Raw genomic sequence first — 57,671 nt, forward strand, 5'->3', positions numbered from 1 at the left:
GCTGGCCGGCTTCCAGCTGGCGTTCGATGTCACCGGCGACCCCGCCTTCCCCGAGCGGGCCGCGTTCGAGGTGGCCCGGGAGCTGGGCATCGCGGTGACCACCCACGCGGGCGTGTGGGGCGCCACCAACGACGACGGCATCCGGCTGATGCACGAGAACGGGTTCATGACCCCGTCGACCGTCTACGTGCACGCGGCGACGCTCACCCAGGACTCGTACAACCGGATCGCCGCGACCGGCGGCTCGGTCTCCGTCTCCACCGAGAGTGAGCAGAGCGCCGGCCAGGGTTACCCACCCACCTGGCAGCTGCGCCACCACGACATCCCGGTGTCGCTGTCGATGGACACCAGCGTGTGGTGGAGCGGTGACCTCTTCTCCGCGATGCGGAGCACGCTCGGCGCGGACCGCTCCCGCGAGCACCTGGAGGCGCACGCCAAGCAGGAAACCATCACCCACTGCCACCTGCGCGCCGAACAGGTCGTCGAGTGGGCCACCCGAGGTGGCGCCCGCGCCCTCGGCATGGACGCCACGATCGGCGCCCTCACCCCCGGCCGGCAGGCCGACGTCGTCCTGATCAAGAACGACGCCTCGCCGGTGATGTTCCCGATCCTGAACCCGCACGGCCACGTCGTCTTCCAGGCCCAACGTGCCGACGTGCACACCGTGCTGGTGGGCGGCCGGGTCGTGAAGCGGGACGGCCGTCTCGTCGGCGTCGACCTCGCCGCCGCGCGGGCCAGCGTGGCGGCAACCATCGACCACCTGCGCGAGACGATGGGAGAGGAGGCGTGGCAGCGGGGCATGAACCCGGAGATCCCCGAAACCGCGATCCTGGAGAACCCGTACCAGTACACCGAGTGGGACGCCGGGTCGGCGCAATGGAAGCATTGAGGGATGAGTGACAACGGAAGGGGCGCCGGGCCCGACTTCATCGAGGCTCTCGCCCGTGGCCTCGACGTCCTGCGCTCCTTCCGTCCCGCCTGCCCCTCGATGACGCTCAGCGAGATCGCCGCCGCCACCGGCCTGGCCCGCCCCACCGTCCGGCGCATCCTCATCACGCTCGAATCGCTGGGCTACGTCCGCGCGGTCGGCCGCGGCCACACCCTCACCCCGCGCGTCCTGGAGCTGGGAATGGCGTACGTCAACGCGCTGAACATGTGGGACGTGGCCCGACCACACATGGAGAAGCTCGTCGCCCAGACCAACGAGTCGACCTCGATGGCCCAGCTCGACGGCAGCGACATCGTCTACGTGGCCCGGGTGGCCGTCCCCAAGATCGTCACCCTGGGCGTCACCATCGGCACCCGCTTCCCGGCACCCGCGACCTCGATGGGCAAGGTGCTGCTCGCGGCCCTCCCACCGGACACGCTGGAGGCCGTCCTCGCCGAGCCCAGCCGCTCCGGCATCACGCCGCGCTGGCAGCCCGCGCCGGGCGAACTCGACGCCGTGCTGCGCGAGGTCCGGGCGAAGGGCTGGGCGCTCGCCGACCAGGACCTGGCTCCGGGAATCCGGTCCGTCGCCACCGGCGTACGAGACGGCGACGGACGGGTCGTCGCCGCCATCAACGTGACAGTGCACGCCGCCGAAACCTCGCTGGAGACCCTGCGCGAGGAGCACCTTCCGAGGCTGCTGCGCGCGGCTGCCGACATCGGGCACGACTGGGCGCTCACCGCCGCGGTGCCGGTGGTCACGGTCTAGACGAGCTTCGGGTTGGCCGGGGCCAGCGGATCGTTGGGGGCAACGCCGACACCCGACCGGATGCCATAGTGCCGCGATGAAGGCAGACCTGCACAGTTACTTGACGGGCGGCCGCGAGTCGCTGCTGTGGAAGCTCGACGGGCTTGGCGAGTACGACATTCGGCGTCCGTTGACCCCGACCGCGACCAACCTGCTCGGTCTGGTGAAGCACTCGGCAGCCATGGAGATCCTCTACTTCGGCGTCGTGTTCGGCCGACCGTTCGAGCAGGAGCTGCCGTATGTCGGCGACGGGGCGGAGACCAATGCCGACATGTGGGCGAGCGCGGATGAGACCCGCGAGGAGATCGTCGCGCTGTACCGTCGCGCGATCGCCCACGCCGACACCACCATCGAAGCCCTTGCACTGCATGAGGTGGGCCACGTGCCGTGGTGGGGCGACGCGGCGGTCACGTTGCACCATGTCCTGGTCCACGTCATCGCGGAAACCCAACGGCACGCCGGCCACGCTGACATCGTGCGCGAACTCATCGACGGCACGGCCGGGCTGCTGCCCACTAACAACAACCTGCCCCCCGTGGACGAGTCATGGTGGCTGGGCCACCGCCAGCGAGTGGAGCAGGCTGCCCTCGACGCCAGCAAGCGCAGCAGCTAGTTCGCTGCCGGTCTGGCGCTGGGCCGGGGCTGCCGCGGATCGATCATGATGACTGAAACTGTCGTACACCTGTTCTAGGGTCAGCTCATGGTCGGGGAGTTGGCGCAGGCAGAGGGCGCCATCGCGGCCTGCGCCGACACGGCCACCTGGGCACTGCCCGAGGGCGAGCTGATCGCCGCGCTCGACACCGCGCACCGCATCGAGCAGCGTCTCGCCGCAGTGAAGCTGGCCCTGATCCGTGAGCTCGACGGCCGAGGCACCGCCACCACGCAGGGTGCCTCCTCCACAGCGGTCTGGCTCCGCGAACGGTTACGCCTCACCATCCCGGCCGCCCGCCGGCTCGTCGACCTCGCCGCCGTCCTGGATTCCGGCAACCCTGGCGTACGCCGCGCGCTGGCCGATGGTCACATCACCGTCGACCAGGCCCGGGTCATCGCCGACACGGTCGACACCGTGCAGACCGCCGCCGGCCCCGAGGCCGCCGACAAATCCCTCGGCGTGCTCGTCGAGTGGGCCGGGCAATTCGATCCCACCCTCCTCCGCAAACTCAGCACCCGCATCCTCGACCACGTCGCACCCGACATCGCCGACGCCGCCGCCAGAGCCGCAGTGGACGCCGAAGCCCGCCGCGCCACCCGCGACCGTCAGCTCACCCTCTCCACCCTCACCGACGGCCGCCTGCGACTCACCGGCATCCTCGACACCGAGACCGCCGGGCTGCTTCGCGCCGCCATCGACCCACTGAGCGCACCCTCGGGCCCTGATGACCAGCGCTCTCCCGGGCAACGCCGGCACGACGCACTCAGCGACGTGTGCCGCCTCGCCCTACGCGGCGGCGAGCTGCCCGAGCACGGCGGTGATTCCGCGCAGATAGTCGTCACCACCAGCTACGACGGGTTGACCCGGCAACTGGGCGGCGGCACCCTCGACACCGGCCTGCACCTCACCCCCGCGACCGTGCGCCGCCTCGCCTGCGACGCCGCCATCCTCCCCGCCGTCCTCAGCGGAGCCGGCCAACCACTCGACGTCGGTCGACAACGCCGTCTCATCACCGGCCCCCTCCGGCGAGCCCTGGTGCTGCGCGACCGAGGCTGCGCCTTCCCCGGCTGCGACCGACCACCGCGCTGGTGCGACGCGCACCACATCCGCCACTGGGCCGACGGCGGCGACACCAGCCTCACCAACGCCGTCCTGCTCTGCGGCCACCACCACCGGCACCTGCACCACAGCGACTGGGTCGTGCGACTGGCAGGCGACGGCCACCCCGAATTCGTGCCACCGGCCTGGCTCGACCCCGAACAGGTCCCCCGCCGCAACCACTACCACCGACGAACGTGAGCGCCACCAGAACACAACGCCACACAGCCGACCCCTGGCCCCAGCCGGGCTGATCCGGACCGCGGCCCCTCTCGCCGGTGGTTCTGTTGTCCTATCGCCACCCCGACGAGCGGCTGTAAATGGACGGCCGTTCGGATACGCGACCGGGCGGTCACGAAATCCGGCGGCGAATCGTCACAGCTGGCGGTTAGTCTGCCTCCGCGCGTCGCTGCCCCGGCACGTCGCGCCCCGCGCCCGGTAGGCGCGGCATCGCCGCCACCGCCCACCATCGGCCGGCTCAATCGACTTCAGGAGAGTTAGTGACACAGCAATCCATCGCGACATCGGACAAACTCGACGGTGCGGTGCTCAAGGTGGCGGGCGTCGTCGTCCTTGGCGCGATCATGTCGATCCTCGACGTGACGGTGGTCAGCGTGGCGCTGCCCACATTCCAGAACGAGTTCGACGCGTCCTACGCCCGCGTCGCCTGGACCATGACCGCCTACACCCTCGCTCTCGCCACCGTGATCCCGCTCAGCGGGTGGGCGGCGGACCGGTTCGGCACCAAACGGCTCTACATGGTGGCGTTGGCCCTGTTCACCATCGGGTCGGGGCTCTGCGCCATGGCCGACACGATCGGTGAGCTGATCGGCTACCGGGTCCTGCAGGGTCTCGGCGGCGGCATGCTCATGCCGCTGGGCATGACCATCATGACCCGGGCGGCCGGGCCGCACCGGATCGGCCGGTTGATGGCAGTCCTCGGCATCCCGATGCTGCTGGGGCCGATCGGCGGCCCGATCCTCGGTGGCTGGCTGATCGACACCGCGAGCTGGCACTGGATCTTCCTGATCAACCTGCCGATCGGCGTGATCGCCCTGATCTACGCGCAGTTCGCGCTGCCGAAGGACGCGCCCGAGCCGTCCGAGTCGTTCGACTTCGTCGGCATGCTCATGCTCTCCCCGGGTCTCGCCCTCTTCCTCTACGGCGTCTCGTCCCTGCCGGAGGCGGGCACCTTCGCCGAGGCCAAGGTCTGGGCCCCGATGCTGGTCGGCGGCGCGCTGGTGGTGGCGTTCGTGCTCTACTCGTTCAAGCCCCGGCACCCGCTGCTCGACCTGCGGCTGTTCCAGAACCGCAGCCTGACCATCGCGTCGGTCACGATGTTCGTGTTCATCATCGCGTTCATGGGCGCCGGCCTGCTGTTCCCGAGCTACTTCCTTCAGGTGCGCGGCGAGTCGACGCTGGCCGCCGGTCTGTTGATGGCCCCGCAGGGCATCGGCGCGATGATCACCATGCCGATCGCGGGCACGCTCGCCGACCGGGTGCCGATCGGACGCACCGTCCCGTTCGCGTTGGGGCTCATCGTCATCGGGTTCTTCGGGTTCACCCAGGTCGACCCGCAGACGTCGTACTGGCTGCTCGGCGGTTCGCTGTTCGTGATGGGCCTCGGCATGGGCGGCACGATGATGCCGATCATGACGTCGGCGCTGCGGACGTTGTCGGCCAACGACGTGGCCCGCGGCTCGACGCTTGTCAACATCCTCCAGCAGATCGGCGGGTCGGTCGGCGCCGCCGTGATGTCGGTGATCCTCACCAACGAGCTGAACGGCTCCCGGCCGATCCCCGGCCTGGTGGACGAGAGCGGCAAGCCGATCACCGAGGCCGGGCTGGCCATCGCCTCCCAGCAGCGGCCGGAGCTGCTTCAGCAGATGCCGGTGGACCCGTCGCTCATCGAGCGCGGGCTCGACTTCGCCGCCAAGTCGTTCGCCAGCACGTTCTGGGTCGCGTTCGCGCTGGTCGTGCTCACGCTCATCCCGGCGGCGTTCCTGCCGCGCCGACGTCAGCCGGCGCAGCTCGACGACCCGCAGGGCGAGCAGGTCAGGACGCCAGTCGTCGTCCACTGACCAACGCCGCCGCGCTCGGCACCCGGTGAGGTGCCGAGCGCGGCGGGTACGGCGTCAGCGCAACGGACCGTCGCCGGGCCCGTCCGGGTCCTCGACCACGTGGATCGCCGCCTCCTCCGCGCTGGCGGCACCCGCGTCGATCCCGGCGTCCCACGCCACCGACTCGGCCTCGTCGTCCTCGCGGACACCCTCGTCATAGGCGACGAGACGGCCGGCGCGTGCCTCCGCCTCGTACCCCCGGCGGGTCAGCTCGTCCTCGTCGTCGCCACCCTCGGCATACGGGTCGACATCCGGCACCTCCTGGGCCAGGTGTTGCGCCAGGGACTCGCCCGCCCGCTCCTCGGCGGGCGTGGTGCCGAACCGGTTTGCCGCCGTCCAGTGGTCCTCGGCGATGATGCCGGTGTCGAGGGGGTCGCCGACCCGGTCGTCGTCGAGGGTGTCCGAGGCGTCCAGGACACCGTCGTCCTCGGCCACGTTCCACTCGTCGACGGAATCCATCCGTTCGGTCTGGCTCACGGCGGTCTCCTCTTCGTCAGGGTGCAGCGAAGTGCTCAGCCTATGACCGTGTAACGCGACCGCGCCCCGGGGCCTGCCCGCTGTGACGAACGGACCTCGGGGCGCGCTGTGCCGCGCTGGGTTACCGCTTCAGCAGCTCCGCCACGGCGTCGGTGAACTCCACCGGCTGCTCGATGTGCGCGAAGTGTCCGCTTCGCTCCAGCGTCACCAGCCGCGAGTCCGGAAGCCCCGCGTGCAGCTGCTCGGCCCAGCGGGGGCCGCAGATGAAGTCGTACGCCCCGACGATCACCACGACGGGCACGGTGATCTCACCCAGGTTGTCCCGTACGTCGAAGGGTGTCGGGTCCTGCGCGCCGGCCGGCGCCGACCAGATCCGGACGGCCGCCTGGAACCTGGCGAACTCGTCCTGTCGACCCCAGAAGTCCGCGAAGTACACCGGCAGGGCGGCGCGCAGAGCGGCCCCCAACGACTCGTCGTCCGTCGCGCCGCCGATCTGCCCGAAGGCAGCCGGGACCGCTGCCGCTTCCGGCCGGTCCGGGTGCCGCTGCGGGTAGGCGGCGAGGCCGGCCATGGCCTCGGCCCAGAACTCGGCGCCGGTGACGGGGGAGGTGTCGTACAGGGCGAGGCCGGCGATCCGGTCCGGGTGGGCCAGCGCGTACCGCTGGACGACGAACCCGCCGTGCGAGTGCCCGAGGAGGTACACCCGGGGTGCGCCGAGGTGCTCGACGACGGCGTGCAGGAACCGGACATACGTGTCGAGACGGTAGTCGCCGGGGTTGTCGAGCTGCCCCGACGCGCCCGTGCCCACCGGCTCGACGTAGACCATCGTGAAGTGCGCCTCCAGGCTGGGCGTCCGCAGGTAGGCCCACTCGATGCCCGGGCCGCCGGAGTGCGCCACGCAGACCGGGCCGGTGCCGGCGACGTGGTAGACCTGCCGAACGCCATCGACGGTGAACGTGTGGGCGCCGGGTGCGAGGGCGCTGACGTCGTGGCTGGTGGAACCCATGAACTATCTCCCGATCCGAGACCCGCGCGGCGTCCGCCGACACGGCAACTGGTGCATGACGCGGACCAGATGCGCGGGTCGAGGGGAAAGTTCGTTCGGTCGGGAAAGTTTCTTCAGACCAGCGCGGGGACGGGGTGGAAGAGGGTGAGTTGGCGTACCCGGCCCTCGCGCAGCACCTGCAACCACAGCGCCGCCGGTGGGCAGTGCTCCGGGTCGTCGGGCGGGCTGATCAGGTCGGTCTCCCAGATCAGCACGTCGCCGCTGGCCACCACGTTGCGCAGCCGCTGACGTACCCCGGCGGCCAGGTCGCGGTCCATGCCACTGATCGCCAGGTCACGGCCGCCGCGCGGGCCACCCGGCACGATCATCTCGGCGTTCGGCCACCAGCTCTCGCGGACCACCCGCTCGAAGTCGCCACCCATCGCCGTGGTGAGCATGTCGCTGCCCTCCCGCCACCGCGTGTCGTTGGAGGTGGCGACGTCCGCGTGCGCCCTGGTCGCCGCCGTGCGGAGGCCGCCGGCGAGCGCGCGGCGGGCGTGGCTGAGGCGGCTGCGGACGGTGCCGACCGGCACGCCACACACGGCCGCGATCTGCTCGTACGAGGACGCGTCGCTGAAGTAGCGCAGCAGGGTGACGAGGCGGTCAGGTTCGGACAGTTGCTCGATGGAGTGCCACACCCAGTCGCGCATCGCGGCCCGGTCGAGTGCCTCCTCCGGGGTGGGTGTGTCGGCGGGGCGGGCGAACCACTCCGGTTCGGCGACCGGGACGGCTCGGGGCCCGCGCAACGCCATCCGGCTGTTGTTGCGGACGATGGCCCGCAACCAGGGGCCGACGGCGTTCGGGTCGCGGACCTCGCCGATGCGGCGCAGGGCGACGACCATCGCGTCCTGCACCGCGTCCTCGGCGTCCGGCCCGTAACCGAGGACGCTCAGCGCGACGGCCCGCATCCCGGCCTCGTGCCGGGCCAGCAGCGCCCCGAGCGCAGCCGGGTCGCCCGTCTGCGCGAGCACGACCAGCTCCGCGTCGCTCTGCGTCACGCGTACGTCCTCCTGTAGGGTCCCGGGGACTTGAGTGGATCATGCCCCTTGCGGGCGGACCTGCGGTGGCGGCCCCTGGAGAGGAGTGCGGCCGGGGGCGCGCATGCCGTCGAGCAGGACCATGACGACTCGACGCCACCCGTCGGGCCCTGCGTCGACGCCGAGGCAGTGGTCGGTGTCCAGCGCCGCGCGTGAGCAGAGCAGGACGTCCTGCCAGGTTACGTCCGCGCGGAGATCACCCGCTGCGTGTGCTCGCTCAGTCAGGTGGGCGACGGCCTCTTGCAACGCGACGGTGCGCTGCGCGAGTTCGGGTGTCGGCGGCCTTTCGCAGGCCGCGGTGACCTCGGCCAGGCCGCGGCTGTCCCGGTGGGCCCCGGCCAGCTCCAGCACGAACTCCGTCATTCCGTCCCACGGATCCGGGCGCTCCAGGCAGGCCCGTGCGGTGTCGCACAACTCGTCGTAGAGGCCGAGCACCGCGTAGTCGAGCAGCGCCTCCTTGGTCCCGAAGCGCCGGTACAACGTGCCCACCCCCACGCCGGCCGCTGTTGCGATGTCCAGAGCCGAGACGTCGAGCCCGCGGGCGGCGATTGCCTCCCTGGTCGCGATGATCAGTTGGCGTCGGTTCTGCCGGGCGTCCGCGCGGACGCCCGACGCCGGATCCAGATCAGGCATCCGGAAAGCGTAACACAAGCGGACGCAGCTCGTCCGATTGTTGTCCGCGACCGCCTCGATGCGCTCAGTGGGCGGGCGCCGGGACGCCGACCGGCGCGACGTCCTCCGACGCCGTGGCCGGCGGAGACTCCGGTGCGCCCGCGTTGACCATGATCGCGGAGACCAGTGCCGCGGCCACGACGAAGATGGTGGCCAGCCAGTACGCGGCCGCGTAGCCGTGCATCAACGCCTGATTCTGGACATGGACGGGGGCCGCCGTACCGCCGTGGGTGACCAGGTAGGAGGCGGTGGAGCCGGTCGCGACGGTGTTGAGCAGCGCTACGCCGATCGACCCCCCGACCTGTTGCGACGAACTGATCATCGCGGAGGCGACACCGACGTCGGCGGGCGCGACGCCGTGGGTGGAGATGCTCATCGCGGGCATGAACGCGGCACCGACGCCAATTCCGACCACCGCCTCGGCGACCGCGATCTCCAAGAAGCTGCTGTCGGCGTCGAGGAGGGCGAGCAGGACGAGGCCGGCCGCGCTGACGAGGTAGCCACCGACCATGATCGGCCGCGGAGCGATCCGGTGCGCGAGTCGGGCGCCGACCTGCGTGGCCCCGAGAGCCTGCAGCACCGCCATCGGCATGAACGCCAGGCCGGCCATGACCGGCGACCATCCCTTGACCTGCTGGAAGTAGTAGCTCAGTAGGAGGAACATCCCGAACATGCTGACAATGGCCAGACCCACCGACAGGTAGGCGGCTGCCCGGTTGCGTTCGCTCAGGACTCCCAGTGGGAGCAGCGGAGCCTTCACCCGTGACTGCACCACGACGAAGGCCGCCAGAAGCAGCACGCCGGCGACGAAGGATCCGATGGTCGTGGCCGCCGACCAGCCGTGGCTCTCCGCGGCGCTGAAACCGTAGACCAGGCCGACGAGACCGAGGCTGGCCAGCAGCACGCCGGGGATGTCGAGCCGGGCACGGTGTCGCTCACCGTTGTCGTGCACCGTGGAGATGGCGCCCACAATCCCGATGATCGCGATCGGAACCAGAATGAACATGGCGAAGCGCCAGTTCAGGTACTGGGTGAGCAGACCGCCGGCGATCAGACCGACGGCGCCACCGGCGATCGAGACCGCGGCGAACACGCCGAAGGCCTTCGCTCGTTCCCGCGGCTCTGTGAACAACAGGGAGATCAGCGAGAGCGCGGCCGGCGCGAGCAGGGCCGCGAAGGCCCCCTGCAACGCGCGGGCAACCAGCAGCATCTCCACGTTGGCCGCCAGGCCGCCGATCGCCGAGGCGATCGCGAAGCCTGCCAGCGCGAACAGGAAGACGCGCTTGCGCCCCAGCATGTCACCGACCCGGCCGCCGACCAGCAGGAGGCCACCGAAGGCGAGACCGTACGCGGTGACCACCCACTGGCGACTGCCATCGGTGAAGTGCAGTGCCTGCTGCGCGGAGGGGAGAGCGATGTTCATGACCGCGCCGTCGAGAACGACCATCAGTTGGGCGATCGAGATGAAGAACAGGGCTCTCCACCGCTGCGAGTTCGGGGTCTTGTGACGAGTGGGCATCAGTGTTCCTTCAGGAGAGGTGATGGGCGCCGGGCCGTCAGGCGGCGGTCAGGCCGCCATCGATCGCGAGAGCGGCACCAGTGATGAACGGCGCTTCGTCGCTCAGCAGGAAGGCCGCCAGCGCGGCGACCTCGTCGGGCCGCCCGATCCGGCCCACGGGGTGCATGGCGTTGCCCATCTGGAGGGCCTCCTCCGGGTTCGGGCCCAGGTTGCGCCGTAGCAGAGGGGTGTCGACGCCGCCGGTGACGAGCGCGTTGATCCGTACACCCGTGGTGGCCACCTCGAGTGCCGCCGACCGGGTGAGCCCGACGACGCCGTGCTTGGCGGCGCTGTAGGAGGCCAGGCCGGAGGATCCGGTGACACCACTGACGGAGGCGTTGTTCACGATCGAGCCGCCGCCGGAGGTCTGCAGCGCGGGGATCTGGTACTTGAGCCCGAAGAAGACGCTGCTCAGGTTGAGCGCCATCTCGGCGTCCCAGGCGTCCGCGCCGATCTCGGTGATCGGGCCGAGCGCGGTGGCCGCGCCCACGTTGTTGAACACACCGTCGAGCCGGCCGTAGTGGTCGACCGCCCGCTGCACCAGCTTCGCCATCTCGGCTCCGACAGTCACATCCGTCGGGACGAAGATCGCGTCTGCGCCGGTGGAGTGCAGGGTGGCGGCGAGAGCCTCGCCGGCTTCCTCGCCACGTGCCGCCAGGACGACCTTCGCGCCTTCGGCGGCGACTCGTTCCACGAGGGCACGCCCCATGCCGGAGGTGGCACCGGTGACCAGAATGACCTTGTTTGCGAAGCGTTCGGACATGGTTGATCCTTCTCTGGGCGTAGAGGCTGGGGTGTCTCCGCGGTTGAACGCGGGCCGTAGCGGACGACCATCGTCCGCATCAGCGAAGCTAGCCCAAGGGGACGAGCGTCGTCCACTTCCGCTGGCGGTCGGCGAAGTGACCCTGACCATCCCCGAACCAGGAACAAAGTTGACCCGCCACCACCCCTGACGTCTCGCCCGAGGGGTGCGCGCCCGGGAAAGTGACACACGTCGGTCGTAGCGTGGGCGGCATGAGGATCTGCCCTGTCGAAGCCCTTCGGTGGTGCGCGGCCGGCGTCAGCCCGTGCGACGGGCATTCGCGGTGATCGAGTTGAGCTGGGCTCAGGTGTCCGCCCGACGTCTTGCGCGGCACCGACTCTCCGCACCCGCGTCGGGCGCCGCACCGGACGCCGGACGCGTCGCCGACGTGGTGTCGGCGATCTGTGGCGCGCACGCCCAGATCGCGTCGGCCGCCGAGCTGTCCGTCGGGCTGCGGGTGCCGGGCGCGACCCGCGCCTTGGTGCGCCGGGCACTGTGGACCGACCGCACGCTGGTCAAGACCCGTGGGCCGCGCGGGACGGTGCACCTGCTCGCCGCGGCGGACCTGCCGATGTGGGTCGGCGCGCTGAGCGCATTGCCGGTCCCGTCCTCGGAGCGGAGCGTGGCAGTGCTGACGCCCCAGCAGACCGAGCAGGTCCTCGCGGCCATCGCCGACGCGGTCGCCGAGGCCGACCTGACCACCGCCGAGCTGACCGAGGAGGTCGTCTCCCGGACCGGCCCGTGGGCGGGCGACCTGGTCATGGAGGCGTTCCAGGACAAGTGGCCCCGGTGGGTCGCCGCGATGACCGCCGCCACCCGGAGCGGAGTGATCTGCTTCGGCCCGAATCGCGGTCGGGTCAGCACGCACACCAGCCCGACCCGGTGGCTGCCCGACTTCGTGCCGATGCCCGGTCCGGCCGCCCTGGCCGCCCTCGTCCGCGGCTACCTGTACGCGTACGGGCCGGCCACCCCGGCACAGTTCGCCCGGTGGCTGGCGGTGGCGCCGGGGTGGGCGACGTTGCTGTTCGACTCACTCGACCTGACCGAGGTGACGGTGGGGGGCACCCGGGCCTGGGTGGCCGCCGACGACACTGAATTTCCCGACGACCGGCCGTCCGGGTTGCGGCTGCTGCCGTACTTCGACGCGTACGCGGTCGGCTGCCACCCCCGCGAACGGCTCTTTCCCGGTGCCGCCGCCGACCGGGCGCTCGCCGGCGGCCAGGCCGGCAACTATCCGGTGCTGCTGGTGGACGGGGTGGTCGCCGGCGTGTGGCATCAACGCCGCTCCGGTCGCTCGATCCGCGTCACCGTCGAACCGCTGGGGACGCTCGGTGCCGCCCGGCAGCGGGCGTTGGGGGAGGAGGTCGAACGGGTCGGCGAGATCCTGGAGGGCAGGGCGTCGCTGACCATCGGCGCCGTCAGTGTCGGTCCGCACGCCTGAGACCACGCCGGCCGGTCGCCTGGGCCAGGATGAGGGCGTGCACCCCGAACCGGTCGACCACGCGCCCCGGCAGGCGTTCCCCTGGGCGATCCTGCGCCAGCGCTGGGAGGACCTCACCTTCCTGCACTGGGCCGTCGCTCCGGCACTCGTCGCGCCGTTGCTACCCGCCGGCACTCGTCCGGACACGGTGCAGGGGGTCAGCTACGTCGGCCTCATCGGCTTTCGGATGGTCGGGCTGGGCTTCGGCCGTGGCCCGGGGGTGCCCTACTTCGGCACCTTCTGGGAGACCAACGTCCGGCTCTACTCCGTCGACGACGCCGGCCGACGAGCTGTCGTGTTCCGGTCCCTCGACGCGTCCCGCCTGGTGCCGGTGCTCGTCGCGCGGGCGACGCTGCGCCTGCCGTACCTCTGGTCGTCGATGCGGTTGGATCGCGACGGCGACCGTCGCACCTACAGTTGCCGGCGGCGTTGGCCTGGGCCGGCGGGCGCGACGAGCCGGATGGTGGTGCGGGTGGGGGAGCGGATCGTCGACCCGACCCCGCTCGAACACTTCGTCACCGCCCGTTGGGGGCTGCACACCCGGGCGTACGGGCGCACGCTGCACCTGCCGAACTGGCATCCGAGCTGGCCGCTGCACCGGGCCGAGCTGCTGCACCTGGATGACGAGTTGGTTGCCGCAGCCGGGCTGCCGGCACCGGTCGGGCCGCCGGTCAGCGTGCTCTACTCGCCAGGTGTCGGGGTCAGGTTCGGCCCGCCGGTGGCGGCCCGGCCACGCGGTGCCGGGCCGCCGGAATCTCAGTAGCGGCCACCCTCGGGTGCGGGCAGCGCGTCCAGGTCGGACAGATCCTCGGCGCTGAGCCGCACGTCGGCGGCCGCGCAGTTGTCCGCCAGGTACGTCGGGGTCTTGGTCCCGGGGATTGGGATGACCTGGTCGCCCTGGGCGACCACCCACGCGAGGGCGACCTGCGCGGGGCTGAAGCCGGCCCGGTCGGCGATCTCCCGAACCCGGGCGACGATGGCGAGGTTGGCGCAAAGCGCGTCCTGCTGGAAACGCGGCAGGCCCCGCCGGAAGTCGTCGGCGGGCAGGTCGTCGAACGAGGTGAACCGGCCGGCGAGGAAACCGCGACCCAGTGGGGAGAACGGCAGGAAGGCGATGCCCTGCTGGGCGCAGTACGGCAACACCTCGGTCAACGGGTCGCGGGTCCACAGCGACAGCTCGGACTGCACCGACGCCACCGGGTGCACCGCCTGGGCCCGCACGATCTGCGTCACCGTCACCTCGGACAGCCCGATCTGCCGGGCCTTGCCCGCCGCCACGACCTCGGCCATCGCACCCCAGGACTCCTCGATGGGCACCTCCGGGTCGACCCGGTGCAACTGGTACAGGTCGACGTGGTCGGTGCCGAGCCGGCGCAGGCTCTCGTCGATCGCCGCGCGGATGTGCTCCGGGCGGCCGTTGTTACCGATCTTCGGTGAGTTGCCGGGGCCGCCGGTGGGGGAGGTGGCGACCAGGCCGACCTTCGTCGCCAGCACGGCCCGCTCCCGGTGACCACCGGCCAGCGCCCGCCCGACAAGCTCCTCGTTGGTGTACGGCCCGTACACGTCGGACGTGTCGACAAGCGTCGCGCCCAGATCCAGTGCCTGTCGGATGACGGAGATCGACGTGTCGTCGTCGCGAGGGCCGGTGATGTCGTAGCCGTGGCTCATGCCCATGCAACCGAGGCCGATGACGCCGACCTCGGGACCGGTGCTGCCCAGCGTGGTGGTTCGCATGCGCCCCACGCTACGACCGGGCTGGCCGAGTCGCACGTGCGGTGGCGGGCGCAGCTGTGCCCGGGTACGTGACGACTCTCACCGGAAGCGGACTCAGGAGTCCGGTACGGTGGAGGCTAAGCGGACTCGTGAGTCCGCATCTGCCCGAAAGTGCGTACGAGGAGCCCCATGACCCAGGTACGGATCAGCGACGCCCTGCGCGCCGTCGTCTTCGAGCCGACGCGCGACCTGACCGAGGCGCTCGACGAGTTCTACGCCCCCGACTACACCCACCGCAGCGACGGCGAGACGCTCGATCGGGCCGGCTTCGTTGAGATGGTCACCCGGGTGCGCGGCCAGATCGTCAGCGGCACCGTGCGGGTCCTCGACGAGCTGCACGACGGTCTCCGCTACGCCGAACGGCACGTCTACGAGATCACCCTGGCCGACGGGTCGACCGCCAAGCGGGAGATCGCCATCTTCGGGTCGTACGCCGAGGACGGCCGCTTCCGCCACCTCAGCGAGACGGGTTTCGACCTGTCCGCCTGAACCATCTCGACGACCAGCGCTGGAGAGAGAGCCATGCCCCGCCTTGCCGACCCCGACCCGAACGCCATTCCGGCCGACGTCCGCGACGTCCTGTCCGCACTGCCACCCGACCCGATGGTCAAGATGCTGACCCACTCGGTCGGCACTGTGAACCTCTTCATCCAGCTCGCGAGGGCGCAGTTCACCTCGCTGGAACTGCCCGCCCGCTCGCGGGAACTGGTCATCCTGACCGTGGCCGAGTACACCGAGTGCGAGTTCGTGGCCGCCCAGCACCGCCCGATGTCCGAGGCGGCCGGTGTCGACCGGGCCACCCGCGAGATCATTACCAGCCGGGACATCGACAACCCGGCCCTCTCCGGTCATGACCGTACGCTCATCCGGTTCGCCGCCGAGGTGGTCCGGTCGCCACGCGTTCCCGACGACCTCTTCGACGAGGTGCGGCACATCCTCAGCGAGCGCGAGATCGTCGAGGTGCTTCAGGTGATCGGCTACTACTGGTCGTTCGGCCGGGTGGCCACGGTGCTCAACGTCGAACTCACCACCGTGTACGGCGACGAGCCGCTGCTGACCGACGAGACCGAGCGGGCAGAGTGACACCATGACCCCGCCGACGCCGAGCGACCCGGATGCCCCCCATCGGCGTCTGGACGCCCGTCGCAACCAGGAGCGGGTGATCGCCGCCGCCCGGGAGCTCTTCGCCGAGCAGGGTCTCCAGGTGACGGTGCCGCAGGTCGCGGAGCGGGCCGGGGTGGGTCGCGCGACCGTGTACCGCAGCTATCCCAGCAAGGAAGACCTCATCGTCGCGGTCGTGCAGCGGCAGTTTCAGGAGCTGGAGCAGCGCATCCGCGCGGCGCTCGACGGCGCCGACGCGTACCGGGAGTGGTGTTCCTTCGTGCCCGACCTGTTCGGACGCCTCGCGCGCGACCGGGTCCTCGCCGACGCGTTCTTCGAGGGCAGGCTGGTGCCCGCCGCGCGCATCCTGGGCCTGATCGGGCAACTGGTGGCGGCGGCCCGAGCCTCCGGCAAGATCCGCCCGGACGCCGGGGAGCTGGACATCCGGGTGATCCTCTGCGGGGCGGTCCGGCAGCTCATCGTGCTCGACGAGCGCGACCCGGCGGTGTGGCGCCGGTACGCCGACCTGGTGCTCAACGCGCTGCGCGCCTGACCGTAAGTAAACGGTAAGGCGGTCGGAGCAGGGTGAAACACAACGCTTCACCCACCCACCGCTCCCGAAGGGACCTTCCCGTGTCGAACTCGGCAGGCCGCATCCTCCCCGTACTCACCGCTCTGCTCCTGCTGGCGCCGGCCGTCCCGGCGAACGCCACGACCACCGGGCGCGACGGCCCGGTCGGTTGGTCGACCGCGTGGTCGGCGGCGCACCACCACCCCGTGCCGGGCAACGACTGGGACGGCCCGAACTGGTCCGTCCCCGGTTTCGCCGACCAGTCGGTCCGGCAGGTGGTCCGGGTCAGCGCCGCCGGTTCCCTGATCCGGATCCGACTGTCCAACAGGTACGGCAACCAACCGCTGCGACTGACCGGTGCCACAGTGGGGCGTCCGATCTCCGGGGCGGCGGTGCGACCCGGCACCCTGCTTCCGGTCACCTTCGAACGACGACTGTCGACCACCGTGCCGGCCGGCGCCGAGGCCACCTCCGATCCGGTGCGCCTGCCCGTCCGGGCGCTGGAGGCGTTGACCGTCACGCTGTACTTCGCCGGTCCCACCGGCCCGGCGACCTTCCACCAGGGCGGGCTCACCAGCACGTACCGCTCCACGGGTGATCACCGCTTCGATCACCGCGCTGCCGCGTTCACCGGCGAGACCAGCCAGTCCTGGTATCACCTCGCCGGCGTGGACGTCGCCGGGTCACCGCGCACCCGCGGCACTGTGGTGACGTTCGGCGACTCGCAGACCGACGGCTACGGTTCCACGCCCGGCGCCGACAACCGTTACCCGGACCAGTTGGCCGAGCGCCTGGTCGCCACCGGCCGCCCGCTGGCCGTCGCCAACGCCGGTATCAGCGGCAACAAGCTGCTCGCCGACTCACCGTGTTACGGCGAGCAGGGCGTCACCCGGTTCCGGCGCGACGCGCTCGGGCTGCCGGGCGTACGGGTCGCCGTGGTTCTGATCGGCATCAACGACATCGGTGGCGGTGGCTACCCGGACTTCGGCTGCGGCGCCTCACCCGTGGTGACCGCCGCCCAGCTCATCGACGGTCACCGGGCGCTGATCCGGGCCGCACGAGCCGACCGGGTCGCCGTCGTCGGCGTCACGATGCCGCCGATGAAGAACGCCGTCGGCTACGACACCGCGCAGAACGAGATGCTCCGTGATGAGGTGAACCGTTGGATCCGCGGCGGCGGCGAGTACGACGCCGTCGTCGACCTCGACCGGATTCTCGCTGATCCGACCGACCCGGACGCCCTGCGGCCCGCGTACGATCACGGCGACCACCTGCACCTCAACGACGCCGGGGCGACCGTCGCGGCTGCCGCCGTCGCCGCGCGGATCCGCTGAGAACACGCCGTCAGAAAGTTCGGCGAACGTGTCGAGGACTGTCGCGCCGGCTTCGACCATGGGTAGAGGGCCGGGGATACCCGGTCCCGCCGACGAGCCGACACGGGCACGGACCGAGGAGTGGATCGATGACGAAGGTGACGACCGGGGCGACGATGTCGTTGGACGGCTACATCGCGGACGCGTCCCACGGTGGCTTCGAGTACCTCTTCCAGTGGTACGAGAACGGCGACGTCGAGACGCCGACGGCCGACCCCGAGTTGACCTTTCGGACCTCCGCCACGAGCGCCCGGCATCTGCGGGCTCTCACCGAGCGGACCGGCGCGCTCGTCGTCGGCCGGCGGCTGTTCGACATCACCAGCGGGTGGGGTGGCCGGCATCCCTTGGACGTACCTGTCGTGGTTGTCACGCACAGCGTGCCGGAGGGCTGGGCGCCCGAGAATGACTCGTTCGTCTTCGTCACCGACGGCATCGAGAGCGCCATCGCCCGGGCGAAGGCGATCGCCGGCGACAAGGAGGTCGGTGTCAACGGCGGCACCATCGCCGCCCAGGTCGTCGAGGCCGGCCTGCTCGACGAGGTGCACGTCGACCTCGTCCCGGTCCTGCTCGGTTCCGGCATCCCGCTCTTCGCCGACCTGAAGATCGCGCCACTTCAGCTGGACGGCCCGTTCAGCGTCGTCGAGGGCGACGGCGTCACCCACCTGGCCTACCGGGTACGCCCAGCGGCCTGAACGCCTCGGGGGCCGGCCCGGGCAGGGTCGGTCCCCGTTACGTCCGCCTTGCCGGCATAGGCATTGATCGATATTGTGCGCGAAAGGCGCCGCCCCGCCTCAGGCCACCACCGTCGATCCGAAGCGGGTTCCGCATGCGCACACTGAGACTCGTCACGACCCTGGCCGTCGCCGGCCTGCTCGCCGGTGGGGTGGCCCTGGTCGCCGCCACACCGGCCAGCGCGGCGACCGCCGTGTTCTCCGTGACGAACAACTGGGGCAATGGCTACCAGGGGCAGGTCACCGTCACCAACGACACCTCCGCACAGATCACCAGCTGGCGGGTCGAGTTCGACCTGCCGTCCTCCTCGACCGTCAGCCAGTCGTGGAACGCGCAACAGACCACCTCGGGCAGCCACTACACGTTCGCCAACGTGTCCTGGAACGGCACCCTCGCCGCCGGCGCCTCCACCTCGTTCGGCTTCCTCGTCAACGGCACCGGCACCCCGGTCAACTGCACAGTGAACGGCGCGGCCTGCGCCGGCGGCCCGCCCCCGACCACGCCCCCGCCGACCACGCCGCCGCCGACCACGCCGCCGCCGACCACCCCGCCGCCCACCACGGGTACGCCCGTCGAGCGGCACGGGCAACTGCGGGTCTGTGGCACCACGATGTGCGACAGGTCCGGCGCCCGGGTGCAGCTGCGCGGAATCAGCAGCATGTGGCTCAACTGGGAGACCGCCCCGTACGCCGAGAACCTCTCCGCGTTGACCTGGATGCGGGACAACTGGAACCTCCAGGTGATCCGCGCGGCCATGGGCGTGGAGCCGGCGGGGGCGTACCTCAGTGACCCGGCCAAGGCGCGCGCGCAGGTGGAAACCATCATCAACAACGCGGTCACCGCAGGGGTGTACGTGATCGTCGACTGGCACGCGCACGAGGCGCAGAACAACCAGTCCCAGGCGGTGGCGTTCTTCGGTGACCTGGCCCGTCGGTACGGCAACCTGCCCAACGTCATCTGGGAGCCCTACAACGAGCCGCTGCAGGTCAGCTGGACCAACGTCATCAAGCCGTACCACCAGGCGGTGGTGTCCGCGATCCGCGCCGCCGACCCGGACAACATCATCGTGCTCGGCACCCCGACCTGGTCACAGGACGTGGACGTCGCGGCGGCCAGCCCGGTCACCGGCACCAACCTGATGTACACGCTGCACTTCTACTCCTGCACGCACGGGGCGTCGCTGCGCGCCAAGGGCGACGCGGCGATCCGCGCGGGTCTGGCGCTGTTCGTCACCGAGTGGGGCGCCAGTAACGCCGATGGTGGCCTCGACGGCCGGGCCTGCCTGCCGGAGGCGCAGTCCTGGATCGACTGGATGAAAGCCAACGGCATCTCCTGGACGGCCTGGAAGCTCGACGTCGGCACCGACACCACGAATCTGCTCAGCCCGGGAGCGCCGGTGACCGGCGGGTGGACCAACTACCTGCACGGCCACGCGCCGTTCGTGGTGACGAACATGAGGTGACCGCGGCCGCGCCACGGTCACCGTCGAGGGTCAGGGGGTGAAGGCCCGCCGGTACGCGGTAGGGGTGGTCGCGAAGGCCCGCTGGAAATGCGCACGGAGGTTGGTCGCCGTGCCCAGACCGGTGCGCCGAGCGACCTCGTCAACGGTGATCCCGCCGTCCTCGAGCAGGGTGCAGGCTGCGCGTAGCCGTTGCTGGATCAGCCAGGCTCGTGGGCTCGTCCGGAACCGACTCCGAAAGGCACGGTGCAGCGAACGGCTGGACATCACACCCTGCCGGGCAAGGTCCGCGACGGTGATCGGGCGGTGCAGGTTGTTGCTCGCCCACGCGGTGAGCGTGGCCAGTTCGTCGTCCTCACCCGGGATGCCGACCGGGATGAACTGGGCCTGACCGCCGGCTCGGTGCAGTGGTGTGACCATGTGGCGGGCCCGTTGGATGGCGACGGCCTGCCCGTGGTCGCGGCCGACGAGGTAGAGGCACATGTCGAGGCCGGCGGCGAGTCCGGCGCTGGTGAGCACCTCACCTTCGTCGATGTACAGCGCGTTCGCGTCCACGAGCACCAGCGGGTGCTCGTGGGCGAGCGCGTCGGCGTGCGCCCAGTGGGTCGTCGCGCGGCGGCCGTCGAGCAGACCGGCCTGGGCCAGCGCGAAGGCACCGGTGCAGATCGACGCGATGCGGGCGCCACGACGGTGTGCCTGCCGCAGCGCCTGGAGAGCACGCGCCGGTGCCGGCCCACGGCGGAATCCGGGCACGATCACCGTGTCGGCATCGTCGAGCGCGTCAAGCGCGGCGGCGACTGTCAGCTCCAGGCCGCCGGTGGTGGTGGTGACCGAACCACCGTCCAGTGCGCACACCGTCATCGCGTACCGGCCGTGGCCCTCGTGGCCGAAGACCTGCGTCGCGATGGTCAGATCGAAGGCGACGACTCTGGGGAGGGCGAGAACGGCGACCCGGTGCGTGGCGGAACTCTTACGCATGATGGCAAGGATGCCACTCGTCGCTGCCCGCTCGACGGGAGATTCTGGGCCGTATGCGAATCGAGATCGTGGTGTTCGACGGCTTCGACGAACTGGACGTCTTCGGGCCGTTCGAGGTGTTGTCGATGGCCGGCTTCGACGTGGGGCTGGTCGCCGTCGAGCGGCCGGGCCTGGTCACCAGCATGCGCGGTGTCCAACTCCAGGTCCCCGAGGTGCTGAATCAGGCCGACGGCGTGATCGTCCCGGGTGGCGGATGGCTGGACCGGGCCACCGAGGGTGCCTGGGCGCAGGCGCAGCGCGGTGTGCTTCCGGCGCGGCTGGCCGCGTTGGCGCCGACGGCGCGGTGGCTGGCGTCGGTGTGCACAGGTGCGCTGGTGCTCGCGGCCGCCGGCCTGCTGACGGGTCGGCGGGCGACCACCAACCGCAACGCGTACGACGAGTTGCGCGCCTACGACGTCACAGTCCTCGACGAGCGGGTGGTCGACGACGGTGACCGGGTCACCGCCGGCGCGCTGTCGGCCGGGCTCGATCTGGGGCTGTGGCTCACCGAACGGGAACTCGGCGCCGCCACCACCGACCGGGTCGCCGCGTCCATCGAGTACCGGACGGCGAGTCGCTGAGCAGCCCGGACAGAGTCCCTGAGCAGCCCGGACAGAACGGGCGCGTCACCTTAACGCGCCGGAAACACCCCCGGTACCAACCCTGGGAACGCTCGTCGGACAGTCCCGACCACCGACACGCGAACCGGGGTGACCATGGCCGACAACACCACGAACGCGCCGACGTACGACGGGCCGGTGGGCCGGTCCGGCAACGGCCGGACGCTGCCCGCCCCGCGCACGAACCCGGTCCTGTCGCTGGACGACGGTGACCCGGCGGACCTGGCCACGATCGGTGTGGAGGAGGAGTTCCACGTCGTCGACCTGCACACCCGGGAGTTGGTGCCCCGCGCCGGGGAGTTGCTCGACCGGTTGCCGGCGACCTCGTTCACCGCCGAGTTGCACCGCAGCGTGGTGGAGACCAACACCGCGGTCTGTCGCACCCTGGACGAGATCCGCGCCGAGTTGACCCGGCTGCGGCAGGCGGCCGTCCAGGTCGCCGACCGGGCCGGGCTGGGCATCGTGGCGGCCGGCACGGTGCCGCTGCGCGTCGACGGCGACCCGAGCGTGACCCCCACGTCCCGCTACCGGCGGATGGTCGACGAATACCAGCTGCTCGCCCGGGAGCAGCTGATCTGCGGAGCGCAGGTGCACGTCGGCGTCTCCGACCGGGACCTGGCGGTGGCGGTCACCCGTCGGGTCCAACCGTGGCTGCCGGTGCTGCTCGCCCTCTCCACCAGCTCGCCGTACTGGATGGGCCAGGACAGCGGCTACGCCAGCGTGCGATCGCTGGTCTGGCAACGCTGGCCCACCGCCGGCGACCCGGGCGAGGTGACCAGCGCCGCGGACCACGAGGCGCTGGTCGCCGAGCTGATCTCCTCCGAGACCATCACCGACCCCGCCATGATCTATTTCGACGTCCGGCCGTCGGCGCACGTGCCCACCGTGGAGCTGCGGATCACCGACGCCAACGCCGACGTGGAGACCATCGTCCTGCTCACCGGCCTGTTCCGGGCGCTCGTCCGGCGGGAGGTCGCCGCCCTGCGCGCCGGGGTGGACCGCACAGCCGTGCGACCACCGGTGCTGCGCGCCGCCGTGTGGCGGGCGGCCCGCTCCGGGCTGGAAGGCGACCTGCTCGACCTGCCCCGGTCGGCCCGACCGGTGCCGGCCGCCCAGGCGGTCCGCCGGCTGGTGACCGACCTGCGCCTGCAGTTGGAGGCGACCGGGGACTGGGAGCAGGTCAGCGAGCTGACCCGGTACGCGCTGGAACACGGCAGCTCCGCGGCGCGGCAGCGGCGGGCGTACGAGCGGCGTGGCCGGTTGGCCGACGTGGTCGACCTGCTGCTCGACGAAACCCGGGGACGGGTCCGAGGGCCGTTGCCGGGTGCGCCGACACCGCCGACGCTGCCCACGTACGCCGACGCCGGCGACGAGGTCTTCGGACCGGCCGGACCGCAGCCGGCGTACGCCCCGATGCTCGCGGCCCTGCGCCAGCTCGGCGCCGGCGCCCTGCGTCAACGCGAACACGACCGGGACGAGGAACAGCGGGCCCGGGGGGTGACGTTCAGCGTGGCCGGCGAGGCGAGCACCCGGCTCTTCCCGGTGGACCTGGTGCCCCGGGTGGTGCCCGCCGCCGACTGGCGGACCCTGCGCACCGGCCTGGTGCAACGAGCCCGCGCCCTCGACGCGTTCCTGCGCGACGTCTACGCCGACCGGGCCGTGGTGGCCGACGGCGTGGTGCCGGCGTGGGTGGTGGAGTCCTCACCCGGGCTGCGCCCGACCGGGGCGCTGATGGGCCGGCGGGGCACCCGCGCCCAGGTGTCCGGCACCGACCTCGTCCGCGACCCGGACGGCGGCTGGTACGTGCTGGAGGACAACCTGCGGGTGCCGTCCGGGATCGGCTACGCGGTGCAGAACCGTCGGCTGACCCAGGCGGTGCTGCCGGAGCTGCCGGTGCCGGAGGATCTGCTGCCCGCCGACGAGACGCCGGCGATGCTGTACCGGGCGTTGGTCGCGGCCGCGCCCGCCGCCGCCGACGACCCCGCCGTGGTGGTGCTCAGCAGCGGCCCGGGTGATCCGGCGTGGTTCGAGCATCGGCTGCTCGCCGACGAGATGGGCGTTCCGCTGACCGAGACCAGCGACCTGCTGGTGGAGGAGGGCCGGGTTCGGTTGGTCCGCGAGGGCTGCCGCCGCGAGGTCGACGTGATCTACCTGCGGATGGATGAGGAGGCGCTGCTGCACGCGCCGGGCGCGGACGGGGTGCCGTTGGGGTGGCCGCTGCTCGCCGCCGTGCACGCCGGGCGGCTCACGCTGGCCAACGCGTTGGGCAACGGTGTCGGTGACGACAAGGCGCTGTACGCGTACGTGCCCCGGCTGATCGAGTACTACCTGGGCGAGAAGCCGCTGTTGGGGGACGTGCCGACGTACCTGTGTGGGCTGCCCGAGCAACGGGCCGAGGTGCTGGGCCGGCTCGACGAGCTGGTGCTCAAGCCGGTCGACGGGTACGGCGGTGACCGGGTGGTGATCGGCCCCCGAGCCGAGGCGGAGGAGTTGGACGCCGTCCGGGAGCAGATCCTCGCGGCCCCGCACCGGTGGATCGCCCAGGAGATGATCGCGCTGACCACGCACCCGGTCTTCGACGGCACGGCGCTCGCTCCCCGCCACGTCGACCTGCGGGCGTTCGTGTTCCTCGGTGACACCGCCGAGGTGGCGCCGGTGGCGCTGACCCGGGTGGCGCCGGCCGGCAGCATGATCGTCAACTCGTCGCGCGGTGGCGGGTCGAAGGACACCTGGCTGCTCGGTGGAGCCGACGAACCGTCGGTGTAACCCACGCTTGACCCACCCGTCATCGGGACGCAACCCGGTCCGCCAAGCCTGGACCGGTCAGCGGCCCCACCGGATCCAGCGGATGAGAGGTGTCTGCCATGTGCGGTTTCGGAGGCGAGTTCCGCCTCGACGGGGCGCCAGCGGACCTGGCCGCCGTCGAGCGGATGCTCTCCGACCTGACCCCCCGGGGCCCGGACGGCGAGGGGCGGTGGCAGCAGGGGCCGGCGGCCCTTGTGCACCGCCGACTGCGCATCATCGACCTGTCCGACGCGGGCGCCCAGCCGATGGTCGACCCCGAGCTGGGTCTTGCCATGGTCTTCAACGGCTGTGTCTACAACTACCGGGAGCTGCGCGACGAGCTGACCGCCGCCGGTTACTCCTTCCGGTCCACCTCGGACACCGAGGTGATCCTCAAGGCGTACCACAGGTGGGGGACGGCCTGCGTCGAGCGGTTCCACGGGATGTTCGCGTTCGCCCTGGTCGAGCTGGCCACGCACACCCTGGTGCTGGCCCGCGACCGGCTCGGCATCAAGCCGCTCTACCTGGCCGAGACACCGGGCCGGGTGCGTTTCGCCTCGACCCTGCCGGCGTTGCTCGCCGCCGGTGACGTGAACACCGACCTCGACCCGGTGGCGCTGCACCACTACATGAGCTTCCACTCGGTGGTGCCACCGCCACGCACGATCCTCGCCGGGGTCCGCAAGCTGCCGCCGGCCACCGTGCGGGTGATCACCGCGGACGGCCGGAGCACCGACACCACGTACTGGCGGCCGGAGTTCAACCGGGCCGCCGCCCCCGCCATGTCCGCCGACGAGTGGCAGGAACGGCTCATGGCGGCGTTGCGCACCGCCGTACGACGGCGGATGGTCGCCGACGTGCCGGTCGGCGTGCTGCTCTCCGGCGGTCTCGACTCCAGCCTGATCGTCGCCCTGCTGGCCGAGCAGGGGCAGACCGGGCTTGCCACCTTCAGCATCGGCTTCGAGGCGGCGGCGGGGGAGAGCGGCGACGAGTTCCACTACTCCGACCGGATGGCCCGCCACTTCGACACCGACCACCAGCAGATCCGCATCGGCGCGGAGCGGTTCGTCCCCGCCGTGCACCGGGCCATCGCGGCGATGAGCGAGCCGATGGTCAGCCACGACTGCGTCGCGTTCCACCTGCTCTCCGAGGAGGTCTCGCAGCGGATCACTGTGGTGCAGTCCGGGCAGGGCGCCGACGAGATCCTCGCCGGCTACGACTGGTACCCGCCGATGGCGAACGTGGCCCGCGCGGACGCCGTCGAGGCGTACGCCCGGGTGTTCTTCGATCGTCGCCACGACGCGCTAGGCGGGCACCTGGCGCCCGAGTGGATGCTCGACCACGACGCCAGCCTGGAGTTCGTCACCGCGCACTTCGGCGCGCCCGGCGCGGACACCGCGCTGGACGCGGCGCTGCGCCTGGACAGCCTGGTGATGCTCGTCGACGACCCGGTCAAGCGGGTCGACAACATGACGATGGCCTGGGGGCTGGAGGCCCGCGTGCCGTTCCTCGACCACGAGGTGGTCGAGCTGGCCGCCGCCTGCCCACCGGCCATGAAGTTGGCGCAGGGCGGCAAAGGTGTGCTGAAGGCGGCGAGCCGGGGCATCGTCCCGGACGAGGTGATCGACCGGCCGAAGGGCTACTTTCCGGTGCCCGCCATCCGGCACCTCTCCGGCCCACTGCTCGACGACGTGCGGGACGCGCTGACCGCCCGACCGGCGCGCGAGCGGGGCCTGTTCCGCAAGGACTACCTGGAGGAGTTGCTGGACGCGCCGAACGCCCGGCGGACCACGCTGGGCTCCAACGCGCTCTGGCAGCTCGGGCTGCTGGAGCTCTGGTTGCAGCGGATCGGGGTTTAGATGATGAGCGTACGGATTGAGGCGCCGCGCACCACCCGCCGGGCCCGACCCGCGAGCCACCGGCCGATGTCGCCGCCGGTGCCCACGATTGAGGACTTCGCCCCCGCGCCGTCCCCCGACGGCCGCCGGGTGGCGTTCCTCTCCGACCGGGCGGGAACGCCCGGCGTCTGGGTCTGCGACGTCGACGCGGGCCCGCCCGTCGCGCTGCCGGTGGGCGACGAGCCGGTCCTCGCGGTGAGCTGGTCCCCGGACGGCAAGTGGCTGGCCTGCGTCGTCGCCCCCGGGGGCGCGCCCCGCACCGAGCTGTGGGTGGTGCGCCCGGACGGTACGCGACGCCGCCAGGTCGCCGGGTTCGGCCGCCGCAGCGCCACGCTCGCCGGCTGGTTGCCCGACGGCGCGGTGCTGGCGGTGACCGAGACCGACGAGCGCGGGCAGGCACTCCTGGTCGACGCGGGCACCGGGCAACGGCAGGTGCTCGCCAAGGGCGACCTGCTCACGCTCCTGGACGTGACCCCGGACGCCGGAGTGGCGCTGCTGCGTCGTGGCCCGCGCAACGCCCGCTGGCTGGAGCTGCTCGACGTGGCGACCGGCGAGCGGCGGCGGCTGGTGCCGGACACCGGGCGGGGCAGCACCGACCAGGGTTGGTTCGGCCCGGACGGCACGAGCGTGCTGGCCCGCACCGACGCGTACTCCGAGCTCGCCGCGCTGGTGCGGGTCGACCTGACCCGACCGGAACAGCCACCGACCCGGCTCGCCGGGCGACCGGACGCCGAACTGGAGCACGTCACGCCGAGCGCGGACGGGCAGCGCGGCGCGCTGTTGTGGAACACCTACGGCGGGCGCAGCGAGCTGAGCCTGCTCGACTTCGCCAGCGGTGTGCAGCGGGCCGTCGCCGCCCCGGGCGAGGTGCTCGGCGACGCCGCCTTCGCCGCCGACGGCGGCCTGCTCTGCCTCACCGCGCAGGGGCCGGTGCGGCCCCGGGAGGTGTGGCTGGTCGACCCGTCGACCGGGGCGCCGCGCCCGCTGCGGTCGGACACCGCCCCGCGTACGGACGATGCCGGTGTCGCGCCGCAACTTGTCGACCTGCGCGCCCGCGACGGGCTGCCGCTCTCCGGCTGGCTGTACCGCCCGGCCGGGCCGGGCCCCTGGCCCACCGCGATCAGCCTGCACGGTGGCCCGGAGGCGCAGGAGCGTCCCGGCTACAACCCGCTGTTCCAGGCCCTCGTGGCGCAGGGCGTCGCGGTCTTCGCGCCCAACGTCCGCGGGTCGTCCGGGTTCGGCCGCTCGTTCGTCGCCGCCGACAACCTCGCCGGCCGCTACGGTGCGATCGCCGACGTGGCGGCCTGCGCCGACTTCCTCGTGGACGCCGGTGTCGCCCGGCCCGGTCAGCTCGGCTGTCTGGGCCGTTCCTACGGCGGTTACCTGGTCCTCGCGGTCCTGGTGAACTTCCCCGGTCTGTTCGCCGCCGGGGTCGCCGAGTGCGGCATCTCCGACTTCCGGACCTTCTTCGCCGAAACCGAGCCGTGGATCGCCGCCGCCGCCGTCAGCAAGTACGGCGACCCGCAGCGGGACGGGGACCTGCTGCGCGACCTCTCCCCGCTGACCCACATCGACCGGCTGGACGTGCCGGTGCTGCTGATCCACGGCGCCAACGACACAAACGTGCCGGCGGGCGAGTCGGCGCAGGTCGCCGAGGCCCTCGCCGCCCGGGGCGTGCCGCACGGGCACCTGGTGCTCGACGGGGAGGGGCACGACTTCCTGGCGCGGGACAACGCCGAGGCGGCCCGTACGGCCACCACCTCCTGGCTGACCCGGCACCTCGCCGCCACCGCGACCGTCGTCGGCTGAGGCGCTATCCTGCGCCGGTGGAGGTCGGGGCGCAGGGCGAGCGGTTGGCCGCGGACCTGGGTCGTTGGCTGACCGAGGTGACCTTCGTCGACCTGGACACCGACGAGGTCACCGCGCGGGTGATCGACTCGGTGGTACGGTGGGCCGAGGCCCAGGGTTGGCGGGTCTACCGGCGCGCGCCCAGCGTGTTGCCGTTGCCGCCGCCGTTGGAGCAGCGGCACTCGGTTCTCGACGTGGCGTGCGCCCGCCCCGACGGTCCGCCCGTCGTGGTGGAGGTCGACCACACGGACCGGGCCCGTACGGTGCAGAAGTTGCGCGCGGAGGCGGACGCCGGCCGGATCCCGATCTGGGTGCGGTGGGGCGTCGGGCGTTTCACAGCGCCGCCCCCGCCGGTGCGGATGGTGACCGTCGAGGTGACCCGGCGGGCCGGGCCGGCCGGGCGTGGGCGTCTGCACAGCCGCGGCGGTGACCGCCCCGCCCCGGCCCACTCGACCGGCGGCGGCACGGTGACCCCGCAGGCGCTGCCGATCCCGTCGACCGACCCGCCGGCGAGCCCCGAGGACCCGGGTAAGGACACCTGAAGCGAATCGTAAGTGGGCTGCGGCAGAGTTCTGGGTGTCACCGGAGAGCACGACCGACACCCAGGAGATCCCGATGCGCAAGCTCATCAACTCGACCTACATCACCCTCGACGGCGTCATCGAGAACCCGATGTGGACGGGGCCGTACTTCGACGAGGAGGCCATGAGCCTCGCCGGCGAGCAGACCAACGAGGCCGACGCGATGCTGATGGGCCGGGCCACCTACGACGGCATGTCCGCCGCCTGGCCGAACATGGACGAGAGCGACCCGACCACTGGCGCCGCGTACTTCAACAACGTCAAGAAGTACGTCGCCTCGACCACCCTGACCAACCCCACCTGGAACAACACGGAGGTGCTCCAGGGCGATCTGGTCGAGGCGGTCACCGCGCTCAAGGCCCAGGAGGGCAAGAACATCATCCAGTACGGCTTCGGATCGGTCACCGCCCAGCTGATCCGGGCGGGCCTGGTGGACGAGGTCCGGTTCTGGATCCACCCGGTGCTGGAGGGCGGCCCCAGCGTCACCGCGGCACTGACCGACGTCAAGGCGTCGTTCGACCTGGTCGACACCCGGGTGCACAAGAGCGGCGTGATCGTCGCGTCGTACCGGCCGAAGACGACGGCCTGACCGGAGATCAGAGCTGGGCCCGGGCCTCGCTCGGGCTCAGCTGCGCGCCCTCGGCGAGCAACGCGTCGAAGCGCTCCGGCCCGAGTTCGGCCCGCAGGCGTGCGGTCACCCGGTCGGTGTCGTCGCGTTCGGCCGGCGCGGCGGGGGACTGCGTGGCGAGCCGGGCGGCGGCCGCGGCGCCCAGCAGCCGGACGGCGATCTCGGGGGAGCGCACCGCCGACGCCATCCCCTCCAGCGGGCCGACCGCGTCGCGCATCGTCGCCATCGCCTCGGCGGCCTCGAACGCCTCGACGTGCAGGGCCAACGCGGCGTCCGGATCGCCGCCCAACTCGACCGCGTAGCCCAGCTCCACCAGGATCATCGGCAGGTAGAGCGCGGGTTGGCTCTCACTCCGGCCCAGGTCGGCGAGGCGGCTGAGGTGGGTGACGGCCAGGTCGAGCTTGCCGTCGCGGCGGGCGGCCAGCCCAAGGCTCATCTCCGCGAAGATCAGCGCACCGGGCGAGCCCTGCTCCACCGCCAGGTCGTACGCGCGTTCGGCCAGCTCCCGACCCTGGGCGTAGTCGCGGGTCTGCACGGCGAGCCAGGCCAGCCAGGACAGCTCGGCGCAGACCTGCGGCCACAGCGCCAACTCCTCGGCCCAGCGCAGCCCCTCCCGGTGCAGCGCGGCGGCGCGCTCGTGCTCACCGCGCATGTCGGCCAGCCCACCGACCCACTCGGTCGCCCGGAGCCGACCCCACCGGTCGCCGAGGTCGGCGAAGAGCGCGGCGCTGCGGGTCGCGGTGCGCTCCAGGGTGGCCTGGTCGCCGTTGGCGTGTGCGAGGTGGGCCAGGGAGGTGAGCACCGCGGCCTCGGTCCACGGGTCGGCGGCGCCGGTGGGCAGCAGCTCCGACGCCAGGGCCAGGTCGCCGTGCTCGATGACCGCGTTGGCCGCGAACCACGCGGCGTGGCCGGCCGGGTCGGCGACCACCGCGGCGCGCACGTCGTCCGGTGCGACCGCCGCACCCTGCGACAGGGCGAAGCCCACCCGCCAGGGGGCCGCGCGGGCCTCCTGCTCCGGGTCGCCGGGCACGGCCAGCGCTCGCCGCGCCTCGGTGAGCCGGCCGCGCAGGAACCAGTACCAGCTCAGCGCGACCGCCAGGCGCAGCCCGCCACCGTGTGCCAGCGCCGACCGCAGGTTCGCCAGCTCGGCGTCGAGCAGCGCCAGCCAGCGTTGCTGGTCGGCCCCGCGCAGCGCGGGGTCGGCGCGTTCGGCCAGCTCGGTGTAGTAGGCGGCGTGCCGCGCGCGCACCTCGTCGGCGTGGGTGAGGCGTTCCAGGCAGAACGCGGCCACCGACTCGAGTAGCCGGTAGCGGGGGGCCGCGCCGGCGTCGTCGAGCACCACAAGCGACCGGTCCACCAGCCGGGCGAGGGCGTCCAGGTCGGTTCGGCAGACCTGTTCGGCGGCCTCCGGGGTGCACCCGTCCGGGAACACCGCCAGTTGGGCGAGCACCACGCGGTCGGGCTCGTCCAGGAGGTCCCAGCTCCAGCCGATCACCGCGGTCAGCGTCCGCTGCCGGGGTGGCACGTCCCGCTGCGCTGTGGTGAGCAGCCGGAACCGGTCGTCGAGCCGGTCCACCACCCCGCGTACGCCCAGCGCGCGGACCCGGGTCGCGGCCAGCTCCAACGCCAGCGGCAAACCGTCGAGGCGGCGGCACAGCTGGGCGACAGCGGCCGCGGTCTGCCGGTCGAGGCGGAAACCGCGCTGCTGCGCGGCGGCGCGGGCGACGAACAACCGGGCCGCCGCCGAGCGCCGGACCGCGTCCAGGTCACCGTCGTCCGGCACGGGCAGTGGGGGTACCTCCCAGAGCAGCTCACCGGTCAGCCCGAGTGGCTCCCTGCTGGTGGCCAGCACGCTCACCCCGGGCACGTCGCGCAGCAGCCGGGCGACCAGCTCGGCGACCGGTTCGATGACGTGTTCGCAGTTGTCCAGCACGAGCAGCAGCTGCCGGTGCCGCAGGGCCGTGACCACCCGGTCGGCGGGGGACACTGTCGTTCCGGCGGCCTCGTGGGCGCCCAGAGCGCCGAGGACCTGTTCGGCGACGGGCGCGTCACCGGCCGGGAGCGGAGCCAGCTCGATCAGCTGGACGCCGTCCGGGTAGGACGCCGCGCGGGCCGTCTCGGTGGCCAGCCGGGTCTTGCCGACGCCACCCGGCCCGACAAGCGTGACCAGCCGCTGCCGGGGCAGCAACGCCCGTAGCTCGGCCAGCGCGTCGGCCCGCCCGATCAACTCGTCGAGCGGGGCCGGCAGGCTGTTCCGGATGAACGCCGCCTTCGGCGGTGCGCTCAGGCCGGCGTCCTGTTCGAGGATCCTGCGGTGCAGGGCGACCAGCTCCGGGCCGGGGTCGAGGCCCAGGTCCTCGGCGAGCCGGGCCCGCAGGTCGGCGTAGCTGTCCAACGCCTCGGACTGGCGGCCGGCCGCGTACAACGCGCGCAACTGCACCGCCCGCAGACCCTCGCGCAACGGATGCTTGGCGACCAACTCGGCCAGGTCCGCGGCCACCAGATCGTGCTCACCCCGGGCCAGCCGGGCCTGCGCCAACCGCTCCTGGACGACGAGGCGCTGCTCGGCGAGGCGGGCCGCCTCGGCACGGACGAACTCGGCGTCGGCCACGTCGGCGTACGCCTCACCGCGCCACAACGCGAGCGCCTCGGTCAGTCGCTCGACGTCGGCGCACCGGGCCAACTCGTCGAAGCGACCGACGTCGACCGCGTCGACCCGCAGCAGGTAGCCGGGTGGTCGGGACTCGACCAGCTCACGGGCCCCGGGCTCGGCATCGTTGAGCGCCTTGCGCAGTTGCGACACCCGCACCTGGAGGGCGCCGGCCGGGTTCGCGGGGGCGTCGTCACCCCAGAGGTCGTCGATGAGGCGGTCCGCCGAGACCACCTGGTTGCGGTTGGCCAACAGGTCGGCCAGCAACGCCCGGACCTTCGTGCCGGGCACCACCACCGGCTCGCCGGCGTCCGTGGTCACGGCGAGCGGCCCGAGCACCCCGAACTGCACGGCGATCATCCTAGTCGCGCTGAGCCGACCCGAGGTCGCCCCGGAGCGCGTCCGCCGGACACCACAGCGTTCAGCAGGCCGACCGCAGCAGCGGCTCGGGCTCGGCGTCGCCGAGTAGCGCCCGGGCCTGCCGGGCCAGCAGGTGGTGCTGGGCCGCGTGGGCGAGTTGTTCGCCCATCCGGGCGTGCCGCGCCGCCTCCTGGTGCCGGTTGGCCGCCCGGTACGCGCCCGCCAGGCCGAGGTGCGCGTTGACCTCGCCCCGGCGGTAACCGATCTCCCGGCCCAGCCGCAACGCCTGATGCAGCAGATCGAGCGCCGGTGCCGGGCCGTGCAGGCCGAGCGTGGCGGCGCCGAGGGTGGCCAGAGCCTCCGCCTCGACCCGACGTCGACCGATCGCGCGGGCGATGGCCAGACACTCCTGGGCGAGCCCGTGCGCCTTGACGTGGTAGCCCAGGTCGACGTACGCGGCGGCGAGCTGGTCAAGATCGGTCGCGACGCCGTAGCGGTTGCCCACCTGGCGACGGAGCACCACGGCCCGGGTGAGGTGCAGCACCGCCAGGCCGGGCCGGCCGAGCGCGCGCATGCCGACGGCGAGGTTGTGCAGGACGTTGGCGATGTCGTTGAGCGGCTGCTCGGCGACGTCGAGGGACGTGTAACCCTCCATCGCCGCCTGCTGGGCTCGGACCGCGTCGTGTACCTGGCCCAGCTCCAACTGCACGACGCCGAGGTTGCCCAGGCAGCTCCACTCGGCGTGCCGGTTGCCCAGCTCGCGGTAGAGCCGCAGCGCCTGCGCGTAGCACTCGCCCGCCTCGGTCAGCTGGCCCTCCTCCCGGTGCACGATGCCCAGGTTGTTGAGAATCGACGCCTGCCCGGTGCGGTTGCCCAGACGACGTTGGATGGTCAAAGCCGCCTGGAACCGCCGCCGCGCGTCGGCGTAGTCGGCCCGGCTGGCGCTCAACGTCGCCAGACTCGACTGCATCGCGGCCACCCCCGGGTCGTCGCCCTCGAGTTGGGCCTGAGCCAGACCCAGCTCGACGACCTCGCGCCACTCGCCGTGCGCCCCAGTCTCCTGGAGGTAGCCGCGCATCCGGTCGGCGAGGTGCCAGGCGATCTCACGTGGGCCGTGCTGCGCCACGTGCCGGATGGCGGTGAGCAGATTGGCGTACTCGGCGTGGAACCAGCTCGGCGACTCGGGTTGCGCGGCCCCCGCCGTGCGCCGGACCGAGCCGGCGGGTCGGGGGAGGAACGCCATCCGGGGGTAGTTGCGCCGCGCCAGCGCGTCGGCGATGGCCAGGTAACCGTGGAACAGCCGACCCAGGGCTTCGGCGCGCTGGTTGACGGTGTCCTCGTGCCGGGACTGCTCCGCCGCGTACAGGCGGATGAGGTCGTGGGTCACGAACCGACCGCCCTGGGCGGCGGGGCGGACCAGGTGGCTGCTGGTCAGGGTGCGCAGCACGGCGTCGGCCGTGGACCAGTCGACGTCCGCCAGTGCTGCGAGGTCCTCGGTGGTGAAGCAGTCGGTGGGGGTCGACCCGAGCAGTCGCAGCGCCCGCCGCTCGGCGACGCCGAGCCGTTGATAGGAGGGGGTGATCGCGGCGCGTAGCGCCACTCGGGGGTCGCCGGGCACCGAGAGGCCGCCGAGCCGGTCACCCTCCCGCAGTCGCCGCACGTACGCGCGGGCGTCGTCCGGGCCGGTCGTGGCCAGGTTGGCCGCCGCGATCCGCAACGCCAGCGGGAGGTTTCCGCAGAGCGCGGCAAGGTCGTGGACCACATCCGGCGCCACAGTGAACCCGTGATCCTGGAACACCGCGATGAGCAGGTCGGCCGCGGCCTCCGGGCTGAGCGGGTCCAGACCGACGGCCCGCCCACCGTGCAGCGCCACCAGCGCGCCGAGAGTGCTGCGGCTGGTCACGATCACCGCGCAGCCGCCGGCGCCCGGCAGCAGCGGCTCGACCTGCTCCGCCGAGGCGGCGTCGTCCAGGACGATGAGGACGCGGCGACCGGCGAGCGCTGCCCGTAACGCGGCGGCACGGGCGTCGGCGGTGGCGGGTTGGGCCGCTGGGGGCACGCCCGAGTGGCTGAGCAGCTCGGACAGGAGGTCGAAGGGGCGAGCCTGATTCTTGTGCTGGCCGCGCAGCCGTGCGTACCACTGGCCGTCGGGGAACTCGTCCGCGAGTTGGTGACCCAGGTGAACGGCGAGGGCGGTCTTGCCGATGCCCGGAGCGCCCGACACGGACACCAGGGGCAGGCGTCCCTCGCTGGCGGCGGCGGCGATGGAGCGCCGGATGGCCTCGACTGTCGCGACCCGACCGTGCAGCACGCCGATATCGGCCGGGAGCAATGACATCGGTGGCACCGCGGGGGTGGCCGTGGCCGCTGCCGGAGGTGGTCGCCAGCTCAGCGCGGGGTCGGCGCGGAGCACACCGTCGCGCAACTCCCGCACCGCCGGCCCGGGGTCGACGCCCAACTCCTCGGCGAGGATCGTGGCGAGCCGGTGGAAGGCGTCGAGGGCTTCGGCCTGCCGTCCGTCGCGGTACAGCGCGAGCATCAGCTGCGCCCACAGCCCCTCGCGCAGCGGGCTGCGCCGGATCGCCCTGCGCAGCTCAGCGACGATCTCGGCGTGCCGGCCGAGGGCCAGCTCGGTGTCGAAGTAGACCTCGAAGGCGCGCACCCACCGCTCGCTCAGCGCCGGCACGTCCTCGCGGTGCAGCACCTCGGAGTCGACGTCCGTCAACGGCTCGCCGCGCCACAGCGCCAGGGCGTCCCGGAGCAGGTCGGCTCGGCGTTGTGGGTCGGCGGTGACGCTGGCCGCCACGAGCGCGTCGAAACGGGAGAGGTCGAGGGCGGCCGGGGGCAGCTCCAGGAGGTAACCGCTGGCGCGCGTCGCGATCAGCTTGCCCGGGGGGCCCTCGATGGTCAGGGTGCTGCGCAGCCGTCGTACCAGCGAGTGCAGCGCGGCTCGCGCGTGGGTGGGTGCCCCGGTGCCCCAGACGCGATCGACGAGCGCGGCGACGCTTACCGTCTCACCCCGGTTGAGCAGCAGTGTGGCCAGCAATGCCCGCTGCCGGTTCGCCGGGACGGGGATGGTGCGGCCGTGCCGAGAGACGCGCAGCGTGCCGAGCACGGCGAAATCCCACTCCATCGAAGGCCCCCAGCGTCGGCCGACCAGACGCCTCGCGACGTCGACCGGCAGCGACGGTAACACGACGGTCCGACACGGCGGTGTGGGTTTTGACGCACGGTGACCGCCCAGCCGCAGGGCGCGTGACAGCGCGATGACAGCGCTTCGACGACGCCCGCTGCGACCGTTGCGCCGGCGACGAGGAGAGCAGGTGACGCAGATGGAGTTCCGCATTCTGGGGCCGATCGAGGCCGTCCGTGCCGGTCAGTCGGTGCGGTTGGCCGGTCCACAGCAGCGCTCGGTGCTGGCCGCGCTGCTGCTGGCCCGCGGTCGGATGGTGTCGGTGGGCCGGCTGGTGCGCCTGCTCTGGGCCGAGCAGCCGCCGGCGACCGCGCGTACCCAACTGCGCAAGCGGGTCTCCGAGCTGCGCGCGGCGCTCGGTGCCGATCGCATCCGCTCCTGGCGCGACGGTTACGCGGTCCGGTTGGAGGCGGGCGAGCTGGACCTCGACCGGTTCCTCGACGAGGTGCGGCGGGCCGCTGTGCTGGGCGACGCGGGCCGGCTGGCGGAGGCGTCAACCGCGTTGGGCGCGGCTCTCGGCTGGTGGCGCGGGCCGGCGTTGGCCGACGGCACCGACGAGCTGACCGACGCGGAGGTGCCGCAACTGGAGGAGGCGCGGCTCGCCGCGATCGAGCAGCGGGTGGCCGTGCGATTGGACCTGGGTCACCACCCACAGGTGATCGGCGAGCTGGTCACGTTGGTCCGGCGGCACCCGTTCCGGGAGCGGCTGCGCGGGCAGCTGATGCTGGCCCTGCACCACAGTGGGCGTACCGCCGACGGCCTGGGTGTCTACCGGGACTGGCGGGCCGAGCTGTCGGCGCAGCTCGCCATCGAGCCAGGACGGGAGCTGCGCGACCTGCACCGGACGCTGCTCGGTGGGGATGTCTGCCGCTGAGCGCGGTGGTGCCGGGCGGGAGCGCTGCGGCCCCCGCCCGGCGTGCCGTCACGAACAGGAGACGCTCCAGTAGTGCGAGCTGATCTGGTTGTCGGCGGGGGTGCCATCGTCGAACGCCTGGTAGCCGAGGGTGAAGTCGGCCCAGTAGTCGCCGCGCGACAGGCACATGCTGCCACCGGTGAGGAACGCCCCGGTGCGCATCCGTACCGCGTCGTAGTCGTGGTAGACCCCGTTGTTCCAGACCGACGTGGCGATGTTGTCGAAGCTGTAGTCGCCGCCGCAGTCCCACTGGCCGGTCGTGGCGGCGCCACCCGGGTTGACCCAGTTGCTGGCGTTGCCCGCCCAGGCACACCAGCGGCCACCCCAGTAGGCGTGCTCGTAGGCGTAGAAGTAGCCGTCGGCGGCCGCCGCGGCCCGCGCCCCGTCCTGCGGGGTGCTCCGGGGCAGGTCGACCCGCTCGGCCCGGCCGCCGCGGTCGGTCGGCGCGGCTTGGCTGGCCGATCCGACAGCCCCCGGTTGCGCGGGGGATGCGGCCGCCGGTGCGCCGGCCAGCAGCGTGGCGAGCATCGCGCCCCCCGCCATTGCCAGGTGGATACGTCTCATCTCACTCCTCCTTCTCGCCGGGCGACCATCGCCTCGGCGTTCACTGGTGCTCGGCGGCGACCACGGCCCGGGCCCGGGGGACCGCCCCGTGCTCCAGCCGGTTTTTGGCCACCACGTCCTGGTGGTACGCCGCGGTCAGCTCGTCGCCGTGGCGGGCGTCCAGCGCCCGTGTCGTCGCGGCGAGGCCGTCCTGGGCACACCGCGCCTCGGCGACCGCCGCGGCGATCTCGTCCGTCCGCCCTCTGGGGCCGACGCTCTCCCGCAGCCGGTCGGGGGTGTCCGCGGTGTAGCCGTGTTGCCGCAGGCAGCGCGCCCACGGCCGCAGCGCGGTCGTCCAGGCGGGATCGGCGAGGACCCGCCGCTGCCGCAGGTACGTCAGGTCGGCGACCACCTTGCTCGCCCGGTACCACTCGGCCAGGTCGCCGTAGAGCCGGCGCTGCGCCTCGGACGTGCACCCCTCAGCGCTGCGTCGCAACAAGCCGCCGGAGGGGAGCCGCGCCTCCAGTCCCTCCGGGCGGGCGCCGTTGAGCGCGGCCAGGTACGCCTCCCGGCGCTCGGGGGACAGGCCGCTGACGTAGCGCTGGTTGGGGTCGGCGCCCCGGCGGGCGTCGAACGCCCCCACCAGGTCCGAGCCGAAACCGTGCTTCCGCGCCCACGCGATGTCGTCGACGACGTACGGGAAGGAGAGCAGCTCGTCTGCTGGTGGCGGTGTGCCCAGCCACATCCTGAATCCGGCGCGGGTCATGCAGTCCCGGGTGAGCAGTGACTCGGCGCGGATGAGGATCTGCCGATCCTCGGGCCCGACGGGTCGGGCCGGGGCCGGGTCGGCCGACGGTCTGCTTGTCGACGCTGTTCCGGCCGACGTCGAGCCGGGCCGCGCATCGGCGATGGACGACGCGGCCAGCGGCAGTGCCACGGCGAGGGTGACGATGACGACGATCGCCCGCCGTCCGAGCCGGAGCGCTCCGGGTGTTCCGCGTACTCGCATGAGCCGAGCAGACCAGCGCGGTGTTCCCTTTTCGTACCGTCGCCGTACCGCCAGCGCCTCGCCCGCGAACATTCGCGGTGCGGCGCTCGTGGCGTGCGGCTGGATTAACGGGTAGAAACATGTCAACCCCTTCCGTCCCGGCCCAACCTCCGGACGCAAGGCAAAGAGAGCGCTCTCACCGCCCCCAGCTGCGCCGGGAGAACCGTCCGGCCAGCGGAGAGGACGAACCACATGACAGCCCCGTCCCCAGCCGTGCGCCGGAGATCCGGTCGCACCCTCCTGCTCGCCCTGGTGTTGACCACCGCCACCACGATGACCAGCACGGCGGCCTCGGCCGGCCGCCCGACGCACGGCGCCCCCGACTTCGGCCCGAACGTGACGATCTTCGACCCGTCCATGCCGGTCGGCGAGATCCAGCAGATCCTCGACGCGGCGCACGCCCGGCAGGTCGACAACGAGATGGGCACCGAGCGGCACGCCTACCTGTTCAAGCCGGGCACGTACGGCACGGCCGGGCAGCCGTTGCAGGCCAAGGTCGGCTACTACACCGAGGTGTCCGGCCTGGGCGCCTCGCCCACCGACGTCACCATCAACGGGAAACTCGAGGTCTACAACCGTTGCCTCGCCGACGGCGGCACCGGCAACTGCCTCGCGCTTGTCAACTTCTGGCGCACCCTGTCCAACCTGTCGCTCACCATCAACGCGGCCGGCCAGGACGACTGCCGGTCGTCGGCGAACTTCTGGGCGGTCTCCCAGGCGGTGTCGATGCGCCGGCTGAACATCGGCGGCGGCGGTCTGTCGCTGATGGACTACTGCACCGCCGGCCCGCAGTACGCCAGCGGTGGGTTCATCGCCGACTCACGGCTGCCGGCCACGACGAACGGTTCGCAGCAACAGTGGCTGACCCGCAACAGCGAGGTCGGCGGCTGGTCCAACGCGGTGTGGAACCAGGTGTTCGCGGGGGTCGAGGGCGCGCCGGACGACGCCACGTTCCCCGACCCGCCGTACACCACCCTGGAGACCACCCCGCTCAGCCGGGAGAAGCCCTACCTCTTCGTCGACGGCAAGGGTCGCTACCAGGTACGGGTGCCCGCCGCCCAGCGTGACAGCCGGGGCGTCTCCTGGGCCGACGGCATGACACCGGGGCGGACCATCGGAATCGACGACTTCTTCGTCGCCAAGCCGTCCGACTCGGTGCGGGTCATCAACAGCCAGCTCGCGCGCGGCAAGCACCTGCTGCTCACGCCCGGCACGTACGACATCGCGCGCAGCATCGAGGTCCGGCGTCCGGGCACTGTGGTGCTCGGGATCGGGCACGCCACCCTCACCGCCGTGAACGGCGCGATCCCGTTGGACGTGGCCGGTGTGCCGGGGGTGATCGTCGCCGGTGTCACGATCGACGCCGGCCTCGTCGAGTCGCCGGTCCTGCTGCGGGTCGGACGCCAGCACGGCCACAACGCGAGCAGTCCGCACAACCCGACCACGCTCTCCGACGTGTACTTCCGGGTCGGCGGCCCGCACATCGGGCGGACGAACACCGCCCTGGAGGTCAACAGCGACAACGTGCTCATCGATCACACCTGGGTGTGGCGCGGCGATCACGGCGTCGAGGGCTTCACCGAGGGCGTCAACGGTGACACCGACCGCTGGCGCACCAACACCGGTCGCTACGGCGCCATCATCAACGGCGACCACGTGACCGCGACCGGCCTGTTCGTCGAACACTTCCAGCGTTACAACACGGTCTGGAACGGCGAGCACGGCACCACGGTCCTCTACCAGAACGAGCTGCCGTACGACCCGCCGACGCAGGCCGACTGGATGAACGGCCCGGTCGAGGGCTGGGCCGGGTACAAGGTCGGTGACCGGGTGCGTCACCACACCCTCTACGGCGGCGGGGTGTACGTGTTCAACCAGAACAACCCGTCGATCCACACCGAGAACGGCTTTGAGGTCCCGAACCGGCCGGGTGTGCGGCTGCACCACATCATGACCGTCAACCTCAGCGCCGGCACGATCGACCATGTGGTCAACGGCGTCGGCGACGCCGCCGACATGACCAAGGTCGGCGTTCCGGTCTACCTGAACCGGTATCCGACCCCGTAGCGAGAGTGGGCGTACCGACGGTGCCGGAGCCCGCGTCGGCTCCGGCACCGTCGTCGGTGGCGCTACCTCTGGAGAATCCGCGTCAACGGTGAAGGCCGTTGGCGGGCGCGGTGTCGTGGAGGGCGCCGCGGAGCCGTCTCGACGCCCAGCCGGTGGCGCACGGCCAGCGCCGCGCCGCCCACGGCCAGCAGCAGCACGTTCACCGCGAGGTAGCCGCCGACGTCACCGCCGCTGAGCAGGGCGCCGCCGATGATGCCGACCGGCAGCACGGCCCAGGGCCAGAGCAGGAACGCACCGGCACACAGCACCGCGACGGCGGCGGTCAGGCCGACCGCGCCGGGCAGCAGGCTGACCACGGTCACCACCGCGCCCAGCCCGGCGCCGGCGAGCACCAGCAGCGGAGCGCCCAGCACGACACCGCCGGGTCGTCGCGGCGGCGAACCTGGGGTCTCTCCCAAGGCGCCGTCCTCCCTCGTGGTCAGGTGCTCCCTGGGCGTGCCGACGAGCACCCTCGGGAGCAAATTACTAGCGGCAAAGGACCAAGTAGCGCAAAAGGGACAAAAACACTACTTACCAAACTAAACTTCGGATATGTCTGTTACCGCCGTCGGTGTCGACCCGCCGACGGACCTGATGCCCCGGCGCGTTCTGGTGACCGGAGGCGCCGGCTTCATCGGCAGTCACGTTGTCGCCAGACTGATGCTGATGGGCAGTGAGGTCCGGGTGCTCGACAACTTCTCCACCGGCCGGATCGAGAACCTGGCCGACGCCGTGTCCGGCGGGTTGACCGAGGCGGACATCGTCTCGGGTGACATCCGTGCGCCGGAGGGTGTCGAGGTCATCCACGAGTGGCAGCCGGACGTGGTGGTGCACCTCGCCGCACAGCCGAGCGTTCCCACGGCACGTCGTTCACCCCTGTACGACGCCGACGTGAACGTGTTCGGCACCGTTAACGTGCTGGACGCCTGCGCCCGCGGCGGCGTACGGCTGCTCATCAACGCGACAAGCAGCGACATCTTCGGCAGCGTCGCCGCCCACGAGTTGCCGGTCCGCGAGGACCATCCGATCGCGCCGGTGAGCCCGTACGGCGTCAGCAAGGCCGTCGGCGTGCACTACCTCGACTGGTACGGGCGTCAGCACGGCCTGTCGTACACCTCGATGGTGTTCGGAAATGTCTACGGACCTCGGCAGGAGGGCGGCGACTGCGGCGTGGTGTCCCTGATGGCCGATGCGCTGCTCGGGGGCCGGCAGGTGGTCATCCACGACGACGGTACGCAGACCCGGGATTTCATCTACGTCAGCGATGTCGCCGAGGCGATCGCGGTCGCCTGTCACCACAATGCTGTGGGGATGGTCAACATCGCCTCGGGTCGACAGACGAGCGTCAACGAGGTGTACGACACGGTCCGGCAGGCGTCCGGCGTCGACAACGCGGCCCGTTACGAGCCGCTGCCCTGGCCGGACGAGGTGCGCAACATGGCCCTGGACACCACGAAGGCGCGCGAGCTGCTCGGGTGGTATCCCAAGGTCAGCTTCACCGAGGGCGTACGGCTGACGGTGCGTGACGCCCGCCGCCGCCAGGCCGGCAGCCAGATCCTCTCCCCGGTGCGGGCGTTGGAGCGCGCCATCAGCCACTGACAGTCCAGCGTGTAATTCCCGTCATCTGATCCGGAATTTCATCGAACAGTCTAACTCTTGCGGGCCGGCATCCACTGCTGCCACGATGGCCGTCAATGCCTTCCGTCCCGAAGGAGTGGTCGTCATGGCGGTCTCCCGCCGCAGGTTCGTCACATCGGTGCTGGCCGGGTCCGCCCTCGCCACCGCCTCCACCACCGAGCTGCTCACCACCCTGGCCAGCCCCGCGCACGCCGCCAGTCCCCCCGGGGACGTGGTCGGCAAGGTGACGGTCGGCTACCAGGGCTGGTTCAGCGCACCCGGCGACGGGGCGCCGATCGGCGGCTGGTGGCACTGGGGCCGCGACCGGTTCCAGCCGCCCTCACCCGCCAACACCACGATCGTGTCCTGGCCGGACATGCGCGAATACACCCGCACCTACCCCACCGCGTACCCCAACCTGGGCAACGGCCAGCCAGCCACCCTCTTCTCCTCGTACGACCAGCAGACTGTCGACACCCACTTCCGCTGGATGCAGGAGAACGGCTGCGACACCGCAGCGCTGCAACGGTTCAACCCAATGGGCGACGAGGGCCCGACCCGCGACGCGATGACACAGAAGGTGCGCTCCGCCGCCGAACGGTACAACCGCAAGTTCTACATCATGTACGACGTCACCGACTGGCTGACCTTCCAGTCGGAGATCAAGACCGACTGGACGACGAAGATGGCGGCGCACACCGCGTCGTCCGCGTACGCCCGACAGAACGGCAAACCGGTCGTCTGCATCTGGGGGTTCGGCTTCAGCGAGTCCAGCCGTCCCTTCACCCCGGGGCCCTGCCTGGAGGTCATCAACTGGTTCAAGGCGCAGGGCTGCTACGTCATCGGTGGCGTACCCACCTGGTGGCGGCAGGGCATCGAGGACTCCCGCCCCGGCTTCCTCGACGTCTACCACGCGTTCCACGCGATCTCGCCGTGGATGGTCTACCGGGCCCGGACGGTGGAAGAGCTGGACTCGTACTACAACAACGTCAACGTCGGCGACATGGCCGACTGCGCGGCGCGCGGCATCGACTACCTGCCCTGCGTGATGCCCGGCGACCTCGCCGGGGGCCACCGCAAACACGGCGACTTCTACTGGCGGCACATCTACAACATGGTCCGGCTCGGCTCCCAGGGCCTGTACGTGTCCATGTTCGACGAGTACAACGAGGGCAACCAGATCGCCAAGACGTCCGAGACCCAGGCCACCACCCCGGCCGGCGCGAACATCCGCGCACTGGACGAGGACGGCGTCGCCTGCTCCTCCGACTACTACCTGCGGATCACCGCCGACGGCGGCCGGATGCTCAAGGGGCAACTCGCACTCACCGCCGTACGCCCCACGCCACCGATGGTCGGCACCCCACCCCCGACCGGCGGGAACCTGGCCGCCGGCCGGCCCACCTCGGCCAGCAGCCAGGGCAGCGGGTTCCCGGCGTCGAACGCGGTGGACTCGAACACCGGTAGCTACTGGGAGAGCGGCGGCGGCTCGTTCCCGCACTGGTGGCAGGTCGACCTCGGCGCCAGCCACCAGGTCAACAAGCTCGTCGTGCGGCTGCCCACCGGTTGGGGCGCGCGCACCCAGACCATCACCGTGCAGGGCAGCGTCGACGGCAACTCCTTCGCCACCATCGCCGCGGCCTCCGCGTTCACCTTCGACCCGGCCACCGGCAACACCGTGACGCGCACGCTGACGACCACCACGGCCCGCTACGTCCGGCTCAGCATCGCCGGCAACACCGGCTGGGCGGCGGGCCAGCTCGCCCAGGTCGAGGTGTACGCCGGCAGCACCGTCCCGGACAACCCGCCGAGCACGCCGAGCGGCCTCACGGTGACCGGCAAGACCTCAACCAGCGTGTCTTTGGCGTGGACGGCCTCCACCGACGACACCGGGGTTACCGGCTACCAGGTACGCCAGGGCGGCACTGTCGTCGCCACCGTCACGGGCACCACGGCGACGGTGAGCGGGCTCAGCCCGTCCACCGCGTACACCTTCACGGTCGTCGCCCGCGACGCCGCCGGGAACACCTCCAGCGCGTCCTCGGCGGTCACCGTCACCACGGACGCCGCGGCCAACGCGGACCTGGCCCGGGGTCGATCCACGTCGGAGAGCAGTCACGTCCAGAGCTACGGGTCGGGGAACGTGGTCGACGGTGACGCCAACAGTTACTGGGAGAGCGCCAACAGCGCGTTTCCGCAGTGGGTGCAGGTCGATCTGGGAGCCTCGCGCACGGTTGGGCGGGTGGTGCTGAGGCTGCCGCCGTCGTCGGCGTGGGGCAGCCGGACGCAGACCCTGGCCGTGCAGGGCAGTGCCGACGGGGGGAGCTTCTCCACCCTCGTGGGATCGGCGGGGCGGACGTTCGACCCGGCCACCGGTAATCAGGTGACGCTGACCTTCAGCGGTGCGCAGGCGCGCTACGTGCGGATCACCGTAACGGGCAACACCGGCTGGCCGGCCGGGCAGTTGTCGACGCTGGAGGTGTACGCCAGCTGAGTCGGGGGTGGGCGGCCGCCGGGGGAGCGGCGGCCGCCCACCCTGAGGGCAGCACACTCTTCAGACAGAACTGAATCTTCGGTCACGATGAAACTCCTTGCTGTCGGTGTAAGTCGCCTCTCAGCTCACGGCACTCGGAGACTCCCCGAATGGCCTCCTGGTAGGTGTCGAGACGAATCGAATCGAGCTGACGACCCCTTAACCCCAGAGATCGGCAACACGGTGCCATGCGTTTCGCATCGCTGGTGGGCGGTCTGATGACGGCCACCGTGGTCCCGTGCGGTTGGGTGGGTTGCTGTACTTCGCTGCTGTACCGCACTTCGACAGCACTCTTCCGATGCCTTCTACTTGAAGACACCGATGACACCGGTGACAGTGCCGATCACGAAGCTCAGGGTGGCTAGCTTCGCCTGGGCGCCGGTCCAGATTCCCCTCGTTTTCTCGCTCCACCCCAGGGACCACCAGTCGCGTCCGAACTTCTGCCACTTGTGCTGGCGGAGATGACAGCCGAGTAGCAGGCCAGCTGAGTTGTTGCGGCAGAACTCGACTGCGCCGCCACGCTTCCGGTTGATCGCACCGCAGTAGACCGGCGCCTGGAAGAGAACGAAGACGAGCAGGAGACCGACGAGCAGGGCGTAAATGCCGGGACCGAATGAGTTGCTACCGAGGGACAGGAGGAGTACAGCCAAGATGCCGTAGCCCCAATACCGCCACAGCTGCGACTTTCCGCGAGACGCCATGATCGCGAAGAGTACTGAGGCAGGCTCAGAACGTGAACAGTTGCCGAGTGTCAGATGACCGTCACCTCCGGCGGTATTGATCATGGTCAGACGTCCCGGTCACTCGACCGCTGCCGCACCAGACGTTCCTACGGCTCCGCCGTCGTCACCTGCCGGTGGCCCCACTTCCCGCCTCGCCTGCTGACGCCGGCGCGCCCGTCTCGCGCTGTACATGTCTTCGGGGTCCAGGTCTACGTCGACCTCCACACCCGGAGGGAACGAAAGATTGAAGTTGAGGTTGCCCACGATCTCGCCGATGTGATCAAATCGGAAGCTCTTCCAGACATTTTGTCTTGTCTGCACCATCACTTCACCCCCCAGCACCTGATAATTGACAAAATCAACGTCGAGCGTCGCTGGCACTCCCTCCAAAGGTCGAATACGTAAATCCCCCCCGTCGATTTGCCCAGGGCCAATTCTGATCTCTGTCGGCCCCATGGCCTTGACGTCTAGGTTGACATAGACATGACCCTCCATTGTCCCCGGGGGAGATAGCCGAAAGTTGTCGGTTACCGCGCCGGAAAAGAAGAGCCGTCCGGCGGCCAACGTGTAAGCATGCATACGTATTGAGACATTCGTAAGCTTGGACTCCGAAAAGTCAACTTCACCTGCGATGACCGAGTCCCTTCCTTGGAACATGTAAGACATCAAGTCGTCAGCGTCGAACTTGAAGTTGGAATCATGAACCTCGGCGCTCCGTACGCGCATTGACGATCCGCCTGCGATGTTTACTGCAACCGGATAGAAGTCGGAATCAGTGATTTTGGTGTCATCTAAATATATGTGCGAGTTGTCCTCAAGCCTCATGCCGACCATGAATATCTTCATGTTGACGAATGATGACCCAGTGAAATCAATCCGACCGCCCACTAAGCCGACACCCGTAAGACGTAACTCGCCATCCTTGAAGATACAATCTCTGAAAAGAACCCGAGTGTTATGCAGCATCGCGCTGTCCAAATCGACAAACTGGTACGTTCCGCCGGAGAAATCCAGCTCTTCGCGGTGCCAGGAATTGGTTGCAGAGGGGTCCATCAGTCGATCATGAACGGACTTCCAGGCGGTCCGCCTGACTTCCCGCTCGCCTGCGTCATCAGGCGGCGGCAAGCGGAGGTAGGAAGCTATTGCTGAGGCGCACGATTGGCGGCCCTGACGCCAGTCGTCAGCTAGACTCGTAAGGGAATGAAGGCCCGCCAGCCGCGCCGACGGCCTCTCATGTGCAAGCAGCTCAGCAGCCTTCACGAATCTTTCTGAATAGACCTGCTGCTCCGCTCGAACCCCTTCCCGCTCGGCGAGCAGTTGCTTACGGAATGCATACACTGCACCGAGGGAAGCTCCTATCAGTGCGGTCATGCTGATAGCTGCGGTCAGTAGGCGAGATACCGCTTGCGGATCCGGCGCGTTGAGTCCCGAAAGAATCGCAACGACAATCCAAAGCAGTACAATGAGGGTAATCACTAGGATGATCGATGCGCCAGCCGCAACTGGCAGGATGCGCCATAGGCTAGTGTGCGAATCGGGACGAGACACCTCGGCAATTTCACGAGCAATCCCATTAATCCATTTTGCCGCCCCCTGTCGAGGCGGTTCTTTAGAGACGTCAGCCATCACACCACCTCGAAGTAGCCACAGAGTTACCTAAAGTAGCTGACGCATTCAAATCGCACTAGCCTGCGAGCGTTCTAGCTAGCTGAAGGGCGCCGTGGAGTGCGGGGGCCCTGCCCCTGCCGCTCGCCTTCCCATCTACCGTCGGCCTCTGCCTGGCTCAGCTCTGTTCGGACGACGGTCGGCGGGGAAGACACCCTCCCGGAACCTGAGGCCCCGCCGGAGGCATCTAATCTGGCCGACTCTGACTTGAAGCAAACGACGTTTCTCGCGCACTGGAACGGCATCAATGGTGGTGATCGTACGCCTCAGTACCTGGGCTCGACTAGCTTAGGCAGCTTGTCCCCAGTGGTCGCTGTTCTCATAATCTCTCGGTCGCCACACCGAGTCTTGACGACCACCATTGACGCTCGTCCGTTAGGGCGCTCCACCTTGCCGCCCTGGCCCTGCCCCGCTCCAGGGTGTGTGGTCGGCGGCAGACAGTGAGGATGGTGGGGTGGGTCGCCGGGCTGCTTCGTGTTCTGCTCCGTCAGCGGAGGGCAGTGGGACTACTGAGCCGCCAGCGAGGTACACCGGTGTCTGGCGGTCGCGAGCGCTCATCGCCGTACGGACTCGCGTGGCGACGTTGTCAGGAAGACGCTGCTCGGCCTCTCGGGGCCTAAAGAAGGCGGCGTCCTCCAACTCCTGTCCCGGCAGGACGAGACCATCGAGGTTGGCGATGGACCCGCAGTCGAACATGAAGCTGACGATCGCGCGTGGCCGCTGCCCGGCGGGCGGCGCCCAGTCCACAACGAGCAGGTCGCCCACCGCCACAGAGATCCCCAACTCCTCTCGGATCTCCCGGGCGCAGGCGTCATGTGGGTACTCGCCCTCGTCGACATAGCCGCCGGGGAAGGCCCAGTGGTCGCGGTACGTAGGTTTGACGAGCAGCACGTTGCCGGCCGGGTCGGTAATGAAGGCCGCGGCGGCGGCGTAGAAGGAAGCCAGGTTGGCATACCACGTGGCGGGCTCCGTCCAGGTCACCTCGGTGACGCTAGCGGACGGGTCCGGGCGCGCTCTCGCGCTAGGCGGCCGCCGGCATGGTCGCGAGGCTGTGCAGGGCCTCGTTGACCTGGGGCGACGCCTGCTGAGGGCTGAGCGTTGCGGTCAGTTCGCGGACGCGTTGCTGAACACGCGCCGAATGGATGCCCGAGGCGTGCTGTGCCAACTTTCGACCCCAGTCGCAGGCGGCGTCGGTGTCCCCAGCGCGGGCATGAGTCACGGCGACGAGAGCGGTGTGCAGGGCACGCGTCCGGGTGTTCTCGCTGGCGAGAGTAAGAGCATCGGTTACGCGGCCAAGAGCCTGCGAATACAGCTGTAGGTCGGCCAGGCACCTCAATGCGGCTCCGGCGAGGTGGGCGGGACTGAAGTAGGTGACCCAGCGTGGGCCGGTCACTGCACCTGTGCGGTCGAGAGCACGCTCGGCTTTGGCGAGCGCGAGTTGGCAGCCACGTCGCTCGCCCGACTGCCCGTACGCGGTGGCGGCGGTGGCGTGCAGCCGAGCGAGCACGGCGGCCGGCGCACGCCCAGCCCCGTCGATGGCCGCTTCGGCGAGCCGGGCCGCGTCCCGAGAGTGGCCCAGATGGACGGCCTGGGTGGCGAGGTTGGCCAGCAGGTGAGCGCCATACAGGCGGTCATCGGCGGCTTTGGCGAGCCGCAAGGCGATGGTCACGTGTTGTTGAGCGGTGGAGTGGTCGCCCGCGTCGTACGACATGAAGGCAAGTTGTCCGCACAATGTCGCGGCTGCGCGCATGAGGTCGCGTCCTACGGCTTCGGTGTAGCTGTCGTGCAGCATGGGTGCGACCTGGCGTACGAGGAAGTCGGCCATGACGGAACGGGTGCGCGGAGAGCCGCTGCCGTGGCGTCGGTCGAGGTCGGTGAAATGGTCCGCCAGCGCGTACAGCGACTGAACGTCGGTGGGGGTGACTTGCTGTCGGCCGCTCCTGCTGGCGGTCACGTCGCTCGGGTCATACCGCCAACCGAGTGCCGCCTGTAAAGCTTTGCCGCTGTCGAACGCCTCACTGACCTGTGGGTGAAGGTGCTTGGCGAGCCTCGTCCAGATGTGCTCGGCGGTGTTGATCGCGCCATCGACGGACGCGGGGTAGACGCACGTTCCGAGGCTGTCGGGTGCGCCGAAGCCCAGCTCCGTGACGGCGACGGAGCGACCGAGCTTGCGGGTTAGCGTCTCGGCCATGGCGGCTTGGACATGGTCGCCTGGCCGGCGACCGCGTAACCACCAGTAGACGCTGGCGGCGTCGTATCGCCAGGCGCCCTGGTCGCGGCCGGCGTGATTGAGCTGGCGAGCGAAGGCGGCGTGCCCATTACCGTAGCCGGCGGCACTCAGCAGCCCCTCGAACGCGGCGTTCGTCACCGGTCGTGCCATGGTTCCGCCTCCAGGCATCAGCCAACTACAACTAGTGACGACCCTGCGGGTTGTCGAGGTCCTTTGGGGACCGGCGCAACCCTGCGCAACCCACGTCCTGACCAGCGCAATCGCACGCATTGCTTGCCATCTGGCCCGTCGCTCGGCAGACGGCTTCGCTGGTTGCAGGAGTTCTAGGTGCCGGTGCAGTCCAAGCGTCGGCACCGGCTGATGGAGGTGGGCATGCAAGGCGACGAGCCGGCGAGCAGCGGCGAGCAATGTGAGGCGGTCGAGCGGGAGGCTGCCAAGCAGCGTCTCCTGGCCCAGGCGGCGGCGGAGCGCGTACCCGTGAACGACACGACCCGCGCGGTCCCGGACCGGCGGTGGCGGCGTGAGCAGCGATGACGTGCCGATCGGTCGGCGGGTGGCGCGGTGGCGGGTGCGGCGGTCGATGACGCAACAGATGCTCGCGGATCGGCTGCGCAGGTCGAAGAGTTGGGTGGACAAGGTGGAGCGGGGTGTGCGCGCCCTGGACCGGTACTCGGTGATCCAGGAGTTGGCCCACGTCCTGCGGGTCGACCCGGAGGTGCTGCTCGGCCAGCAGCGCAGCACCTCGGCGGGCACGCCGGACGGGGTGGACGACATCCGGGCCGCTCTCGCCCGCTACGACACCTCGCAAGCCCCAGAGCAGACCGACGAGCTAAGAAGGCAGGTCGGGTACGCCTGGTTGAGCTACCAGCATGCGCACTACGGCCAGTTGGTGCGAGTCCTGCCGGGTCTGCTCGACGCCGCCCAGGGCGCCCGGACACCGGAACTGCTGGTGCAGACGTACCGGATCACCTCGTCGCTGCTGGTCAAGCTCGGCGAGGCCGACCTCGGCTGGCTGACCGCCGACCGGGCGATGTCCGCCGCCGCCGACGACCCGATCCTGGTGGCAACGGCGGCCATCTCGGTGGCCCAGGCGCTCCGCGCGTCGAACCGCGACCGCCTAGCCCTAACAGCGGCCGAAACCGCCGCGAACCGCATCCTCCCGGCGCCCTCCCACCCGGTTGATCATGAGGTTGGCGGGCTTCGTGGAGATCAAACCGCCCGTCAACCTCATGATCAACGAAGCGAGGGCCGGAGCGAGGGCGAGGGTGCGCCCGCGCGGCGGCGGCCGGCGGGGGAGTGGACGGTGGGTGGGACGCTGCTGGTGCAGGCGGCCCTGGCCGCTGCCGGCTGCGGTGAGAGCCGACGGGCCGAGGAGCTGACCGAGCGGGCCGCGGGCGTCGCGGCCAGCCTGAGGGGGTACGACGATCCGCACCGCACCAGCTTCGGGCCGGTCGTCGTCGAGTTGGCGCGGGTGCTGGTGGTGGCGCAGCGGGGTGACGCCGTCGAGGCGCTGCAAATGCACTCGACGGTGGTTCGGCGGGAGGGGTGGCGGCGGTTGCCGGCTGAGTATCGGGGCGCGTACCTGGTCGACGCCGCGACGGCATACCGCAAGGTTGGTGACCTGCGTGGGGCTGCTCGCGCACTTGTCGACGCGGACAGTGTCGCGCCGGCTGAGGTTCGGTGCCGGCCGTTGGCGCGTACCGTGATCGCCGATGTTGCCCGTGCGCAGCCGGCGCCGGCCGGTGTGGCGCGACTGGCCGCGGTGGTCGGCCTCACCCGTTGATGACGGATCTCCAGTCCTGCAACCTTGTGAGGATTCGCCCGTCTCTTGAATCGCTGACGGAAGTCACGTCCCCTGCTGAATACTGGTGCTGTACGCACCGGGAGGCCGGAATTCGGATCGCCGCGCGGAGCCATCCAGACGTCCCGTCGAACGTTTCTGCCGATTGCCGTCGTGCTCCCACTGTCCAGCGGAAGTGTGTCTTTCCGGAAGGTGATGCCGAATGAGCGCTACTCCTGACACGTCCGGTCAGAAGGCAGGGCTGCCCACTGTTGTGCTCGTCCATGGGGCGTTCGCCGACTCGTCGAGCTGGAATGGCGTGATCGCCAACCTCAAGCGTCGAGGCTATCCGGTCATGGCACTCGCCAACCCGCTGCGCGGAGTGCAGGAAGACGCCACTTATATTCGCTCGATTGTCGACACCGTGGACGGTCCGGTCGTGATGGCCGCTCACTCGTACGGCGGGGCGGTGATGACCGAGGCCGCGGATGGTGCCGCCAACGTGAAGGCTTTGGTGTACGTCGCCAGCATCAGCCCGGACGTCGGCGAAAGTGTGCTCGCCTTGACGATGAAATATCCCGGAAGTCAGCTCGGTACTGCAATCAGGATGGTTCCCTGTCGTCTCGCCGACGGCAGCCCGGCCATGGAGCAGTACATCGAGGAGGAGAAGTTCCACGCAGTGTTCGCTGCCGACGTCGCCCCCGATGTGGCCGCGCTGATGGCGGTCACGCAGCGGCCGCCCACTGAAAGCGCCCAGACCGGGTCCGTGACCAAGGTGGCCTGGAAGTCCATCCCGTCGTGGACCCTGGTCAGCACCCAGGACCTGGGCATTCCGCCGGACCTGCAACGCTTCATGGCCCAAAGGGCAGGGTCCACCACTATCGAGATCGACGCGTCTCACGCCGTGGCAGTCTCGCAACCCGGCCCTGTCGCAGACTTCATCGACACCGCCGCCCGCGCTACCACGGGCTAGTCGGGCATTCCGCACATGGGGATTGATCAACTCGGGGTGATCGTCGAGTGGGGAGTTATTTGATCATCGTGGCCGGGTGGGGTCGACACCGAGTAGGTCCAGCAGCCGGGCTTGGAGTGGTGGTGGTTGAGGAATCCCTGGTGGCTGCCCGTTGACGGCGGGGATGAGGCGGAGTCGGGCCAGCGCCTCGAAGATCAGCCGTCCGGTGGGTTTGGCGGGTCTGCCCGCGTAGAGGCCGTCGAGTTTGATGTGCGGGGCGATCACCAGGCGGACTTGCCGTTCGATCAGGCAGAAGATCAGCAGCGCGAGGCAGATCACGGTGATGAGGGCGGCGATGCGCCGGTTGTTCTTCAGGAACATCGGCGCGACAGCCCGGGGGCCTTTGATGGTGTTGTAGCGGCGTTCCACGACTTCCTGTCCTTTGTAACGTTGCAGGATCTCGGCCGGGGTGACGTCGGCGGGCAGGTTGGTCAGCAGGGCGTACCGGCCGTCGGTGGCGGTCTCGGCGTCCAGTGCGGCCTGGTCGAATCACCACGTGAGGGTGGGTTTGCCGGTGGCGGGATTGATACCGGCCTGGGTGCGCAGGTAGGCGGTGACCCGGCGGGCGGAGGCGATCGCGGCGATCCGGATGGTCACCGTGTTCTCGTCGGGGTAGTGCCTGGACCCCAGGCCGCCTTGCAGGCGCCCCAGGTCGCCGGTGGCGCGGTCGAGTTTGCGGGTCCGCGCGGTGGCCGCGGCGTGTGCTCGGGCGGTGGAGTGCACGAACACCCGCCGCAGCGTGAGTATCGGGTCACGCTTGCGTTTCCCGGTCAGGGTCATGGTGTCCTCGGTGACCCGCCACCTGCCACGTTCGGCGACGGGTGCGCCCGCGTCGCCCTGCGCGACGTAGTCCACCTCGGTGGCCGTGTGGAGGTCCAGCGCGGCCAGTGTCACGGCCGGTGTGTAGGCCTTGGACGCGGGGGCGATGAACCCGGCACCGGCGTCGATCATCGCCGAGACATTGCCGTATGACACCAGTTTGGAGTCCCCGATAAGCAGGAAGTCCCGTGGAGTGGCCATCTTCTGCAGTTCGGTCATCGCGCCGACGACTTGGGCGACCTCACCGGCTCCGCCGTCGTAGGTCCGATGGAAGACCGGTATCCCGCCGTCGCCGGTGACCGCCAGCCCGGCCTGGATCTGCTTCAGGTCCAGGCGGCGGTCTTTGGGATGCCCGAATTTCGGTGCCGGGTGGTCGGCGTCGGCGTGGTCGTAGGCCCCGAACAGCGAGATCGAGGTCATGTCCCAATGCAGCCGGGACGTGTCCAGCCCGAACACTGAGATTGCCTGCGCGCCAACGGATCCGACGATGTGGTCGAGTTCGGGGGCGATCGCGTCCAGCGCGCGGCCGATCCGGTCGTCGTTGAGCAGCGCGGGATCGATACCGAAGACCTCCTCCACCGCGTGCATGTCTGCCCAGCCGGCCACCCGGACCAGCGGCGCCGGCGAGGTCAACCGGTTCGCGACCAGCGTTTCGATCACCTGTCCATGGGTCAGGTCCGATATATCGCGAATCGGACAGGTCCGGTCGATGTTCCCCGCCAGATCCAGACGGCGACAGTAATCGGCGATCACCGGCAACGCGCCCAGCTGCTTCTCGATACTCGCCGCGACATACCGAGCCCAATGTCGTCCATGCTGGTCCACAACCGAACACCCTGGCAGAGCCCCCGATCAAGCAGGAGCTTGAATTAACTGATCGGGCTTGTATATTCATCGCCGGTGGCGAGATGCTTTGATTTGTGAGATATCGAACTAGCTGTCCATCTCGTCCGATGACTGTCGCGCTGACCTAGGCAGGGTCATTTTGGTGAATGTGGTCGTTGGATGGCCTGCGACGCCGAGGTGAGGACGATGATCGCTTGCTGCGCGGAGAGCCGGATGCGACGGGATGGCGATCATCCAGGAGGACACGACCCGTGAAGGTGGAAGAACTGTTGTGGCGCCTGGTCGACAAGTACGCGCCAGCTCCGCCGGCGTACTCCATGCTGGTCAGGCCCACGTGGTTCGACCACGCCGGTGATCTCGTCGTGGTGGACGGTCCGATCACCTGGGAGACCCCATGGCTCACTGAAGGAGGGTTCAGTCATCAACTCCCGGCGGGTACTCACCCGGTGTACGCGGGAACCTGCGCCTTTCCCCCGCAAGACGAGGACCCCGAGGCGTTCTGGCACACCGTCACCATGGTCGTGATCCCACTGACCGAGCCCTATCGGATCGAGAGGGCAAACTGGGACGTCGCGGGCTACCACGACGTCCACCTGATCGAGGACTTCGCCGTCTTGTGGGGTGAAGAGGCCATGCGTCGCTCGCTCCCGCACGTGGGCGACGCGTCCTCGTTCGTCCGTGACGCACGGGACGGCATCCTGGCCAAAGGGCCACGCCACCGCAAGGACAACTGGACGAACGTCGTGGTGGACCGGGAGACCGGTGCCAACGCCCTCGTCTTCCCCGTGCACGACTCGGAGTACGTCACCGGCTACGAGATCGTCGACGACGAGGGCGAACTGCTCTGCCTTGTCTTGGCGGCGTGCGGATAGAGCGGACGCGGGGGCGATGAACCCGACACCGGCCTCGATCATCGCCGACACGTTGCCGTAGGACACCATTTGGAGTCGCCGATCAGCAGGAAGTCCCGTGGTGCGGTCATCTTCGTAAACTCGGTCATCGCCGCGACCACTTGGGCGACCTCTCCGGCACCGCCGTTGTGCGGAAGACGGGGCTAGCCGATTTGCGATCTTGCGCCGATTGACTCGGCGTCGGGGGTGTTCGGCGCATTTCGGCGACCGAAACTGCAAGATCTGGGCGGGTGGGCCGGCGATTCGCGTTTCGGCCCGGGTGGCGCCGGCCCGCTGTGAGACTGGGCGAGTGCCGGCACCGCCGGTGCGTCGGCACGTGCCGGCTCGACGTGGCGAGGTGGGGAAGATGTCCGACGACAACGAAGTTCGTCCCTTCCGGCTCGACACACCGGAGGACGCGATCGCCGATCTGCGTCGCCGGATCGCGGCTACCCGATGGCCCACGCGCGAGTTGGTCACCGATCGCTCGCAGGGGGTGCAGCTGGCGACGATCCAGGAGTTGGCCCGCTACTGGATAAGCGATTACGACTGGCGTGCGTGCGAGACGAAGCTGAATGCGCTGCCGCAGTACACGACGAACATCGATGGCGTCGAGATTCACTTCATCCACGTGCGATCGCAGCATGAGAGCGCCCTGCCGCTGATCATGACGCACGGCTGGCCGGGCTCGGTCGTCGAGTTGCTCGGGGCCGTCGGCCCGCTGACCGACCCGACGGCGCACGGCGGCACGCCCGAGGACGCGTTCCACCTGGTGCTGCCGTCGTTGCCGGGCTACGGCTTCTCCGGCGAGCCGACCGACCTCGGCTGGGATGCCGCGCGGATGGCACAGGCGTGGGCGAAACTCATGGACCGCCTCGGGTATTCGCGCTACGTCGCACAGGGCGGCGACGTCGGCGCGGCCGTCACGGACGCCATGGGGCGTCAAGCACCAGAGGGGCTGCTCGGCATCCACGTCAACCTGCTCGCCGGGGCGGTCGGCATCAAGGACAAGTTGCCGGCGAGTTCCGAGCAGGAACGCGCCGCGCTCGACGCGCTCAAGCTGTTCTCGATGGACGGTTTCGGCTACTTCCTGGAGCAGTCCACCCGGCCGCAGACGGTCGGCTATTCGCTGCTGGACTCGCCTGTCGGGATGGCGGCCTGGATGCTCGACCACGACACGGACAGCTACTACAAGATCTCCCGCGCGTTCCTCGACGGTGATCCGGCCGGCGGTCTCACCCGGGACAGCATCCTCGACAACATCACGCTGTACTGGTTTACGGGCACCGGTGCTTCGTCCGCCCGGTGGTACTGGGAGCAGGGGCGGTTTCTAGCCGCGGCTCAGGCGGCCGGTCAGGCTCCGCCGCCGGTCACGGTTCCGGTTGGCTTCACCACGTTCCCCGGCGAGATATGGGCCGCTCCGCGTAGCTGGGCCGAGGCGGTCTACCCCGGCATCGCGTACTTCAACGAGGCCGACCGCGGCGGGCACTTCGCGGCGTGGGAGGAGCCGGAACTCTTCTCCGCCGAGGTGCGGGCCGCGTTCCGGCCGCTGCGGAAATCCTGACGGCCTCACCCGTTGACGGTCGCGCGTCGGCGCCTGTCGTCCGCGGGGTGGATGGTGCGCACCGGGTTGGGCACCGGCCCTCGGCGCTGCCACTCGCGGGGGTAGCCGAGGGAGACCTCCTCGAAACGCACCCCGTCGTGGAATGTGGTGCGGGGGATGTGCAGGTGCCCGTAAACCATGGTGGCGGCGTCGAAGCGCAGGTGCCAGTCGCTGGTCCGGACAGTGCCGCACCATTGGGCGAACAGCGGGTACCGCAGGATGTCGGTGGGTTCCCGCACCAGCGGGTAGTGGTTGACCAGCACCGTCGGCAGCGCCGGGTCGCGTTCGGCCAGCCGGCGCTCGGTCTCGGTGATCCGGGCCGCGCACCACGCCTCCCGACTCGGGTACGGGTCGGGGTGTAGCAGCGCCTCGTCGGTGCAGACCACCCCGGCGGCGTACGCCAGGGCCAGCGACTCCTCCTGGGTGCGGGCCTCGGGCACCCGGAACGTGTAGTCGTAGAGCACGAAGAGCGGGGCGATGGTGGCCGGGCCGCCGTCGCCGTCCCACACCGGGTACGGATCCTCCGGGGTGACCACCCCCAGCCGTCGGCACAGCCGGACCAGCTCGCGGTAGCGCTCCTCGCCGCGCAGCGTGACCGGGTCCCCCGGCGGCGTCCACAGCTCGTGGTTGCCCGGCGCCCAGACGACGCGCGCGAACCGGCTGCTCAGCAGCCCGAGCGCCCACTCGATGTCGGCGTACCGGTCGGCGACGTCACCGGCGACGAGCAGCCAGTCGCCGTCGTTCTCCGGGTACAAATCCTGGACGAACGCGCGGTTCTGCGGGTGCCCGACGTGTAGATCGCTGACGGCCCGCAATCGGGGCGGAAGGCTCACCCTCCGAGGCTAGGCCGTCGCGGCCCGATAAGGACACCCCTGTCCGTGCCTTCGGGCCGATCTGACGGCCCGCATATCCGGCGACCCGACGGGAAAGCGCGGGGCGTCCGACAGCCCGAGACCGGAGCAGGAGACAAACATGCCTTTCATCACCGTGGGTACGGAAAACTCCGCGCCCATCGACCTGTACTACGAGGACCACGGTTCCGGTAAGCCGGTGGTGTTGATCCACGGTTTCCCGTTCAACGGGGCGACCTGGGAGAAGGAAACAACCGCGCTGCTCAACGCCGGATACCGGACGATCACCTACGACCGGCGCGGTAACGGCAACTCCGCCCAGCCAGCGTTCGGGTACGACTACAACACGTTCGCCGCAGACCTGGACGTGCTGATGACCGAACTGGACCTGAACGAGGTGACACTGATCGGTCACTCGATGGGCACCGGCGAAGTGGTCCGGTACCTGGGCAACTACGGCTCGCGGCGTGTGAGCCGGGCCGTGTTGCTCAGCCCGCTGCAACCGATGCTGGCCAAGGCCAAGGACAACCCGGAAGGCGTCGACCTGAACCTGTTCAAGGGTTTCCAGGACGCCATCATCAAGGACCGGTTCGCCTACCTGACGTCCTTCTGCGACGCGTTCTTCAACCCGGACCAGAACATGGGCAAGCGGGTCAGCGAGGAGGCGTACCGGGCGCACTGGCAGATCGGCGCGATGGCCTCCGGCAAGGCCACCCATGACAGCGTGAACGCCTGGCAGGAAGACTTCCGCCAGGACCTGCCGAAGATCAACATTCCGGTGTTGATCGTGCAGGGTGACCAGGACCGGGTGCTGCCCTACCCGGTGACCGGTCAGCGGCTCGGGCCGATGATGCCGACCGCCAATCTCATCACGCTCAAGGGTGCGCCGCACGGTATCCCGTGGACCCACGCCGACGAGGTCAACAAGGCGGTCATGGACTTCATGAAGCAGCCGGCCAAGGCTCGCGCCTGACCCGTACCGGTAGCCGATCGGACGCCAGCGCCGTGAGGCGCCGCGACACCCGGCCCACGGTTCACACCGGGGCCGGGTGTCGTCGTCGGTCAGGCCCGGCGGGCCACCACCGCGCCGTTGGCGCCGGGGGCGTCGAACGGCACCGTGTGGACGTCGACGAAGCCGGCGTCGGTGAGCCAGGCCGTGTACTCGGCGCCTGAGTAGTTCCGGCCGCCCTCGGTCTCGACAAGCATGTTCATCCCCATCAGGGCCGCCT

At 70.4% G+C, this 57,671-nt stretch carries 50 protein-coding genes (2 of these 50 cut by a window edge); 29 read left to right on the top strand and 21 right to left on the bottom strand.

The window, feature by feature from the left end; genetic code table 11:
* From IW248_RS07775 to IW248_RS07795, 5 genes are all read left to right on the top strand, one after another.
* Positions 1-889: the 3' portion of an amidohydrolase family protein gene (locus IW248_RS07775; RefSeq protein WP_196926340.1), read on the top strand. It extends 548 nt beyond the left edge of the window; the window shows 889 of its 1,437 coding nt (coding positions 549-1,437); its start codon lies off the left edge, out of view; it ends in the stop codon at positions 887-889.
* 3 nt (positions 890-892) lie between these two features.
* A complete protein-coding gene (locus IW248_RS07780; protein ID WP_196926341.1) occupies positions 893-1,696 on the top strand; it encodes an IclR family transcriptional regulator domain-containing protein in 804 nt (267 codons plus the stop codon).
* Positions 1,697-1,772: 76 nt separating this feature from the next.
* The gene (locus IW248_RS07785) at positions 1,773-2,348 is read left to right on the top strand and encodes a DinB family protein (protein ID WP_196926342.1); all 576 of its coding nucleotides are present in this window, start codon (positions 1,773-1,775) and stop codon (positions 2,346-2,348) included.
* Between the two features lie 87 nt (positions 2,349-2,435).
* Complete coding sequence (locus IW248_RS07790) at positions 2,436-3,686, top strand: HNH endonuclease signature motif containing protein (RefSeq protein ID WP_196926343.1); 1,251 nt, start codon at positions 2,436-2,438, stop codon at positions 3,684-3,686.
* 299 nt (positions 3,687-3,985) lie between these two features.
* Positions 3,986-5,566, top strand: a complete 1,581-nt coding sequence (locus tag IW248_RS07795) for a DHA2 family efflux MFS transporter permease subunit (protein WP_196926344.1) — start codon at positions 3,986-3,988, stop codon at positions 5,564-5,566.
* Positions 5,567-5,620: 54 nt separating this feature from the next.
* On the opposite strand, the gene IW248_RS07800 is transcribed toward IW248_RS07795, so the two are convergent.
* The 6 genes from IW248_RS07800 to IW248_RS07825 all read right to left on the bottom strand — a co-directional run bounded on the left by IW248_RS07800 (position 5,621) and on the right by IW248_RS07825 (position 11,157).
* The gene (locus IW248_RS07800) at positions 5,621-6,082 is read right to left on the bottom strand and encodes a DUF5709 domain-containing protein (RefSeq protein ID WP_196926345.1); all 462 of its coding nucleotides are present in this window, start codon (positions 6,080-6,082) and stop codon (positions 5,621-5,623) included.
* A 121-nt stretch (positions 6,083-6,203) separates the two neighbouring features.
* The gene (locus IW248_RS07805) at positions 6,204-7,088 is read right to left on the bottom strand and encodes an alpha/beta fold hydrolase (RefSeq protein ID WP_196926346.1); all 885 of its coding nucleotides are present in this window, start codon (positions 7,086-7,088) and stop codon (positions 6,204-6,206) included.
* Positions 7,089-7,201: 113 nt separating this feature from the next.
* Positions 7,202-8,125 (bottom strand): RNA polymerase sigma factor, encoded by a 924-nt coding sequence (locus IW248_RS07810; RefSeq protein WP_196926347.1) that lies wholly within the window; start codon positions 8,123-8,125, stop codon positions 7,202-7,204.
* Positions 8,126-8,164: 39 nt separating this feature from the next.
* Positions 8,165-8,797, bottom strand: a complete 633-nt coding sequence (locus IW248_RS07815) for a TetR/AcrR family transcriptional regulator (RefSeq protein WP_196926348.1) — start codon at positions 8,795-8,797, stop codon at positions 8,165-8,167.
* 64 nt (positions 8,798-8,861) lie between these two features.
* A complete protein-coding gene (locus tag IW248_RS07820) occupies positions 8,862-10,355 on the bottom strand; it encodes a DHA2 family efflux MFS transporter permease subunit (protein WP_196926349.1) in 1,494 nt (497 codons plus the stop codon).
* A gap of 37 nt (positions 10,356-10,392) precedes the next feature.
* Positions 10,393-11,157 carry an SDR family NAD(P)-dependent oxidoreductase gene (locus tag IW248_RS07825; RefSeq protein WP_196926350.1) on the bottom strand — a complete coding sequence of 255 codons (765 nt, stop codon included), beginning with the start codon at positions 11,155-11,157 and terminating at the stop codon, positions 10,393-10,395.
* Positions 11,158-11,461: 304 nt separating this feature from the next.
* Here IW248_RS07825 and IW248_RS07830 point away from each other — a divergent pair, with 304 nt between their 5' ends.
* Both IW248_RS07830 and IW248_RS07835 read left to right on the top strand, forming a co-directional pair.
* Positions 11,462-12,637, top strand: coding sequence for a winged helix DNA-binding domain-containing protein (locus IW248_RS07830; RefSeq protein ID WP_307787830.1), 1,176 nt, complete (start codon positions 11,462-11,464; stop codon positions 12,635-12,637).
* Positions 12,638-12,674: 37 nt separating this feature from the next.
* Complete coding sequence (locus IW248_RS07835) at positions 12,675-13,439, top strand: YqjF family protein (protein ID WP_196926351.1); 765 nt, start codon at positions 12,675-12,677, stop codon at positions 13,437-13,439.
* Here the strand turns inward: IW248_RS07835 and IW248_RS07840 are convergent.
* Positions 13,433-14,410, bottom strand: coding sequence for an aldo/keto reductase (locus tag IW248_RS07840; protein ID WP_196926352.1), 978 nt, complete (start codon positions 14,408-14,410; stop codon positions 13,433-13,435). The two genes, IW248_RS07835 and IW248_RS07840, sit on opposite strands and share 7 nt — an antisense overlap.
* Positions 14,411-14,578: 168 nt before the next feature.
* Here IW248_RS07840 and IW248_RS07845 point away from each other — a divergent pair, with 168 nt between their 5' ends.
* From IW248_RS07845 to IW248_RS07870, 6 genes are all read left to right on the top strand, one after another.
* Positions 14,579-14,938, top strand: a complete 360-nt coding sequence (locus IW248_RS07845; protein WP_196926353.1) for a hypothetical protein — start codon at positions 14,579-14,581, stop codon at positions 14,936-14,938.
* A gap of 33 nt (positions 14,939-14,971) precedes the next feature.
* Complete coding sequence (locus IW248_RS07850) at positions 14,972-15,532, top strand: carboxymuconolactone decarboxylase family protein (RefSeq protein ID WP_196926354.1); 561 nt, start codon at positions 14,972-14,974, stop codon at positions 15,530-15,532.
* 4 nt (positions 15,533-15,536) lie between these two features.
* Positions 15,537-16,103, top strand: coding sequence for a TetR/AcrR family transcriptional regulator (locus IW248_RS07855; RefSeq protein WP_196926355.1), 567 nt, complete (start codon positions 15,537-15,539; stop codon positions 16,101-16,103).
* Between the two features lie 80 nt (positions 16,104-16,183).
* Entirely contained in the window at positions 16,184-17,455 is a 1,272-nt protein-coding gene (locus IW248_RS07860) for a GDSL-type esterase/lipase family protein (RefSeq protein ID WP_196926356.1), read from the top strand.
* A gap of 128 nt (positions 17,456-17,583) precedes the next feature.
* Positions 17,584-18,186, top strand: coding sequence for a dihydrofolate reductase family protein (locus tag IW248_RS07865; RefSeq protein WP_196926357.1), 603 nt, complete (start codon positions 17,584-17,586; stop codon positions 18,184-18,186).
* A gap of 134 nt (positions 18,187-18,320) precedes the next feature.
* Complete coding sequence (locus IW248_RS07870) at positions 18,321-19,688, top strand: cellulase family glycosylhydrolase (protein ID WP_196926358.1); 1,368 nt, start codon at positions 18,321-18,323, stop codon at positions 19,686-19,688.
* Between the two features lie 30 nt (positions 19,689-19,718).
* Here the strand turns inward: IW248_RS07870 and IW248_RS07875 are convergent, their stop codons facing one another.
* Complete coding sequence (locus IW248_RS07875) at positions 19,719-20,663, bottom strand: GlxA family transcriptional regulator (RefSeq protein ID WP_196926359.1); 945 nt, start codon at positions 20,661-20,663, stop codon at positions 19,719-19,721.
* A gap of 53 nt (positions 20,664-20,716) precedes the next feature.
* Here IW248_RS07875 and IW248_RS07880 point away from each other — a divergent pair, with 53 nt between their 5' ends.
* The 6 genes from IW248_RS07880 (at position 20,717) to IW248_RS07905 (ending at position 29,022) form a co-directional block, all read left to right on the top strand.
* Positions 20,717-21,283: a DJ-1/PfpI family protein gene (locus IW248_RS07880; RefSeq protein WP_196926360.1), complete on the top strand. Its 567-nt coding sequence runs from the start codon at positions 20,717-20,719 to the stop codon at positions 21,281-21,283.
* A 135-nt stretch (positions 21,284-21,418) separates the two neighbouring features.
* Positions 21,419-24,088 carry a carboxylate--amine ligase/circularly permuted type 2 ATP-grasp protein gene (locus IW248_RS07885; RefSeq protein ID WP_196926361.1) on the top strand — a complete coding sequence of 890 codons (2,670 nt, stop codon included), beginning with the start codon at positions 21,419-21,421 and terminating at the stop codon, positions 24,086-24,088.
* Positions 24,089-24,186: 98 nt separating this feature from the next.
* The gene (locus tag IW248_RS07890; protein WP_196926362.1) at positions 24,187-25,965 is read left to right on the top strand and encodes an N-acetylglutaminylglutamine amidotransferase; all 1,779 of its coding nucleotides are present in this window, start codon (positions 24,187-24,189) and stop codon (positions 25,963-25,965) included.
* Between the two features lie 3 nt (positions 25,966-25,968).
* Entirely contained in the window at positions 25,969-27,813 is a 1,845-nt protein-coding gene (locus tag IW248_RS07895; RefSeq protein WP_196926363.1) for a S9 family peptidase, read from the top strand.
* Positions 27,814-27,830: 17 nt separating this feature from the next.
* Entirely contained in the window at positions 27,831-28,394 is a 564-nt protein-coding gene (locus tag IW248_RS07900) for a hypothetical protein (RefSeq protein ID WP_307787831.1), read from the top strand.
* A 73-nt stretch (positions 28,395-28,467) separates the two neighbouring features.
* Entirely contained in the window at positions 28,468-29,022 is a 555-nt protein-coding gene (locus IW248_RS07905; protein ID WP_196926364.1) for a dihydrofolate reductase family protein, read from the top strand.
* A 7-nt stretch (positions 29,023-29,029) separates the two neighbouring features.
* Here the strand turns inward: IW248_RS07905 and IW248_RS07910 are convergent, their stop codons facing one another.
* Complete coding sequence (locus IW248_RS07910) at positions 29,030-32,062, bottom strand: AfsR/SARP family transcriptional regulator (protein ID WP_196926365.1); 3,033 nt, start codon at positions 32,060-32,062, stop codon at positions 29,030-29,032.
* Positions 32,063-32,132: 70 nt separating this feature from the next.
* Positions 32,133-35,204 (bottom strand): AfsR/SARP family transcriptional regulator, encoded by a 3,072-nt coding sequence (locus IW248_RS07915; RefSeq protein ID WP_196926366.1) that lies wholly within the window; start codon positions 35,202-35,204, stop codon positions 32,133-32,135.
* 199 nt (positions 35,205-35,403) lie between these two features.
* On the opposite strand from IW248_RS07915, the gene IW248_RS07920 reads away from it, so the two are divergent.
* The gene (locus IW248_RS07920; RefSeq protein WP_231396879.1) at positions 35,404-36,138 is read left to right on the top strand and encodes an AfsR/SARP family transcriptional regulator; all 735 of its coding nucleotides are present in this window, start codon (positions 35,404-35,406) and stop codon (positions 36,136-36,138) included.
* A 48-nt stretch (positions 36,139-36,186) separates the two neighbouring features.
* On the opposite strand, the gene IW248_RS07925 is transcribed toward IW248_RS07920, so the two are convergent.
* Positions 36,187-36,741, bottom strand: coding sequence for a hypothetical protein (locus IW248_RS07925; RefSeq protein WP_196926368.1), 555 nt, complete (start codon positions 36,739-36,741; stop codon positions 36,187-36,189).
* Positions 36,742-36,781: 40 nt separating this feature from the next.
* Entirely contained in the window at positions 36,782-37,729 is a 948-nt protein-coding gene (locus tag IW248_RS07930) for a hypothetical protein (protein ID WP_196926369.1), read from the bottom strand.
* A 231-nt stretch (positions 37,730-37,960) separates the two neighbouring features.
* On the opposite strand from IW248_RS07930, the gene IW248_RS07935 reads away from it, so the two are divergent.
* Positions 37,961-39,835 (top strand): pectate lyase-like domain-containing protein, encoded by a 1,875-nt coding sequence (locus tag IW248_RS07935; RefSeq protein WP_196926370.1) that lies wholly within the window; start codon positions 37,961-37,963, stop codon positions 39,833-39,835.
* 62 nt (positions 39,836-39,897) lie between these two features.
* Here IW248_RS07935 and IW248_RS07940 read toward each other — a convergent pair whose 3' ends face one another.
* On the bottom strand, positions 39,898-40,293 hold the full coding sequence (locus IW248_RS07940) for a hypothetical protein (protein WP_196926371.1): 396 nt from the start codon (positions 40,291-40,293) through the stop codon (positions 39,898-39,900).
* A gap of 133 nt (positions 40,294-40,426) precedes the next feature.
* On the opposite strand from IW248_RS07940, the gene IW248_RS07945 reads away from it, so the two are divergent.
* Positions 40,427-41,473 (top strand): GDP-mannose 4,6-dehydratase, encoded by a 1,047-nt coding sequence (locus IW248_RS07945; RefSeq protein WP_196926372.1) that lies wholly within the window; start codon positions 40,427-40,429, stop codon positions 41,471-41,473.
* 124 nt (positions 41,474-41,597) lie between these two features.
* Positions 41,598-43,985 (top strand): galactose-binding domain-containing protein, encoded by a 2,388-nt coding sequence (locus tag IW248_RS07950; RefSeq protein WP_196926373.1) that lies wholly within the window; start codon positions 41,598-41,600, stop codon positions 43,983-43,985.
* A 344-nt stretch (positions 43,986-44,329) separates the two neighbouring features.
* On the opposite strand, the gene IW248_RS07955 is transcribed toward IW248_RS07950, so the two are convergent.
* The 4 genes from IW248_RS07955 to IW248_RS07970 all read right to left on the bottom strand — a co-directional run bounded on the left by IW248_RS07955 (position 44,330) and on the right by IW248_RS07970 (position 48,791).
* Entirely contained in the window at positions 44,330-44,725 is a 396-nt protein-coding gene (locus tag IW248_RS07955; protein ID WP_196930088.1) for a hypothetical protein, read from the bottom strand.
* A gap of 99 nt (positions 44,726-44,824) precedes the next feature.
* Entirely contained in the window at positions 44,825-46,372 is a 1,548-nt protein-coding gene (locus tag IW248_RS07960) for a hypothetical protein (protein WP_196926374.1), read from the bottom strand.
* A gap of 414 nt (positions 46,373-46,786) precedes the next feature.
* A complete protein-coding gene (locus IW248_RS07965; protein ID WP_307787835.1) occupies positions 46,787-47,392 on the bottom strand; it encodes an NUDIX domain-containing protein in 606 nt (201 codons plus the stop codon).
* 40 nt (positions 47,393-47,432) lie between these two features.
* Positions 47,433-48,791: an NsdA family TPR-like regulatory protein gene (locus IW248_RS07970; protein WP_196926375.1), complete on the bottom strand. Its 1,359-nt coding sequence runs from the start codon at positions 48,789-48,791 to the stop codon at positions 47,433-47,435.
* Positions 48,792-48,968: 177 nt separating this feature from the next.
* On the opposite strand from IW248_RS07970, the gene IW248_RS07975 reads away from it, so the two are divergent.
* The 3 genes from IW248_RS07975 (at position 48,969) to IW248_RS07985 (ending at position 51,394) form a co-directional block, all read left to right on the top strand.
* Complete coding sequence (locus tag IW248_RS07975) at positions 48,969-49,175, top strand: hypothetical protein (RefSeq protein ID WP_196930467.1); 207 nt, start codon at positions 48,969-48,971, stop codon at positions 49,173-49,175.
* Entirely contained in the window at positions 49,162-50,424 is a 1,263-nt protein-coding gene (locus IW248_RS07980) for a helix-turn-helix domain-containing protein (protein WP_196926376.1), read from the top strand. Before IW248_RS07975 ends, IW248_RS07980 begins: the two co-directional genes overlap by 14 nt.
* Positions 50,425-50,644: 220 nt before the next feature.
* Complete coding sequence (locus IW248_RS07985; protein WP_196926377.1) at positions 50,645-51,394, top strand: alpha/beta hydrolase; 750 nt, start codon at positions 50,645-50,647, stop codon at positions 51,392-51,394.
* A gap of 63 nt (positions 51,395-51,457) precedes the next feature.
* On the opposite strand, the gene IW248_RS07990 is transcribed toward IW248_RS07985, so the two are convergent.
* Positions 51,458-51,802 carry a hypothetical protein gene (locus tag IW248_RS07990; RefSeq protein WP_196926378.1) on the bottom strand — a complete coding sequence of 115 codons (345 nt, stop codon included), beginning with the start codon at positions 51,800-51,802 and terminating at the stop codon, positions 51,458-51,460.
* Between the two features lie 120 nt (positions 51,803-51,922).
* Complete coding sequence (locus IW248_RS07995; protein WP_196926379.1) at positions 51,923-53,077, bottom strand: IS1634 family transposase; 1,155 nt, start codon at positions 53,075-53,077, stop codon at positions 51,923-51,925.
* Between the two features lie 272 nt (positions 53,078-53,349).
* On the opposite strand from IW248_RS07995, the gene IW248_RS08000 reads away from it, so the two are divergent.
* Complete coding sequence (locus IW248_RS08000; protein ID WP_196926380.1) at positions 53,350-53,970, top strand: hypothetical protein; 621 nt, start codon at positions 53,350-53,352, stop codon at positions 53,968-53,970.
* A 385-nt stretch (positions 53,971-54,355) separates the two neighbouring features.
* Entirely contained in the window at positions 54,356-55,552 is a 1,197-nt protein-coding gene (locus IW248_RS08005; RefSeq protein WP_196926381.1) for an epoxide hydrolase family protein, read from the top strand.
* A 5-nt stretch (positions 55,553-55,557) separates the two neighbouring features.
* Here IW248_RS08005 and IW248_RS08010 read toward each other — a convergent pair whose 3' ends face one another.
* Positions 55,558-56,424, bottom strand: a complete 867-nt coding sequence (locus IW248_RS08010) for a metallophosphoesterase family protein (protein ID WP_196926382.1) — start codon at positions 56,422-56,424, stop codon at positions 55,558-55,560.
* 139 nt (positions 56,425-56,563) lie between these two features.
* Between IW248_RS08010 and IW248_RS08015 the strand changes: the two genes are divergently transcribed.
* Positions 56,564-57,415, top strand: a complete 852-nt coding sequence (locus tag IW248_RS08015; protein WP_196926383.1) for an alpha/beta fold hydrolase — start codon at positions 56,564-56,566, stop codon at positions 57,413-57,415.
* 89 nt (positions 57,416-57,504) lie between these two features.
* Here the strand turns inward: IW248_RS08015 and IW248_RS08020 are convergent, their stop codons facing one another.
* A protein-coding gene (locus IW248_RS08020) for a methyltransferase (protein WP_196926384.1) crosses the window boundary here: on the bottom strand, positions 57,505-57,671 show its end. 850 nt of this gene lie beyond the right edge of the window; the window shows 167 of its 1,017 coding nt (coding positions 851-1,017); the start codon falls outside the window, past its right edge; the stop codon is at positions 57,505-57,507.

The organism is Micromonospora ureilytica (genome assembly GCF_015751765.1).
Taxonomy (GTDB): Bacteria; Actinomycetota; Actinomycetes; order Mycobacteriales; family Micromonosporaceae; genus Micromonospora; species Micromonospora ureilytica.

What these genes read in the sequence shown, in the direction of transcription:
- IW248_RS07780 (WP_196926341.1), top strand. Translation starts at nt 893, where the DNA reads ATGAGTGACAACGGAAGGGGCGCCGGGCCCGACTTCATCGAGGCTCTC.
- IW248_RS07785 (WP_196926342.1), top strand. Translation starts at nt 1,773, where the DNA reads ATGAAGGCAGACCTGCACAGTTACTTGACGGGCGGCCGCGAGTCGCTG.
- IW248_RS07790 (WP_196926343.1), top strand. Translation starts at nt 2,436, where the DNA reads ATGGTCGGGGAGTTGGCGCAGGCAGAGGGCGCCATCGCGGCCTGCGCC.
- IW248_RS07805 (WP_196926346.1), bottom strand. Translation starts at nt 7,088, where the DNA reads ATGGGTTCCACCAGCCACGACGTCAGCGCCCTCGCACCCGGCGCCCAC.
- IW248_RS07815 (WP_196926348.1), bottom strand. Translation starts at nt 8,797, where the DNA reads ATGCCTGATCTGGATCCGGCGTCGGGCGTCCGCGCGGACGCCCGGCAG.
- IW248_RS07820 (WP_196926349.1), bottom strand. Translation starts at nt 10,355, where the DNA reads ATGCCCACTCGTCACAAGACCCCGAACTCGCAGCGGTGGAGAGCCCTG.
- IW248_RS07825 (WP_196926350.1), bottom strand. Translation starts at nt 11,157, where the DNA reads ATGTCCGAACGCTTCGCAAACAAGGTCATTCTGGTCACCGGTGCCACC.
- IW248_RS07840 (WP_196926352.1), bottom strand. Translation starts at nt 14,410, where the DNA reads ATGCGAACCACCACGCTGGGCAGCACCGGTCCCGAGGTCGGCGTCATC.
- IW248_RS07845 (WP_196926353.1), top strand. Translation starts at nt 14,579, where the DNA reads ATGACCCAGGTACGGATCAGCGACGCCCTGCGCGCCGTCGTCTTCGAG.
- IW248_RS07850 (WP_196926354.1), top strand. Translation starts at nt 14,972, where the DNA reads ATGCCCCGCCTTGCCGACCCCGACCCGAACGCCATTCCGGCCGACGTC.
- IW248_RS07855 (WP_196926355.1), top strand. Translation starts at nt 15,537, where the DNA reads ATGACCCCGCCGACGCCGAGCGACCCGGATGCCCCCCATCGGCGTCTG.
- IW248_RS07865 (WP_196926357.1), top strand. Translation starts at nt 17,584, where the DNA reads ATGACGAAGGTGACGACCGGGGCGACGATGTCGTTGGACGGCTACATC.
- IW248_RS07870 (WP_196926358.1), top strand. Translation starts at nt 18,321, where the DNA reads ATGCGCACACTGAGACTCGTCACGACCCTGGCCGTCGCCGGCCTGCTC.
- IW248_RS07875 (WP_196926359.1), bottom strand. Translation starts at nt 20,663, where the DNA reads ATGCGTAAGAGTTCCGCCACGCACCGGGTCGCCGTTCTCGCCCTCCCC.
- IW248_RS07880 (WP_196926360.1), top strand. Translation starts at nt 20,717, where the DNA reads ATGCGAATCGAGATCGTGGTGTTCGACGGCTTCGACGAACTGGACGTC.
- IW248_RS07885 (WP_196926361.1), top strand. Translation starts at nt 21,419, where the DNA reads ATGGCCGACAACACCACGAACGCGCCGACGTACGACGGGCCGGTGGGC.
- IW248_RS07890 (WP_196926362.1), top strand. Translation starts at nt 24,187, where the DNA reads ATGTGCGGTTTCGGAGGCGAGTTCCGCCTCGACGGGGCGCCAGCGGAC.
- IW248_RS07895 (WP_196926363.1), top strand. Translation starts at nt 25,969, where the DNA reads ATGAGCGTACGGATTGAGGCGCCGCGCACCACCCGCCGGGCCCGACCC.
- IW248_RS07905 (WP_196926364.1), top strand. Translation starts at nt 28,468, where the DNA reads ATGCGCAAGCTCATCAACTCGACCTACATCACCCTCGACGGCGTCATC.
- IW248_RS07915 (WP_196926366.1), bottom strand. Translation starts at nt 35,204, where the DNA reads ATGGAGTGGGATTTCGCCGTGCTCGGCACGCTGCGCGTCTCTCGGCAC.
- IW248_RS07920 (WP_231396879.1), top strand. Translation starts at nt 35,404, where the DNA reads ATGGAGTTCCGCATTCTGGGGCCGATCGAGGCCGTCCGTGCCGGTCAG.
- IW248_RS07925 (WP_196926368.1), bottom strand. Translation starts at nt 36,741, where the DNA reads ATGAGACGTATCCACCTGGCAATGGCGGGGGGCGCGATGCTCGCCACG.
- IW248_RS07930 (WP_196926369.1), bottom strand. Translation starts at nt 37,729, where the DNA reads ATGCGAGTACGCGGAACACCCGGAGCGCTCCGGCTCGGACGGCGGGCG.
- IW248_RS07935 (WP_196926370.1), top strand. Translation starts at nt 37,961, where the DNA reads ATGACAGCCCCGTCCCCAGCCGTGCGCCGGAGATCCGGTCGCACCCTC.
- IW248_RS07945 (WP_196926372.1), top strand. Translation starts at nt 40,427, where the DNA reads ATGTCTGTTACCGCCGTCGGTGTCGACCCGCCGACGGACCTGATGCCC.
- IW248_RS07950 (WP_196926373.1), top strand. Translation starts at nt 41,598, where the DNA reads ATGGCGGTCTCCCGCCGCAGGTTCGTCACATCGGTGCTGGCCGGGTCC.
- IW248_RS07955 (WP_196930088.1), bottom strand. Translation starts at nt 44,725, where the DNA reads ATGGCGTCTCGCGGAAAGTCGCAGCTGTGGCGGTATTGGGGCTACGGC.
- IW248_RS07960 (WP_196926374.1), bottom strand. Translation starts at nt 46,372, where the DNA reads ATGGCTGACGTCTCTAAAGAACCGCCTCGACAGGGGGCGGCAAAATGG.
- IW248_RS07970 (WP_196926375.1), bottom strand. Translation starts at nt 48,791, where the DNA reads ATGGCACGACCGGTGACGAACGCCGCGTTCGAGGGGCTGCTGAGTGCC.
- IW248_RS07985 (WP_196926377.1), top strand. Translation starts at nt 50,645, where the DNA reads ATGAGCGCTACTCCTGACACGTCCGGTCAGAAGGCAGGGCTGCCCACT.
- IW248_RS08005 (WP_196926381.1), top strand. Translation starts at nt 54,356, where the DNA reads ATGTCCGACGACAACGAAGTTCGTCCCTTCCGGCTCGACACACCGGAG.
- IW248_RS08015 (WP_196926383.1), top strand. Translation starts at nt 56,564, where the DNA reads ATGCCTTTCATCACCGTGGGTACGGAAAACTCCGCGCCCATCGACCTG.